At 65.7% G+C, this 55,674-nt stretch carries 60 protein-coding genes, 1 tRNA gene and 3 pseudogenes (1 of these 64 cut by a window edge); 25 read left to right on the top strand and 39 right to left on the bottom strand.

All coding sequences use genetic code 11. The features are described from left to right. Complete coding sequence (locus ACFP3H_RS02585; RefSeq protein WP_378598897.1) at positions 1-702, bottom strand: DUF2334 domain-containing protein; 702 nt, start codon at positions 700-702, stop codon at positions 1-3. Positions 703-888: 186 nt separating this feature from the next. Next, positions 889-3,036 carry a S9 family peptidase gene (locus ACFP3H_RS02590; protein WP_378598900.1) on the bottom strand — a complete coding sequence of 716 codons (2,148 nt, stop codon included), beginning with the start codon at positions 3,034-3,036 and terminating at the stop codon, positions 889-891. 100 nt (positions 3,037-3,136) lie between these two features. Here ACFP3H_RS02590 and ACFP3H_RS02595 point away from each other — a divergent pair, with 100 nt between their 5' ends. Then, a complete protein-coding gene (locus ACFP3H_RS02595; protein ID WP_378598903.1) occupies positions 3,137-4,171 on the top strand; it encodes a DUF2330 domain-containing protein in 1,035 nt (344 codons plus the stop codon). Between the two features lie 52 nt (positions 4,172-4,223). Here ACFP3H_RS02595 and ACFP3H_RS02600 read toward each other — a convergent pair whose 3' ends face one another. The 5 genes from ACFP3H_RS02600 to ACFP3H_RS02620 form a co-directional block, all read right to left on the bottom strand. Continuing rightward, positions 4,224-5,156, bottom strand: coding sequence for an alpha/beta hydrolase (locus tag ACFP3H_RS02600; protein ID WP_378598906.1), 933 nt, complete (start codon positions 5,154-5,156; stop codon positions 4,224-4,226). A gap of 159 nt (positions 5,157-5,315) precedes the next feature. Then, complete coding sequence (locus ACFP3H_RS02605; RefSeq protein WP_378598908.1) at positions 5,316-5,735, bottom strand: HIT family protein; 420 nt, start codon at positions 5,733-5,735, stop codon at positions 5,316-5,318. A gap of 58 nt (positions 5,736-5,793) precedes the next feature. Beyond that, a complete protein-coding gene (gene purB, locus ACFP3H_RS02610) occupies positions 5,794-7,215 on the bottom strand; it encodes an adenylosuccinate lyase (RefSeq protein ID WP_378598911.1) in 1,422 nt (473 codons plus the stop codon). A 6-nt stretch (positions 7,216-7,221) separates the two neighbouring features. Beyond that, complete coding sequence (locus tag ACFP3H_RS02615) at positions 7,222-7,875, bottom strand: TetR/AcrR family transcriptional regulator (protein WP_378598914.1); 654 nt, start codon at positions 7,873-7,875, stop codon at positions 7,222-7,224. Between the two features lie 156 nt (positions 7,876-8,031). After that, positions 8,032-9,195 carry a pyridoxal phosphate-dependent aminotransferase gene (locus ACFP3H_RS02620; RefSeq protein WP_378598917.1) on the bottom strand — a complete coding sequence of 388 codons (1,164 nt, stop codon included), beginning with the start codon at positions 9,193-9,195 and terminating at the stop codon, positions 8,032-8,034. 142 nt (positions 9,196-9,337) lie between these two features. On the opposite strand from ACFP3H_RS02620, the gene ACFP3H_RS02625 reads away from it, so the two are divergent. Further along, positions 9,338-10,579, top strand: a complete 1,242-nt coding sequence (locus ACFP3H_RS02625; RefSeq protein ID WP_378598920.1) for a M23 family metallopeptidase — start codon at positions 9,338-9,340, stop codon at positions 10,577-10,579. 83 nt (positions 10,580-10,662) lie between these two features. Continuing rightward, complete coding sequence (locus ACFP3H_RS02630) at positions 10,663-10,848, top strand: YegP family protein (RefSeq protein ID WP_378598922.1); 186 nt, start codon at positions 10,663-10,665, stop codon at positions 10,846-10,848. 66 nt (positions 10,849-10,914) lie between these two features. Here ACFP3H_RS02630 and purD read toward each other — a convergent pair whose 3' ends face one another. Then, positions 10,915-12,186 (bottom strand): phosphoribosylamine--glycine ligase, encoded by a 1,272-nt coding sequence (gene purD / locus ACFP3H_RS02635; protein WP_378598925.1) that lies wholly within the window; start codon positions 12,184-12,186, stop codon positions 10,915-10,917. A 238-nt stretch (positions 12,187-12,424) separates the two neighbouring features. On the opposite strand from purD, the gene ACFP3H_RS02640 reads away from it, so the two are divergent. Continuing rightward, the gene (locus ACFP3H_RS02640; protein WP_378599630.1) at positions 12,425-12,802 is read left to right on the top strand and encodes a PH domain-containing protein; all 378 of its coding nucleotides are present in this window, start codon (positions 12,425-12,427) and stop codon (positions 12,800-12,802) included. A gap of 96 nt (positions 12,803-12,898) precedes the next feature. Here ACFP3H_RS02640 and ACFP3H_RS02645 read toward each other — a convergent pair whose 3' ends face one another. The 5 genes from ACFP3H_RS02645 to ACFP3H_RS02665 all read right to left on the bottom strand — a co-directional run bounded on the left by ACFP3H_RS02645 (position 12,899) and on the right by ACFP3H_RS02665 (position 16,212). Then, a complete protein-coding gene (locus ACFP3H_RS02645) occupies positions 12,899-13,564 on the bottom strand; it encodes a transposase family protein (RefSeq protein ID WP_378598928.1) in 666 nt (221 codons plus the stop codon). 231 nt (positions 13,565-13,795) lie between these two features. After that, positions 13,796-14,218 carry a hypothetical protein gene (locus tag ACFP3H_RS02650; RefSeq protein WP_378598931.1) on the bottom strand — a complete coding sequence of 141 codons (423 nt, stop codon included), beginning with the start codon at positions 14,216-14,218 and terminating at the stop codon, positions 13,796-13,798. 673 nt (positions 14,219-14,891) lie between these two features. Further along, entirely contained in the window at positions 14,892-15,347 is a 456-nt protein-coding gene (locus ACFP3H_RS02655) for a hypothetical protein (protein WP_378598933.1), read from the bottom strand. 8 nt (positions 15,348-15,355) lie between these two features. Further along, entirely contained in the window at positions 15,356-15,736 is a 381-nt protein-coding gene (locus ACFP3H_RS02660) for a hypothetical protein (RefSeq protein ID WP_378598936.1), read from the bottom strand. A gap of 278 nt (positions 15,737-16,014) precedes the next feature. Beyond that, positions 16,015-16,212, bottom strand: coding sequence for a hypothetical protein (locus tag ACFP3H_RS02665; protein WP_378598939.1), 198 nt, complete (start codon positions 16,210-16,212; stop codon positions 16,015-16,017). A 293-nt stretch (positions 16,213-16,505) separates the two neighbouring features. Between ACFP3H_RS02665 and ACFP3H_RS02670 the strand changes: the two are divergent. The 3 genes and pseudogenes from ACFP3H_RS02670 to ACFP3H_RS02680 all read left to right on the top strand — a co-directional run. Beyond that, positions 16,506-16,991, top strand: a pseudogene (locus ACFP3H_RS02670) (transposase); the annotation flags it as partial. 1 nt (position 16,992) lies between these two features. Beyond that, a pseudogene (locus ACFP3H_RS02675) lies at positions 16,993-17,229 on the top strand (IS30 family transposase); the annotation flags it as partial. A gap of 25 nt (positions 17,230-17,254) precedes the next feature. Continuing rightward, complete coding sequence (locus tag ACFP3H_RS02680; protein ID WP_378598942.1) at positions 17,255-17,479, top strand: transposase family protein; 225 nt, start codon at positions 17,255-17,257, stop codon at positions 17,477-17,479. Positions 17,480-18,107: 628 nt separating this feature from the next. Here the strand turns inward: ACFP3H_RS02680 and ACFP3H_RS02685 are convergent. From ACFP3H_RS02685 to ACFP3H_RS02705, 5 genes and pseudogenes are all read right to left on the bottom strand, one after another. Next, a complete protein-coding gene (locus ACFP3H_RS02685) occupies positions 18,108-19,442 on the bottom strand; it encodes a hypothetical protein (RefSeq protein WP_378598945.1) in 1,335 nt (444 codons plus the stop codon). 5 nt (positions 19,443-19,447) lie between these two features. Then, complete coding sequence (locus ACFP3H_RS02690; protein WP_378598948.1) at positions 19,448-19,750, bottom strand: WXG100 family type VII secretion target; 303 nt, start codon at positions 19,748-19,750, stop codon at positions 19,448-19,450. Further along, complete coding sequence (locus ACFP3H_RS02695; RefSeq protein WP_378598951.1) at positions 19,750-20,088, bottom strand: WXG100 family type VII secretion target; 339 nt, start codon at positions 20,086-20,088, stop codon at positions 19,750-19,752. The genes ACFP3H_RS02690 and ACFP3H_RS02695 overlap by 1 nt, the downstream gene beginning before the upstream one ends. Positions 20,089-20,520: 432 nt before the next feature. Next, positions 20,521-21,800, bottom strand: a protein-coding gene (locus tag ACFP3H_RS02700) for an IS3 family transposase (protein WP_378598954.1) whose coding sequence is annotated in 2 segments (ribosomal slippage) — positions 20,521-21,518 and positions 21,518-21,800 — 1,281 coding nt in all. Because the reading frame shifts where the segments join, the coding sequence is not laid out codon by codon here. A 55-nt stretch (positions 21,801-21,855) separates the two neighbouring features. Continuing rightward, positions 21,856-22,488: pseudogene (locus ACFP3H_RS02705) on the bottom strand (transposase family protein); the annotation flags it as partial. 15 nt (positions 22,489-22,503) lie between these two features. On the opposite strand from ACFP3H_RS02705, the gene ACFP3H_RS02710 reads away from it, so the two are divergent. Further along, positions 22,504-22,758: a transposase gene (locus ACFP3H_RS02710; RefSeq protein WP_378599636.1), complete on the top strand. Its 255-nt coding sequence runs from the start codon at positions 22,504-22,506 to the stop codon at positions 22,756-22,758. Next, complete coding sequence (locus tag ACFP3H_RS02715; RefSeq protein WP_378598957.1) at positions 22,737-22,886, top strand: hypothetical protein; 150 nt, start codon at positions 22,737-22,739, stop codon at positions 22,884-22,886. Before ACFP3H_RS02710 ends, ACFP3H_RS02715 begins: the two co-directional genes overlap by 22 nt. 60 nt (positions 22,887-22,946) lie before the next feature. On the opposite strand, the gene ACFP3H_RS02720 is transcribed toward ACFP3H_RS02715, so the two are convergent. Continuing rightward, positions 22,947-23,276, bottom strand: a complete 330-nt coding sequence (locus tag ACFP3H_RS02720) for a type VII secretion target (protein ID WP_378598960.1) — start codon at positions 23,274-23,276, stop codon at positions 22,947-22,949. A 175-nt stretch (positions 23,277-23,451) separates the two neighbouring features. Between ACFP3H_RS02720 and ACFP3H_RS02725 the strand changes: the two genes are divergently transcribed. The 8 genes from ACFP3H_RS02725 (at position 23,452) to ACFP3H_RS02760 (ending at position 28,632) form a co-directional block, all read left to right on the top strand. Then, entirely contained in the window at positions 23,452-23,877 is a 426-nt protein-coding gene (locus ACFP3H_RS02725; protein WP_378598963.1) for an HIT family protein, read from the top strand. A gap of 78 nt (positions 23,878-23,955) precedes the next feature. Then, complete coding sequence (locus tag ACFP3H_RS02730; RefSeq protein WP_378598966.1) at positions 23,956-24,477, top strand: DUF3558 domain-containing protein; 522 nt, start codon at positions 23,956-23,958, stop codon at positions 24,475-24,477. 26 nt (positions 24,478-24,503) lie between these two features. After that, positions 24,504-24,893 (top strand): hypothetical protein, encoded by a 390-nt coding sequence (locus ACFP3H_RS02735; protein ID WP_378598969.1) that lies wholly within the window; start codon positions 24,504-24,506, stop codon positions 24,891-24,893. 129 nt (positions 24,894-25,022) lie between these two features. Next, positions 25,023-26,273, top strand: a complete 1,251-nt coding sequence (locus tag ACFP3H_RS02740; protein ID WP_378598972.1) for a hypothetical protein — start codon at positions 25,023-25,025, stop codon at positions 26,271-26,273. Beyond that, positions 26,270-27,022 carry an ESX secretion-associated protein EspG gene (locus ACFP3H_RS02745; RefSeq protein ID WP_378598975.1) on the top strand — a complete coding sequence of 251 codons (753 nt, stop codon included), beginning with the start codon at positions 26,270-26,272 and terminating at the stop codon, positions 27,020-27,022. Before ACFP3H_RS02740 ends, ACFP3H_RS02745 begins: the two co-directional genes overlap by 4 nt. A 278-nt stretch (positions 27,023-27,300) precedes the next feature. Continuing rightward, positions 27,301-27,711, top strand: coding sequence for a helix-turn-helix domain-containing protein (locus ACFP3H_RS02750; protein ID WP_378598978.1), 411 nt, complete (start codon positions 27,301-27,303; stop codon positions 27,709-27,711). 79 nt (positions 27,712-27,790) lie between these two features. Then, complete coding sequence (locus tag ACFP3H_RS02755; protein WP_378599639.1) at positions 27,791-28,405, top strand: PIN domain-containing protein; 615 nt, start codon at positions 27,791-27,793, stop codon at positions 28,403-28,405. Continuing rightward, entirely contained in the window at positions 28,402-28,632 is a 231-nt protein-coding gene (locus ACFP3H_RS02760; RefSeq protein WP_378598981.1) for a hypothetical protein, read from the top strand. Before ACFP3H_RS02755 ends, ACFP3H_RS02760 begins: the two co-directional genes overlap by 4 nt. 59 nt (positions 28,633-28,691) lie before the next feature. Here the strand turns inward: ACFP3H_RS02760 and ACFP3H_RS02765 are convergent, their stop codons facing one another. The 4 genes from ACFP3H_RS02765 to ACFP3H_RS02780 form a co-directional block, all read right to left on the bottom strand. Then, positions 28,692-30,110, bottom strand: coding sequence for an ATP-binding protein (locus tag ACFP3H_RS02765; protein WP_378598984.1), 1,419 nt, complete (start codon positions 30,108-30,110; stop codon positions 28,692-28,694). Between the two features lie 125 nt (positions 30,111-30,235). Further along, a tRNA-Thr gene (locus ACFP3H_RS02770) sits at positions 30,236-30,307 on the bottom strand. Positions 30,308-30,388: 81 nt separating this feature from the next. Beyond that, the gene (locus tag ACFP3H_RS02775) at positions 30,389-30,625 is read right to left on the bottom strand and encodes an MbtH family protein (RefSeq protein WP_022565839.1); all 237 of its coding nucleotides are present in this window, start codon (positions 30,623-30,625) and stop codon (positions 30,389-30,391) included. Between the two features lie 129 nt (positions 30,626-30,754). Next, positions 30,755-31,588, bottom strand: coding sequence for an alpha/beta fold hydrolase (locus ACFP3H_RS02780; RefSeq protein WP_378598987.1), 834 nt, complete (start codon positions 31,586-31,588; stop codon positions 30,755-30,757). A gap of 176 nt (positions 31,589-31,764) precedes the next feature. Between ACFP3H_RS02780 and ACFP3H_RS02785 the strand changes: the two genes are divergently transcribed. The 4 genes from ACFP3H_RS02785 (at position 31,765) to ACFP3H_RS02800 (ending at position 35,690) form a co-directional block, all read left to right on the top strand. After that, positions 31,765-31,923: a hypothetical protein gene (locus ACFP3H_RS02785; protein ID WP_378598990.1), complete on the top strand. Its 159-nt coding sequence runs from the start codon at positions 31,765-31,767 to the stop codon at positions 31,921-31,923. A 45-nt stretch (positions 31,924-31,968) separates the two neighbouring features. Then, positions 31,969-33,501, top strand: coding sequence for an alpha,alpha-trehalose-phosphate synthase (UDP-forming) (locus ACFP3H_RS02790; RefSeq protein ID WP_378599642.1), 1,533 nt, complete (start codon positions 31,969-31,971; stop codon positions 33,499-33,501). Positions 33,502-33,564: 63 nt separating this feature from the next. Beyond that, entirely contained in the window at positions 33,565-34,269 is a 705-nt protein-coding gene (locus ACFP3H_RS02795) for a response regulator transcription factor (RefSeq protein ID WP_378598993.1), read from the top strand. 32 nt (positions 34,270-34,301) lie between these two features. Next, complete coding sequence (locus ACFP3H_RS02800; RefSeq protein WP_378599645.1) at positions 34,302-35,690, top strand: sensor histidine kinase; 1,389 nt, start codon at positions 34,302-34,304, stop codon at positions 35,688-35,690. Here the strand turns inward: ACFP3H_RS02800 and ACFP3H_RS02805 are convergent. The 12 genes from ACFP3H_RS02805 to ACFP3H_RS02860 form a co-directional block, all read right to left on the bottom strand. Then, the gene (locus tag ACFP3H_RS02805; RefSeq protein WP_378598996.1) at positions 35,677-36,162 is read right to left on the bottom strand and encodes a h domain protein; all 486 of its coding nucleotides are present in this window, start codon (positions 36,160-36,162) and stop codon (positions 35,677-35,679) included. The two genes, ACFP3H_RS02800 and ACFP3H_RS02805, sit on opposite strands and share 14 nt — an antisense overlap. Further along, on the bottom strand, positions 36,159-36,950 hold the full coding sequence (locus ACFP3H_RS02810; protein ID WP_378598998.1) for a hypothetical protein: 792 nt from the start codon (positions 36,948-36,950) through the stop codon (positions 36,159-36,161). The genes ACFP3H_RS02805 and ACFP3H_RS02810 overlap by 4 nt, the downstream gene beginning before the upstream one ends. Next, on the bottom strand, positions 36,947-38,350 hold the full coding sequence (locus ACFP3H_RS02815) for an MCE family protein (protein ID WP_378599001.1): 1,404 nt from the start codon (positions 38,348-38,350) through the stop codon (positions 36,947-36,949). The genes ACFP3H_RS02810 and ACFP3H_RS02815 overlap by 4 nt, the downstream gene beginning before the upstream one ends. Continuing rightward, positions 38,347-39,567: an MCE family protein gene (locus ACFP3H_RS02820; protein WP_378599004.1), complete on the bottom strand. Its 1,221-nt coding sequence runs from the start codon at positions 39,565-39,567 to the stop codon at positions 38,347-38,349. Before ACFP3H_RS02820 ends, ACFP3H_RS02815 begins: the two co-directional genes overlap by 4 nt. After that, positions 39,564-40,820, bottom strand: a complete 1,257-nt coding sequence (locus tag ACFP3H_RS02825) for an MCE family protein (RefSeq protein WP_378599007.1) — start codon at positions 40,818-40,820, stop codon at positions 39,564-39,566. The genes ACFP3H_RS02820 and ACFP3H_RS02825 overlap by 4 nt, the downstream gene beginning before the upstream one ends. Further along, positions 40,817-41,884: an MCE family protein gene (locus ACFP3H_RS02830; RefSeq protein ID WP_378599009.1), complete on the bottom strand. Its 1,068-nt coding sequence runs from the start codon at positions 41,882-41,884 to the stop codon at positions 40,817-40,819. The genes ACFP3H_RS02825 and ACFP3H_RS02830 overlap by 4 nt, the downstream gene beginning before the upstream one ends. Next, on the bottom strand, positions 41,877-42,905 hold the full coding sequence (locus ACFP3H_RS02835; RefSeq protein ID WP_378599011.1) for an MCE family protein: 1,029 nt from the start codon (positions 42,903-42,905) through the stop codon (positions 41,877-41,879). The genes ACFP3H_RS02830 and ACFP3H_RS02835 overlap by 8 nt, the downstream gene beginning before the upstream one ends. Next, positions 42,902-44,107 carry an MCE family protein gene (locus ACFP3H_RS02840; protein WP_378599014.1) on the bottom strand — a complete coding sequence of 402 codons (1,206 nt, stop codon included), beginning with the start codon at positions 44,105-44,107 and terminating at the stop codon, positions 42,902-42,904. Before ACFP3H_RS02840 ends, ACFP3H_RS02835 begins: the two co-directional genes overlap by 4 nt. 4 nt (positions 44,108-44,111) lie before the next feature. After that, positions 44,112-44,963 carry an MlaE family ABC transporter permease gene (locus tag ACFP3H_RS02845; protein ID WP_378599017.1) on the bottom strand — a complete coding sequence of 284 codons (852 nt, stop codon included), beginning with the start codon at positions 44,961-44,963 and terminating at the stop codon, positions 44,112-44,114. Further along, on the bottom strand, positions 44,963-45,727 hold the full coding sequence (locus ACFP3H_RS02850) for an MlaE family ABC transporter permease (RefSeq protein ID WP_378599021.1): 765 nt from the start codon (positions 45,725-45,727) through the stop codon (positions 44,963-44,965). Before ACFP3H_RS02850 ends, ACFP3H_RS02845 begins: the two co-directional genes overlap by 1 nt. A gap of 313 nt (positions 45,728-46,040) precedes the next feature. Continuing rightward, on the bottom strand, positions 46,041-46,937 hold the full coding sequence (locus tag ACFP3H_RS02855; protein WP_378599024.1) for a 3-oxoacyl-ACP reductase: 897 nt from the start codon (positions 46,935-46,937) through the stop codon (positions 46,041-46,043). Positions 46,938-46,980: 43 nt separating this feature from the next. Continuing rightward, positions 46,981-47,169 carry a ferredoxin gene (locus tag ACFP3H_RS02860; protein ID WP_378599027.1) on the bottom strand — a complete coding sequence of 63 codons (189 nt, stop codon included), beginning with the start codon at positions 47,167-47,169 and terminating at the stop codon, positions 46,981-46,983. Between the two features lie 154 nt (positions 47,170-47,323). On the opposite strand from ACFP3H_RS02860, the gene ACFP3H_RS02865 reads away from it, so the two are divergent. Both ACFP3H_RS02865 and ACFP3H_RS02870 read left to right on the top strand, forming a co-directional pair. Continuing rightward, on the top strand, positions 47,324-48,517 hold the full coding sequence (locus ACFP3H_RS02865; RefSeq protein WP_378599030.1) for an acyl-CoA dehydrogenase family protein: 1,194 nt from the start codon (positions 47,324-47,326) through the stop codon (positions 48,515-48,517). A gap of 15 nt (positions 48,518-48,532) precedes the next feature. Further along, positions 48,533-49,792 carry an acyl-CoA dehydrogenase family protein gene (locus ACFP3H_RS02870; protein ID WP_378599033.1) on the top strand — a complete coding sequence of 420 codons (1,260 nt, stop codon included), beginning with the start codon at positions 48,533-48,535 and terminating at the stop codon, positions 49,790-49,792. A 15-nt stretch (positions 49,793-49,807) separates the two neighbouring features. On the opposite strand, the gene ACFP3H_RS02875 is transcribed toward ACFP3H_RS02870, so the two are convergent. Continuing rightward, positions 49,808-50,179 carry a type II toxin-antitoxin system death-on-curing family toxin gene (locus ACFP3H_RS02875; RefSeq protein ID WP_378599036.1) on the bottom strand — a complete coding sequence of 124 codons (372 nt, stop codon included), beginning with the start codon at positions 50,177-50,179 and terminating at the stop codon, positions 49,808-49,810. Positions 50,180-50,199: 20 nt separating this feature from the next. Beyond that, a complete protein-coding gene (locus ACFP3H_RS02880) occupies positions 50,200-51,840 on the bottom strand; it encodes an acyl-CoA synthetase (protein ID WP_378599039.1) in 1,641 nt (546 codons plus the stop codon). Positions 51,841-51,914: 74 nt separating this feature from the next. Between ACFP3H_RS02880 and ACFP3H_RS02885 the strand changes: the two genes are divergently transcribed. Then, positions 51,915-52,697, top strand: a complete 783-nt coding sequence (locus ACFP3H_RS02885; RefSeq protein WP_378599042.1) for a crotonase/enoyl-CoA hydratase family protein — start codon at positions 51,915-51,917, stop codon at positions 52,695-52,697. A gap of 4 nt (positions 52,698-52,701) precedes the next feature. Here the strand turns inward: ACFP3H_RS02885 and ACFP3H_RS02890 are convergent, their stop codons facing one another. After that, the gene (locus tag ACFP3H_RS02890; RefSeq protein ID WP_378599045.1) at positions 52,702-53,118 is read right to left on the bottom strand and encodes a VOC family protein; all 417 of its coding nucleotides are present in this window, start codon (positions 53,116-53,118) and stop codon (positions 52,702-52,704) included. A gap of 129 nt (positions 53,119-53,247) precedes the next feature. On the opposite strand from ACFP3H_RS02890, the gene ACFP3H_RS02895 reads away from it, so the two are divergent. Then, positions 53,248-54,243 (top strand): sigma-70 family RNA polymerase sigma factor, encoded by a 996-nt coding sequence (locus tag ACFP3H_RS02895; RefSeq protein WP_378599048.1) that lies wholly within the window; start codon positions 53,248-53,250, stop codon positions 54,241-54,243. 3 nt (positions 54,244-54,246) lie between these two features. On the opposite strand, the gene ACFP3H_RS02900 is transcribed toward ACFP3H_RS02895, so the two are convergent. After that, positions 54,247-55,674, bottom strand: partial view of an acyl-CoA synthetase gene (locus ACFP3H_RS02900; RefSeq protein WP_378599051.1) — the 3' portion only. 96 nt of this gene lie beyond the right edge of the window; 1,428 of the gene's 1,524 nt are visible here — the last part of the coding sequence; its start codon lies off the right edge, out of view — the gene reads right to left on this strand; the stop codon is at positions 54,247-54,249.

Consider the following 55,674-nt stretch of genomic DNA (forward strand, 5'->3'; position numbering starts at 1 on the left):
TCAGGCGGCTCGATGGGCGACGGCGGGTTCCCAGCGGTAGACCTCGCTGCGCGCACCGTGATACAGCGCGAGATCGACCGCGTCGAACATCGCCTGGCGCGGGCCGGAGCGCTGCAACTGCGCCGCCGACACCGCCAAGCGCAGCACCCCACCGCGTCGCGCGGTCCTGGCGGCGCCCATCACCAGCGCCCGGCACCACCACGGCTCGGCCCGAAAACCCTCGCCGATCCCGTACACCCGCGCCCGCTGCGCCACATCACGTTCCAGGTCGAGCATGCTGGTGAGCCCGAACGCCATCCGAAATCCCACCTCGGGCAGCGCGGCCAGCGCACCGGCCGAGGCGTCCCAGCGCGGGGCGGCGAACAGCCGAGTCCGCAACTGCACCCGCTCCATCACCCGATCGGCGGCCTTCAACCGCAACGTGGCCTCGTGCCGGGGCAGCGTCGCGAACTCCGCGCGCCGGGTCTTGGTCGCCGCCTGGTCGTACCCGTGCAGCACGATCGCGTCACCGACATGCCGACGCCCCCGCAACCACGACTGCGTCGCCGGATCGTCGACCAGCCGATACTTCCCCTTCAACCGCGGCGCGACCAACAGCGACAACCGCACGCCCCGCGCGTCCATCTCCCCCGCGAACTCGATCGCCGCATCACGGGTCGTGTCCCGAATCCCCGACACCGAAACGATCAACTCACCGTTCATGCACCCACGATGTCAGCCCGAAGTGACACCCGAGTGCAGCCCCGATGACACCGGAACGAACTCCCGCGCACCACTCACCACCGCTGCCAGTGCAGCACCTGCTCGGCAAACTCCTGGCGCCGAAACCGGGCCATGACGACGAGACCGGGCCCCGGCTGGAGTCAGCCGGGGCCCGGTCTCGGACGGTTACGCGTCCGCGAGGCCGACGCGGTCGAGTACCCACGCGTACTCGAAGGCGACTTCCTTCCACTTCTCGTAGCGGCCGCTCACGCCGCCGTGGCCCGCGGTCATCTCCGTTTTCAGCAGGACCTCGTTGTCGCCGATCTTGGTGGCGCGCAGCTTGGCGACCCACTTGGCCGGTTCCACGTAGAGCACGCGGGTGTCGTTGAGGCTGGTGATGGCCAGGATGGCCGGGTAGCTCTTGGATTCGACGTTCTCATAGGGCGAGTACGACTTCATGTACTCGTAGACGTCCCTGTCCGCCAACGGGTTTCCCCACTCGTCCCATTCGATCACCGTCAGCGGCAGGGACGGGTCGAGGATGGAGGTGAGGGGGTCCACGAAGGGGACGTTGGCGAGGATGCCGGTGAACAGTTCCGGTGCCAGGTTGGCCACCGCGCCCATCAGCAACCCGCCCGCGCTGCCGCCGTCGGCGATCAGGCGGTCCGGTGCGGTGGCGCCGGTGTCGACGAGATGCTGTGCGCAGGAGACGAAGTCGGTGAAGGTGTTCTTCTTCAGCAGCGTCTTGCCGTGCTCGTACCAGAGCCGGCCCATCTCGCCGCCGCCGCGCACGTGCGCCACCGCGAACACCATGCCGCGATCGAGCAGCGACAGGCGCGAGACCGAGAACGACGGGTCGATGCTGGCCTCGTAGGAGCCGTAGCCGTACAGCAGCACGGGTTTCGGACCCTCGGGCAGGCCCCGACGCTTGATGATCGAGATGGGCACCCGGGTCCCGTCGGCCGCGATGGCCCAATCCCGGTGCTGCTCATAGTCGTTCGCGTCGTAGCCGCCGAGCACCGGCTGTTCCTTGCGCAGGATCAGCTCGCCGGTGGCGGGCACATAGTCGAACACCTGCATCGGCGTGATGAACGAGGTCACCCCGACCCGCAGCGTCGGCTGCTCCCACTCGGGACTGGAACCCGCACCGGCGGAGAACAATTCGAGCCCGAAGTCGAGTTCGGTGAGCTCTCCGAGACCCTCGGCGGTGAGCGGCCACACGGCCAGCCGGGGCAGCGCGCCACGCCGGTAACCGAGCACCAGGTGGTTGGCGAAGGCGTCGATGTCCTCCAGGCGCACGTCGTCGCGATGTCCGATCAGCGTCGTCATCGCCGACGGGTCATCGGCCGGGGCCACGGCGAGCACGAAGTTCTCCGCCTTCACCCCGTCGACCACGTCGTTGTGCAGGATCAGGAACTTGTCCTCGCCCGCGATCACCGCGTGCTCGGCCGAGTACTCCACGCCCTCGCGCCGCGGCAGCAGCACCCGGAACTCGCCCTCGGGGTTCTCCGATTCCAGCACCCAACCCTCGGTGGTGATCTTGGACCCGAGCCAGATCATCAGGTACTTCTCGGACCGGGTCGCCCCCACGCTCACCCAGTACCGCTCGTCGGGCTCGTGGAAGACCTTCACGTCGGCGTCGGCGTCGGTGCCGACGCGGTGGCGCCACACGGTGTCGGGGCGCCACGACTCGTCGACGGTCTGATAGAAGATGTGCGTGCCGTCCAGCGACCAGGTCGCCCCCGGCGCGACGCCCGCGACCTCGTCGGGCAGCAGCTCACCGGTGCGCAGGTCCTTGATCCGCAGCGCGTAGCGCTCGTCGCCGGTGCTGTCGACCGAGTAGGCCAGCAGGTTGCCGTCGTGGCTCAGCGAGAACGCGCCGAGCGCGAAGAAGTCGAGACCCTCGGCGAGGACGTTGCTGTCGAGCAGCACCTGTTCGCCCTCGATCACGGTCCCCGCCTCGAGCTGCGGCGGCGTCCACGCGTCGATGCCCTCGGCGCTCGCGTCGATCCGACAGCGGCAGTGCACGCCGTACTGTTTGCCCTCGAAACTGCGCGAGTAGTACCAGTAGTCGCCGAGCCTGGTCGGCACCGACAGGTCGGTCTCCTGGGTGCGGGCCTTGATCTCGTCGAAGATCTTGTCCCGCAGCGGCGCCAGCTGATCGGTCTGCGCCGCGGTGAAGGCGTTCTCCGCCTCCAGATAGGCGATGACCTCGGGATCTTCCTTGTCCCGCAGCCACTCGTAGTCGTCGACGAACGTGTCGCCGTGGTGCACCCGTTCGGCGGGCACCCGCTTCGCGATCGGTGCCGCCACCGTCTGATTCTCGCCAGCCATGTGTCCACCGTAGTCGCCACGTTGCTCCCGGGCCCGCCAACCGGTCCGGGTGAGTAGTTTCGCGCATCCCCCGCGCGGGCATCCTGCGTAGCCTGCTCGCATGGGGAAGCGGTATGCGATTCGTTCGTTGTTCGTCACCGCCGGCGTGGTGCTGGCGGCCGGGGTGGGGGCGGTCGTGCCCGCGGGCGCGTGCGCCTGTGGCGGTGTGGTCAGCGGGGACGGTTCGGCGCGGGTGGACAGTGAGACGGCGGTGCTGGGCTGGGACGGCCGGCGCGAGACCATCCTGATGCGCCTCGGTATGCGGTTCGACGGCGCCGACGCGGCCCTCATCGTCCCCACCCCCACGCCCGCCACCGTCACGGCCGCCACCGCGGCCTCCTTCACCGAACTGTCCCGCCTGACCGCCCCCGAGCGCGTCACCGAGTACGACTGGTTCGGCAGCGATTCCCGCTCCGGCGAAACATCGGGCGCCGCACCGGGTTCGGGCCCCGAGGTACTCGGTCAGGTCCAGCTCGGCCCATTGGAAGCCACCACCCTGCGTGGCGGTGATCTCACCGGCGTCCGAGAGTGGCTGTCCGCCAACGACTATCAGCTCCGCCCCGAGGTGAGCGCCACCCTCGACCCGTATCTGCGCGAGGGCTGGTCCTTCGTCGCCATGCGACTCACCAGCGCGAAACCCCTGTCGGGCGCGCTGGATCCGGTCCGCCTCACCTTCGATTCCGACCGCCTGGTCTACCCGATGCGCATGTCCGCCGCCGCGACCACACCCCAGTCGGTGCACCTCTACGTCTTCAGCGACCACCGCATCACCCGCACCGACCCCGACACCGCGACCCAGTACACCGTCACCGACTTCGCCTCCCCCATCACCGAACTCACCGACCCGGACCTGAAATCTCTTGCGGCGGGCAAGAACTACCTCACCGAACTCACGATCGGCATCCCCGACCCCGCCGCGATCACCAGCGACTTCCTCCTCGCCCCCGCCGCCGCCGACACTCCCGTGCGCGAGCGCGTGATCACCAAGGAATACGTCGAAATCCTCGGCTTCCCAGCCGGTTACGTCCTGATCGTCGTCGGCCTGTCACTCCTCGCGGTGATCGCGGGCGCCGTAGTCCGCTCGTCCCGGCGCTGAACGCACAGCGACCCGGCTCGACAGGTGTCGAACCGGGTCGCGTCGCGAAGGCTCAGGCCCCGAGCGCGGAACCGATCACCGGCCAGGAGTGGTGCAGCGCGTCCTGCCAGTAGGACCACGAGTGCGTGCCGACCGGGTGGTAGTCGATCTTCGCCCCGATGCCCGAGGCCCGCAGCCGCTGGTCGAACGCCACCATGCAGGTGTTCACGCCGAGCTCGATCGGCCCGCCGAGGAAGATGTTCTCGGCCAGGGTCGGCTTGAGTTCGGCCTCGTGCGGGCCGGGGATCCCGGTACCGGTGGACAGGTACAGCGCCTTGCCGCGCAGCCCCTCGATCATCAGGGCCGGGTCGTGCGCCGCCCATTCCGGACTGCCGGGCGCGCCCCACATATTGACCGGGTTGCCGCCGCGATTGGCGATGGAGAACATCATCGCGCCCGCCGCCATCGCAATATCGGGACACGCGCTGTACCCCGCGACCGCGCGATACAGGCCGGGATTGCGCGCGGCCAGGATGTAGGCCGCGTTGCCGCCCATCGACAGCCCGCCGATGCCGTTGACGCCGTTGCCGTTGAACCGGCTGTCGATCAGGCCGGGTAGCTCCCTGGTGAGGAAGGTTTCCCACTTGTACCGGCCGAAACGCGGATCGTCGGAGACCCAGTCGGTGTAGTAGCTGGCCTGACCGCCCATCGGCAGCACCACGTTGACGTTCTTGCCGCGGAAGAAGGCTTCGGCGTCGGTGGCGTTGGTCCAGGTGCTCTGGCCGATGCCGGGGTCGAGGCCGTCGAGCAGGTAGTACGTGCCGCGCGAACCCCCACCCGCCGGGTGCAGCACCTGGAGATCGATATTGCGCCCCATCGCGGGCGAGGTCACGGTGATCGCGGTGCGATAGGGGGTCATGACGTTGACCCCGACTATCTGCGCGGCGGACGCGGTCGCGGGTTGGGTGACCACCGGACCTATCAATGCCAGGGCCAGAGCCAGCACTGCTGTAGCTACACCTGTACGACGCACGATCTACCCTCCATAACCGCATGCCAATGACTGCCCAAAGTAAACCACAGGTGAACTGGCTAGCGATATTCGGAGATTCAAGCGTTTCTTCAGCAAACTATCCGGTTCGCTCTGCCCGCTTCGCCGGAAAATTCAGGTCAGCGCGCCGCGAATGGACCCCGCCAGGTAGTCCAGATCGGCCCGCGCGGGCGAGGTCGGCCGCGCCCGCAAACCGAATCCGTCACCGGGCCTGCGCGGAATCACATGCAGGTGCACGTGGAAAACCTCCTGGCCTGCCGTAACCCCGTCGGCGAGAAAGAAATTCACCCCGTCGGCGGCCACCTCGCTGCCGCGCAAGGCCGCGGCGATCCGCTGGCCCACCTGAAAGAGCTTGCCGCCCAACGCGGGATCGAGGTCGGCCAGGCTCGGCGCGGGCACCTTGGGCACCACCAGCACGTGTCCCGGCGTCACAGGACGAATGTCCATGAAGGCGAGGACCTCGTCGTCCTCGTAAACCTTCGAGGAAGGGGCCGCCCCGGCGATGATGTCGGCGAAGATCGTGTACGGATTCACAGTGTCCTCCTGCGGCTGGCGCCGCGGGTTCGCGGCCCTGACGGGCCTCGAAGACCGCTTACAGAATCGGCGACGGCGTGTAGCGCGCGGCCTCGGGGTTGGCCTCGACCAGCTTCTGCACCTGCGCGACGACCTCGGACACCTGGTCCGACGCCGCGCCGATGAACGCGCCCTTGTCGGCCAGCGCGGCATCGAGCCCCGCGCGATCCAGCGGCATCCGCTCGTCGGCGGCCAGGCGATCGAGCAGATCCGGCTCGCGGCCCTGCTCGCGCATGGCCAGCGCCACCGCCACCGCGTGCTCCTTGATGACCTCGTGCGCGGTCTCGCGACCCACGCCGGCGCGCACGGCCGCCATCAGGATGCGGGTGGTGGCCAGGAACGGCAGGTAACGATCGAGCTCGCGCGAGACCACCGCCGGGTAGGCGCCGAACTCGGCCAGCACGGTCAGGAAGGTCTCGAACTGTCCGTCGATGGCGAAGAACGCGTCCGGCAGCGCGACGCGGCGCACCACCGAGCAGAACACGTCGCCCTCGTTCCACTGGGCACCCGCCAGCTCGGCCGCCATCGAGCCGTAGCCGCGCAGGATCACCTGCAGGCCGTTCACCCGCTCGCAGGACCGGGTGTTCATCTTGTGCGGCATCGCCGAGGAGCCGACCTGCCCCGGCTGGAAGCCCTCGGTGACCAGCTCGTGGCCCGCCATCAGGCGAATCGTGTGCGCGAACGACGACGGCCCCGCGCCCATCTGCACCAGCGCGGAGAGCACATCGTGATCGAGCGAACGCGGGTACACCTGGCCCACGCTGGTGAACACGGTCGCGAAGCCGAGGTGGCCCGCCACCTGCTGCTCGAGCGCGGCGAGCTTGTTGGCGTCACCGTCGAGCAGGTCGAGCATGTCCTGGGCGGTGCCCATCGGGCCCTTGATCCCGCGCAGCGGGTAGCGGTCGATCAGGTCACGCACCCGGGCCAGCGCCACCAGCATCTCGTCGGCGGCCGAGGCGAAGCGCTTGCCCAGCGTGGTGGCCTGCGCGGCGACATTGTGCGAGCGTCCGGCCATCACCAGCGTCTGGTACTCGGCGGCCCGCTCGGCCAGCCGCGCCGCGATGGCGACGCCGTGGTTGTAGACGTGCTCGAGCGACAGCCGGATCTGCAACTGCTCGACGTTCTCGGTGAGGTCGCGGCTGGTCATGCCCTTGTGCACGTGCTCGTGCCCGGCCAGCGCGTTGAACTCCTCGATACGCGCCTTCACATCGTGGCGGGTGACCCGCTCACGCTCGGCGATCGAGGCCAGATCCACCTGGTCGATGACGCGTTCGTAGTCCTCGACAACCCCGGCGGGGACGTCGATTCCGAGTTCGGCCTGCGCGCGCAGCACCTCCAGCCACAGCCTGCGCTCGAGCACGATCTTGTTCTCGGGCGACCAGAGCGCGACGAGCTCCGGGCTGGCGTATCGGGTGGCGAGGACATTCGGGACGAGGCTCACGAGCACTCAGTCTAATTGCCGCACCCGCTCGGGCTGGGAGGGCATCATGTTCGGCACCACGGGCGGGGCGACGATGTCGATCATTTCCAGCAGACCGGCTCGGGCGGGTCGTCGGGGTTCGGGGTGACCTTCGATCAGCGCGGCGACCACCGCGCCGTCGACGACGGCCACCAGCCTGCGTAATTGTTCGGGGCGCACCACCCGGTCGGAGCGGCGCAGGACGTCGGCGAGCAGTTCCTCGAGCTGCGTGCGTAGTCGGAGCTGGACCTCACGTAACTCGGGGTGGCGGGCCGAGGCGACGGAGCGTTCGTAGCGGGCGATGAGCTGTCCGCGCGCGTCCAGGTCGCTGTCGTCGGGACCGACCAGCAGGTCGAGCACCAGGTCCACGGTCGCGTCGGTGCCGCGCCTGCGATGGCTGACCTCGCCGACCCGGCGCCGCATGGCGTCGAGTTCGATCGCGCCGCTGAACTCGACGGCGCGCGCGATCAGATCCTCCAGTGATTCGAAGTAGTAGGTGGTCGACGCGAGCGGAAGATCGGCTCGCGAGGCCACCGACCGATGTCGTACCGCGTCGAAGCCGCCCTCGAGCAACAGCTCGGCCGCCGCCGCCACGAGAGCTTGCCGACGGCGTTCGCCTTTGGGGGTCGTCGCGGTGGTCACCGTGCAGCAGTGCCAGTCATCATCAGTTCAACCGTGCGCAATCGTCATCGGGGAAACACTGGAATTCGGGATAACTGAGTTTTACCGCATCCCGGCACGGAAGTGTTCGTACTACGCAAAGTTGTTGTCGCACATCACTGTTGACACGGGTGCGGATCACCCCTTCAGGAACCGCGCCAGACGGTCCAGAGCTGCGGCGATGTCGTCTGTGGCGCCTGCGAAGGAGAAACGGACCGTGCGGTTTCCATTGTCGGTGTCGAAATCCAGGCCGGGCGCCAACGCCACCCCGGTTTCGGCCAGCAGACGCGCGCACCACTCGAGCGAATTGTCGGTCAAATGTCCAATATCGGCGTAGGCGTAGAAGGCGCCGTCGGCCGGGGCGAGGTCGGTGATGCCGAGCGCGGGCAGGCCCTCGAGCAGCAGCGCCCGGTTGCGCGCGTAGCGACGAACGTGGGCGTCCAGCTCATCCTTGGCTTCCGGTCCGAACGCGTGCACCGCCGCGTACTGCGAGATCGCCGGCGGGCACACGGTCATGTTCGAGGCCAACCGTTGCAGCGCCGGGCGCAGATCGGCCGGGGCCAGCATCCAGCCCAGCCGCCAGCCGGTCATCGAGAAGTACTTCGACACCGAGCCGATCACCACCGACTCGCGCGAGAACTCCCACGCCGAGGAGGTCGGCGTGCTCGACCCGGCGTAGGTGATGCCGTGGTAGATCTCGTCGGAGATCAGCAGCGTGCCGTGCGCCTCGCACCAGCGCGCCAGCGCGGCGAGTTCGACCGGATCGATCATGGTGCCGGTCGGGTTGGCCGGGCTGGCCACCACCAGACCGGCGGGCGGTTGCGCCAGCGCCTCGAGCATCGCCACCGTCGGCTGGAAGCGGGTCTGCGCCCCGCAGTCGAGTTCGATCACCTCGCAGCCCAGCGCCGAGAGCGTGTTGCGGTAGGCCGGATAGCCCGGCCGCGCCACCACCACCGTGTCGCCGACATCGAAAGCCGCCAGGAAGATCAGAGTGAACGCGCCGGAGGAGCCCGTCGTCACGACCACCTCGTCCGGGTGCACGTCGTAGCCGTAGGTCTCGCGGTGATGTCCCGCGATCGCCTCCCGCAACGGCAGGATCCCGAATGTCTCTGTGTAGCCCAGCAATTCGTGATCGATCGCGGCCTTCGTCGCGCGCAACACCGGCGCGGGCGCCTGGGTGGAGGGCTGGCCCGCCGCGAGCACCAACACATCGCCGTGCGACCTGGCCCGCTCAGCTGCCGCTTTCCAGACATCCATGACGTAGAAAGGGGCAATGGCCGACCGGCGCGATTCTCTGGACACCCGAGAGACGGTAGAGCACCCGATTGCGGACACACACAGATATGGTCGGCACAATGGCTCCGACAGCGAATACGCAGCCACCGACGCGACCACGGTCCCGTCGGGCGCGGGGCGTGGGGGTGGGATGAAGCGGAGGGCGACGATGCGGAGCGGACGCGAGACGCCATCGGGCGCCGACGTCGAATCCTCCGCCGAAGCGCTCGATGTCGCGGGGGTGACGCCCGGGTCCGAAGCAATCAGCCGGACGCGCCGATCCACCGTCGCCGAGGCAACGCCCGAGTCCGAGTCGGACTGCGGGGCGCGCCGATCCACCGTCGCCGAGGCAACGCCCGAGTCCGAGTCGGACTGCGGGGCGCGCCGGTCCACCACCGACTCGACGGGCCCGCGCCGGGCGCCGCGCCGACCGACCCTCGTCAACGGCCGTGTCCTGCGGTCGAATTGGCGCGAACAGTCGCCCGCCAAGGGTGCGGCGCGCGCGCGGATGGCGCAGTGGGCCGCGCGGTATCCGGCCGTGGGCGAGATCGCGGGCGAGTTGCGCGCCGGTGAGGTGCGCGAGGTCTTCTGGCGCCGACCGAAAGAGCAGGTCGACGGGCTGTGGGCGCGCAGGCCCAGCCGCGATCGCGTGCGCCGGATCCTGCTCGAACGGCGGGTCCTGATCGCCGGGGTGCTCGCCGTCGCGGTCCTCGCGACCGCCGACGCGCACGTCCACCAGAGTCCCGACCACCGCCCGCTCGCCCCGGGCGAGGCCCTGCACGTCGCCATCGCCTATCCCCCGCAGCTCCCGCCCAACCCCCAGTCGGTCACCCGCATGCTCGACGCCATCGCCGCGGGCGAGAAGCGCCGCGAGGCGCACGTGGTCGCCGCCGCGGCCCGCGCCACCCTCGAACGCGCCAAGGCCGAGGCGGCCGCCGCCGCTTCCGGCGAGTGGCAGGACTGGATGGGCCAGCGCGCGCCCGTCGTTCCCGGCGCCCTCGTTCCCGGGTCGACCCCGTCCGTCGGCGGCTTCAGCCTGCCCGCCAAGGGCGCGTTCACCTCCGGTTTCGGCTCGCGCTGGGGCACCATGCACCGCGGCATCGACATCGCGGGCCCCATCGGCAGCCCCATCTACGCCGTCGCCGACGGCACCGTGATCGAGGCCGGTCCGGCCCAGGGTTTCGGCCTGTGGGTGCGCATCCGCCACGACGACGGCACCATCAGCATCTATGGGCACATGTACGACTTCTTCGTCTCCCAGGGCGAGCGCGTGCCCGCCGGAATGCAGATCGCCCGCATCGGCAATCGCGGCGATTCCACCGGCCCGCACCTGCATTTCGAAATCGTGCAAAACGGTCAACATGTGGATCCGCAGGCCTGGTTGGCGATGCATGGATTGCGTCTCGATTGACATCACGCTGAGACCGCAGACATTACGAGACAGTTATGGTGGAACCTGTCGAGTGTTTCCCTCCGAATAAAAGCGAGGCAACCATGGCAGGTAAGTTCGAGGTATTCAAGGACAAGGCCGGGAAGTTCCACTTCCACCTCAAGGCCGGTAACGGTGAAATCGTCCTCGAGAGTCAGGGATACGAGAGCAAAGAGGGTGCCAAGAAAGGCATCGCCTCCATTCAGACGAATGCTCCCGGCGCCGAGATCGTCGACCTTTCGGCCACGTAGTCATCGCCTCGCTCGATGGTGGTCAGCGGTCCTCCCACCGCTGACCACCACGCGCTGTTCAGCCCGCTACTGCCGTTCGGGCACAACCACTTCGGTCGCGCCGATATCGGTGCGGAAATGGCTGCCCGGCAATTTGATTCCGGCCAGCCGTTCATAAGCCCGCTCCCGCGCCTGCGCGAGATCGGCGCCGACACCGACCACATTGAGCACCCGCCCGCCCGCCGACACCAGCGCCTTGTCCTCGCGCTGATCCGTACCGGCGTGCAGCACAAGGGTTTCGCCCGCCAGCGCGCCGTCCTCGGCACCGGTGATCACATCACCCGTGCGCGGTCGCGCCGGGTAGTTCTCCGCCGCCAGCACAACGGTGATCGCCGAACCGTCCTTCCAGCGCGGCGCCTCGACCTCGGCCAGGCGACCGGTCGCGGTGGCGTGCAGCAGTTCGGCGAACGGACTGTCCAGCAGCGCGAGCACCGCCTGGGTCTCGGGATCGCCGAAGCGGCAATTGAATTCGACGACGGCGGGCCCGTTCGCGCCGATCGCCAGCCCCGCGTACAGCAGGCCGGAGAACGAACTGCCGCGCGCCACGAGCTCGGCGGCCACCGGCTTCACCACGTCCTCGACGATCTCGGTCAGCGTTTCCGCGGGCAACCACGGCAGCGGCGTGTAGGCGCCCATGCCGCCGGTGTTGGGCCCGGTATCGCCGTCACCGACCCGCTTGTGATCCTGCGCGGGCAGCAGCGGCACCACGGTCTCCCCGTCGACCAGGCAGAACAGCGACACCTCCGGCCCGTCGAGGAACGACTCCAGTAGCACCGGATGTCCCTGCTCGAGCAGTTCGGCGCCGTGATCGCGGGCCGCGCGCCGGTCGGCGGTCACCACCACACCCTTGCCCGCGGCCAGTCCGTCGTCCTTGACCACCCAGATCGGACCGAACCGGTCCAGCGCCGCGTCCAGCTCGGCCGGCGTGTCCACGATCTCGCTGTGCGCGGTCCGCACCCCCGCCACCGCCATCACGTCCTTCGCGAACGCCTTGGACCCCTCGATCCGCGCCGCGTCCGCCGACGGGCCGAACACCGGGAACCCCGCCGCGCGCACCGCGTCGGCCACCCCGAGCACCAGCGGCACCTCCGGCCCGATGACCACCAGGTCAGCGGCCACTTCCGCGGCCAACGCCGCGACATCCTCGGCCGCGGTCGGATCCACCGGGCGCAGTTCGGCGTGCTGGCCGATCCCCGGATTACCCGGGGCGGCGATCACCGCCGTCACCGAGGGATCCCGGCGCAGCGCCAGGACGAGGGCATGTTCACGGGCTCCGGAACCGATGACAAGTACGCGCACGGGCCTAGGTTAGTCGCGCATTGCGCGCGCATTGCGCACCCCCCACGTTGCGCATTACGCGCGTTAATGCGCACCCACGTTCGGACACCGCACCGCTGCGAGGCAGCCACCCCGCGCTCACTCGGCTGGATCGTCGGGTCACCGAGGTCTGGAGCGGCCCTCGCGAACCCGCTTCGGTTCCGCCACAATGGAACCCGACCCTGGCGGGCCCACCGCCACTGAGACCGGGAGCATCACCATGGGCCTACTCGACGGCATGATGGGCAACGCGGGCCGCATCGACCCGAACACCGCCCAGCAGGAATACGCCAAACTCTTCGGCCAGGGCGAACAGGTCTACGCCGCCTACATCCTCGTCCGCGACGCCATGCTCTTCACCAACCGCCGCCTCATCATGGTCGACAAACAGGGCGTCACCGGCCGCAAAGTCAGCTACCACAGCATCCCCTACCGCTCCATCACCCACTTCGCCGTAGAAACCGCAGGCACCTTCGACCTCGACGCCGAGCTCTACATCTGGATCAGCAGCAGCCCCGACCCCATCAAACAACGCTTCAACCGCCAGGTAGACATCTACGAAGTCCAGGGCATCCTCTCCCACTACGTGTCATCCTGACCCCCCGATAGCTGCTCGCGAGCCGCGACCGAATTCGGGAGATCCTCCCGCATACCGGCCGAGAAGTTCATTGGCCAGACGTATAGTGAGCATTTTTCATCCTGCCGACGCGGCTTGACGTTCGCGATCCTGGAGAACGCTAATCGCCTTCACCAGGCGGGTGGTCTTGTCCGGGCAGCAACGGAGCTTGCGCAGGATCTTCCATACTTTGAGCTGGGCGAACGCCCGCTCCCCGCGGCCGCGTAGCCGGGCATGAGCGCGGTTGGCTTGCTTCTGCGAGGCCGGCTTGTTCCTCCCTTTGTACGGGGTGAGAACTCCCGCGACGCCTTGGTAGCCCTTCTCGCCCTCGGGCGAGGCCAGGACCTGCACGTTCATCCCGTGTAACCGGTGTTTGCCGGAGTAGAACGGACGATCTGCGGCGACTCGGTCGATCGCGATTACGGTGCCGTCCAGAATCAAATAGCTGTGACCTGCGGCTTTGGCCTTCCGCAACGCGGACCTCAATCCCGGCGCCTGTTCTGACAGCAGCGTCGTCGTTTCCTCGACGTAGCGCCAGGCGGTGCTCGTGGAGATCTCGAACCCGGCCGCCAGATCGGTGAACGGTTCGCCTTTGCGCAGGTAGACCAGCACAAGCATCGCTTGCTGTCCTGGATCGAGCGCGCGCCAGCGTGATCCGATCTCGCGGCGGTGACGCCGGATCACGGCGGCGACGAAGTGCAGGGTCGAAGATGACAACGGCAGTGCGGCACGGTAAAACAGCAAGGGAAGCCTCTGGTGGACGAGTCGATGTGGTAATCAGCTCTCTTACCAGGGGCTTCGCCAGTTCGCACGCCGGGGAGGCGCCAATCATGCTGCGGGGCAACGCCGTTCAGCGGCAGGATGAAAAGGGCTCAGTCCATACCGAGCCACCTGTCTATCTTTCCGCCGTGCTCCCATGCCAGAATCGCAAGCAGTTCGCAGAATTCAATAGTCTTGCACACGAAGGCTTACCAGCTAGGCTAAATCACCGCGCCATACGTCTTCGAGGTGCATCAGAAGGAGTTTGAAATCTGAAATCGCCGACTCACAGAAATCTGGATCAACTTTTGATATCTCTATGGGCAGTTCTCCGTAGCCGACGCCGAGGCGAGGAAGAAAATCCATCGCAACCCTAGTGGGTTGAATCAACCAATTTCCTCGCCGATTACTCTTTACGTCCCAATCCACCGTCCCACGGTAAGATGCCACACCTTTCGTAATTGAATTATCGATGCCCTGCACAGGATCTACATACCGCCACACAATGAATGGAGGTGTGCGGCGTTTGGAAAACTTATCGTATCCAACATCGATGTGCGCCCATTCCAATTCACCCAGTATTGACAGCACTCGAATCACCCCCATACCCGGCGACTCCTCCGATGAGGGGTGACTCATCGCCAGCTCATTCCTGGGTTCAGGCTGCGCATGACACTTTGGTAATCTCCGAGCGGAATCGGCGTCTGGGAGAGTCTCGGATCATAGGCGTATCGACCATCTGTGTAGACCTCGTGGAATACGCATTCTTCCATGACCCTCCCTCCTTGTTCTGCCAGGTCTGTCAAGATAACGGTGAACTTGTTGTCAGAATTCTAACCTCGGTTAGCGGACAAGCGTCCGTCGAAGGCGATATCGAACGCGTGCACTATATATCGTGACATTTCGCTCCAGCGGTCCACTAGTCATAGCTTTCCATAATCCTCTACCACCTCGAGAATATCAGGATCATCAGATCCAGAGGCTTTATCAACCACCTCTCGAATCATATCGACGTACCCAAATCTGTCGAGTAGCGCGCATACTCGACGGTACTCCTCCCATGTAAGATCGGCGCGACTCAGCAGCCGATCGACATGCGTCGACATCTCCCTATTGAGGATCTTGCGATCGAGTTGGAACATTCGTTCATACGCTAATTCAATGGAGTCATTCGTTTCAAGCGATAGCTCGAACAGATCCGAGAATAGCTCGATGACTATCGATGGAGGCGCATACTGCAAGGAAATAAGTACTGGCCACCTGTCCTTGGCACCCGAGTTGAACATTTGAACCCTCGGGGGAAATGCATCTACTACTGTATCAATTCGTACACCGTGGTAGGCGCAAAGTTGTGTTCGACATCATGAAGAAGCGACATGGGTTGCGGGTGTTCATTCTCGTTGATCTCCGAGAAGAACGCCGAACTGGCTACTATGTAGCCTTCGTGTGGACCACCCGATATTATATAAGCCTTCTCGTAGCCATGCCTGAATACATCCTCCCCGCATTCTTCTTTGATTCGATCGAGTTCGAATTCGGTGGCACTTCGTATAGACAGCTTCGGCAATATGAATACCATCTTTACCGCCTTCACCACTTTGAATACAATATCCACTCTCGTGGCATATTTGATGCCATTCGGATTGAATACTTCGCTCCTTAGCAGTAGCTGTCTGTGAGTGCGAGCGATGCAGTCTACAACAAAATGGCGGTCGAGCGTCAGGGGGAGGGGGTAATTCAAGTACTGTTCGGGGTTACCTGACTCCACTACGGCTCCTATGAGAATGGATTCGGAACGACACGTCCTCCTAGATAGAATGTAGCACGGCTTGCCGCACCTGATGTTTGCAGTCGATACATCTCCCAATCAAATGGTGATGGTTGGCGGTCGGCGATAACTGCGAAGAAGTCCCTGTTGGCTCGTGCCGCACTGCGCTCTATCGCTCCAGATATCTCGGCACCATCCAGAATAACACTGTATCTAGCATCGGGATTCTCTATCGCCGCCTCGAAATGTCGCATCCAGAACCTTTCGTTCATGAGGTGTCGAGCGCCGACTGCATCGGCAAAATCCTCGACCTGCCCTTGAATGCCGAGCGCTACGTGGGGGACTGCTGCACGAGCAGGTGACATCTGATCTGTGGTGCCGACCGGCACTGCTGGAAGGATGTAACCCGTGCCCAAGCCCTACCCCAAAGAGTTCCGCGACGACGTCGTGCGCGTAGCCCGCAACCGAGGACCCGGCCAGCAGCTCAAACAGATCGCCGCCGACTTCGGCATCAGCGAGTCATGTCTGGCCGGTTGGCTCAAGACCGCCGACGTCGAAGACGGGCTCAAACCCGGAACGACCGCGACGAGAACGCCGAACTCGTCCAAGCGCGCAAAAGGATCAAGCTCCTCGAGCAGGAAAACGAGGTCCTGCGGCGCGCCGCGGCCTACTTGTCGCAGGCGAATCTGCCGGGAAAATGATGTACCCGCTCGTTCGTGAGCTGGCCGCTGACGGGATCCCCGTCGCGGTGACGTGCCGGGTCCTGAAAATCGCGCGCCAACCGTACTATCGGTGGCTCGCTGACCCGGTCACCGCCGCCGAACTCGACCAGGCCTATCGTGGCAACGCGTTGTTCGATGCTCACCGCGACGACCCTGAGTTCGGGTACCGGTTCCTCGCCGACGAGGCCGCCGATGCCGGCGAGCCGATGGCATCGCGGACCGCGTGGCGGATCTGCTCGACCAACAAATGTGTGGAGCAGTTTCGGTAAGAGACGCGGTGCCAAGGCAGGGCGGTCGGGGCCACCCGTTCACGATGATCTCGTCGCGCGGAAGTTCACCGCTGATGCACCAAATATGTTGTGGCTCACCGATATTACTGAGCATCACACCGCTTGGATTCCAGCAGTCGTCGCAACACCTCTCGGAAGGTGTGGCCATGGCGGGCAGAAAGTACACGCTGCAGCAAAAGGATGAGTTCTTCCGGGTGCTCGACCAGGGAGGCACTGTCCGCGCCGCGGCGAAGGCGGTAGGTATTCCAGAGAACGCCGGCTACAACTGGCTGCGTCGTACTGGGCTGACCATGCAGAGGTCAACGCCACGGGTCTACTCCGCGGAGTTGAAGGCGGAGTTTCTGCGCCTGGTACGAGAACGACAGATCATCTCCACCGTTGCTCGCGAGTTGGAAATTCATCGGCCGACCGCGTATGCGTGGGCTCGCAAGGCGGGGATCTCCACCAGCGAGGCACGCAAGGTCAACCCGCGCAGGGAGGAATTCTTGCGGCTGCGCGCTACCGGACTAACCCGCGCGCAGGCCCGCAAGCAGGTTGGTGCCGATGCCCGATCGGCCACCGACTGGGACAAGGGCATCACGATCATCAACCGGGGCAGGGTCTATCCGGACGGTCGGGTGGTGCGTTACCCCCTTCGCTGATTCGCATAGCCCGTGGCAGCGCGGCACCAACGAAAACACGAATGGTCTTCTGCGCCAATACTTCCCGAAGGGCACTGACCTCTCGCGGTGGAGCAAGAGGGACCTGGCGGCAGTCGTCGACGCGCTCAACACGCGACCGAGGAAGGTCCTCGGGTGGCGCACGCCGACCGAGGCGATGGAGCAACATCTACAATCGCTTCAACAACGAAATGTTGCGTCGACCAGTTGAATCCGCCATCGATGTCCACACCCCGATGAAACAGCCATCGGACGGGCGGGCGCTCGACCTCGATAACCGGACTCGCAATGCCCTGCTACGCGGCTTGCGCTGCCTGGGCGAACGCGGATTCGCCATCCTCACCCGGCGTTGGCGTGTGCTCCAACGCATCACAGCCAGCCCCGAGAAGATCGGCGACATCGTGAAAGTCGCTCTCGTGCTGACTCATTTCGAGCACAAGATGATCGGCCAAATTGCTTGATGAGATCACTTCACCGATGTGCGTGCAACCACGTCGAACCGACATACTGTCGATGAGGCTGAGCTAAATTTCCAATCAGAAATGTTTGCTGAGAGGTAGATAGGGTTCACCGGCGTACGTCTCACGCTGCGGTCAGCATGCGGCAGTTGACCGATCCTTGTGTTATCAGCCTTTCAGTGCCGAGTTTATCCCCGCAGTGAAGTCTACTAATGCACTGACTATTTCCGGCTCACGGTAGCCGGTGCGGTAGCGAGCTTCTAGCGGACCCAGAACTGCCCATGTGACATCGAGAAGGCGTGGCCATAGTTCGCACACACTCCTGGGGACGTTTCGAACGGCCTCCTCGCCTGCCTTCAAGGGCAGCTCGGGCCTAGGCGGCAGTTCCGGCAAGACCCCGGTGTCCTCGACGATCGCAATTCTTACCCATGAATCCGGATCGAGATCCCGGGGTAGTGATCGCACGACGCCAAATAGAAATTGGTCGATTTCATATGTCCAGCCCTCGTCGGACATCAGGGGTCCGCGGGTGTTGGGAATTTCCTTTGTAAGCTGTCGGATAATTTTGAAGGCAGGTGCATCGATGGCAAATCCGGAATTTGATTGCATATTACTGATACCCTCGTTTCTTCTACTCGAGTTCCTCGAACGAATCTCTACCATTCGCCGGTGTGAATACTGTTCCGGCTGGCGGGTCCTCGATTATCAACGCCCCCCTTTCGTTATCCCAGTATGCGGTCCGGCCATTTCTGAGATATCTCTGCTCGGTCGTTATTTCGCCGTCAAGGACCTTGCGCACATACTCGGCCAGCCCTGGTGCTGAAACGCCAGCGACGTAATGTGTCCCATCGCCTTGTTGCGCGCGCCCATTCGCGTGTGCGGCAATCTTTGTTGCAGTGTCCTTCGTGACGGGATCGTCCCCTCCGAGGGCGCCATCCTCAGTCGAGGTTAGCAGAATCTCCAATCCCGTGATGGTCAGTAGTTCGCCGTTTGTCAGCTCGGCTGCGGAGAAAGCTATGCTGCTGAGGGTGGTGAGGAATGTGTTGGCAGGTTCGGCGATGGCCCACGCGGCATCGTTGAGGAAGTCGATGTCGATCTCGACTTTGTTCTCGTTGGGCGACGGCTGTTGCTTGCTCGGTGCCTTTTCCTTCGCTGGTTGCTCTTTTACGTTTATCGTCGAACGCCCGATCGATATCGCGGTGACGACGACCACTACTGCGAACTGGGTATTGATGTCCGTGCGCATTTTCGACAAGGCTGTGCTGTGGGCCTCGACCGCGTTGGCGATGTCGACGGCGGCGGTGCGTAATTCGCGGAGTTTGTGAGCAAGATTTCTAAGGTTGGCTACATGGTTCTGGACATCGTCCGGGTCTTTGGATCCGAAGCCTTGTTGCAGTCCCGAGGCGACATTTAGTAGTTGTGCCACGCCGTATTCGAGAGGGTCTGAATTGGCGAAAGTCTTCCACATTCCTGCGGCGCGTGCGAGCTTATCGGTATCTCCGTCGGGGACTTGACCGCCGTTGACAAAGATGGTGACCTTGTTCTGAAGTTCGGTCCAGTCTGTCTGGAGTCCGTTGGTATAGGCTCCTGATGACGCGATGCCGACAACTGTGCCTGCTCCATAGGGTAGCTCCGACGGGATGCCGGCAGGTAATGACGGTGGGTCGCCTTTATTGGGATCGCGGTTGGCTGTGTATTCCCCGAACTTCCAGTTGTAGCTGGATGCGGTCAGTATGTCGCCGTAGTGCTGCAGGGCTCGCGCGAAGTTGGTCGCGACCATTGTTAATGCGGCGGCACGGCCGTCGTAGGCTTTCGACCATGACTTTACTGCTTCATAGCCGCCCGCCATCGCATCTGTTTCTAAAAGTACGGTTTGCGGTGTTTCGTATACGGTTTGGAATCTCTTCGACAAGTCGTAGCATGCTGTGGCCGCGCTGTCGTAGGATTGTGGGGAGATTGCACCCATAGAACTCAGCCGCCGCTCATTCTCAAATTAGCTTCCGCTGCCGCACTGTAGGCATCGCGGGCTGTGACGGCGGCTTCGTACATCTGGGTGATTCCTTCGATTACCGTGGCAGCCCCGGTAGCCCATTCTCGGTAGGCTTCCTCTTGGGCTTCGGCAGCGGCCCCCTGCCAGTTCTGCTGGATGGCGGCGACTCGCTTGTTGACGCCATCGAGGCTGCTGGTGAGGAAGCCGATGAATCCATTGGCGCGGCTGATGAGCTGGTCCAACTCATCGATATCGAAGGTGAAGTCGCGGGAGTCGTCGGCCATCACATGTTCAATTGCGGTAGATCGAGCAAACTCAAAGTATCAGAATTCGAGACATCCTGGCTGGCAACGGCTTTGCTCGCGACGCCCAGCAGCTCACCCATGGTCGCGAGGGCGTTCAGTACGTCTGCGGCACCCTTCTTGGTTTCAGTCCAGCCGTCGCCGAATGCGTCTGCCGCCGCACCGCTCCAATTGTCCAGGGCGGTCGATACCTCGCGGTCAAGCGTGCCGAGTCCGTTGATCAGGGACTCCGCGACCTGCTGGATATAGACCCCAGCATCGGTCACCTCGGCTGGAACCATCACGAAAACTGTTCCAGCTGTCTCGTTTTCGCCTGCCACGCGTCCCCCCATGCTAAATCCGTCGGAGCCAGCCTAGACGCCGGGCGCATGGCGCAGCAACAGGACATAGTCAGCGAAGCTCGGGGGAACTACCGTACACCCTGAGCACCTTGACAGCCCTTGTCACCCAGGGCTCCGGCGTTCTCTCTAGCCTCGACCAGTCACGTAAATAGCGCCTGACCTGCACCAGAAATGGAGAAAGGCGCTCTGACCTGCGATAATTCTACTTGCTGAGGGAAGAGAATATCGAGTCCGGAAGCATACCCAGGGCTCCACGTCCATGCCTGAGGTTGTCTGGATACTCACGTTTGACCGAATTGGTCGGTGCGGCGACAGTGAGCCTTTTTCATCCTGCTGCCGCAGCCTGAAGCTCACGGTTCTGAAGAACTCCGATCGCCTTGATGAGCCGTCCCGGGTTCGATGCACACTCAGCTATTTGTGTGTGACCGATCGATCGCGTGCAGCGTAATACGCCGCTTCGTACTCCGCCGGAGGGATCCTGCCCAGCCGATGCATCAGCCGGGCGGTGTTGTACCAATGCACCCACGCCGAGGTCGCGGCCTCGACATCGGAGAGCCCGGCGAAGACCGGTCCCGACCGAAACGGTGAGTCGGGCTCATCGACACACTCGGCCTTATAGAGCCCGATCGTCGTCTCGGCCAGGGCGTTGTCGTAGGCATCTCCGACCGTGCCTATCGATGGCCGAAACCCGTTGAGCCACAACGTTTCCGCGAAGCGCAGAGCGACATACTGACTGCCCGCGTCAGAATGATGAATTGTGTTGCCCTGCAACGGGTTGCCCTGCCGAGCCCGTAACGCGACAGTCTGATCGACCGCGTGGACCACGAAGTCGGCGTGTTTGGACGTCGAGCATTCCCAGCCGAGGATCCGACCGGCGAACGCGTCGATGACGAACGCGGTATAAACCCACCCTGAACTGGTACGCACGTAGGTGAAATCCGCGACATGCAGAAGATCCGGTGCCTCGACACCGAACCCACGCTCGACCAGATCCGGTGGCCGCAACGCCGTGGGGTCCGCGACGGTGGTGCGGATCTTCTTGCGTCGGGTCGTGCCGGCCCAGCCGTTCGCGCGCATCAACCGCTCGACCGTGCAACGGGCGACCTCGATGCCCTCGCGACGCAGGTGAGCCCACATTTTCAATGACCCGTACAACGCTTCGGGTTTGCGGCGGCCTCGTTCGTCTCGTTCGATGTAGTAGGACGCGAGGACACCGCTGATCGTGGCGTCCCACACTGCCCGCGCCGAGAGCGGTCGTTTGCGCCAGGCGTAGAAGGTTCTCGGGGCGATCTTGACGCCGTGACCGGTCAGGACACGGCAGATCGGTGCGACCCCGAACTCCTCGCGGTGGGTGAGGATGAATCGGCAGATCACTTCTGTGGCGGGTCGCACTCCCGCGCGAAGAAAGACGTCGCGGCTTTGAGGATCTCGACGGTCTTCTCCAGTTCACGGTTCTTACGCCGCAACGCCTTCAACTCCGCAGCCATGTCCTCCGAAACAGGTTGCGCAGCAACGGGAGTCGTTGCTGTCGCTTGTGTTTTGCGGACCCAGTTCCGGACAGTTTCGGGGTTCGCGCCGATCCGTTCGGCGACGGTCTTGATCGCGGCCCATTCCGAGGGGTAGTCGCCGCGGTGATCGAGGACCAGTCGGACGGCCTTCTCGCGGACCTCGTCGGGGTAGAACTTCGGCATGGAACTCACCTTCCCAAGAAAGAAGGTGCGCATCAAACCCGGGACGATTCATGACGAGCCGAGTCGTCTTGTCAGGACAACACGCAGCTTCCTCAGGATCTTCCACACTTTGAGCTGGGCGAATACCCGCTCACCGCATCCACGTAGCCGTGCGTGGGCACGGTTGGCTTCCTTCTGCGACGTCGGCTTGTTCCTGCCCTTGCACTGGGTGAGGACACCTGCGACACCTTGATCTCCCGTATCCGCCAACAGTATCCAGCCGCCGATGACCAGCGCGGTCACGATCTGCCAGATCCAAGCAGCTTTGCTGTCGTGGACACTGCCCGGCAACGCCGGTGACAGCCACACGATCTCACCGCCAGGCGAGGCCAGGACCTCCCGCGTTCATCCCGTGCAACCGGTGCTTGCCCGAGTAGAACGGTCGATCCGCGGCGATCCAATCGATCGCGATCACGGTGCCATCGAGGATCAGATAGCTATGACCTGCGGCTTTCGCGGTCCGCAGCACTGATTTCAATCCTGGCGCTCGTGCCGCGAGCACCGTCGTTGTTTCCTCGACGTAGCGCCACGCCGTCGTCGTCGAGATCCCGAACCCAGCCCCGAACTCGGTGAACGGTTCGCCTTTGCGCAGGTAGACCAGCATAAGCATCGCTTATCGACCCGGATCCAATACCCGCCAGCATGAACCTCGGAATGGGCCGCGATCAAGACCGTCGCCGAGCGGATCGGCGCGAACCCCGAAACCGTCCGGAACTGGGTCCGAAAAACACAAGCCACAACAACGAATCCCGTTGCTGCGCACCCTATCTCGGAAGAGATGGCGGCGGAGCTGAAAGCGCTGCGGCGTAAGAACCGCGAGCTGGAGAAGACCGTCGAGATCCTCAAAGCCGCGACGTCATTCTTCGCGCGGGAGCGCGACCCGCCACAGACGCGGGAGTGCGACTCGCCACAGAAGTGATCTGCCGGTTCGTCCTCGCGCACCGCGAGGAGTTCGGGGCCGCACCGATCTCCCGTGTCCTGACCGGTCACGGCGTCAAGATCGCCCCGAGAACCTTCTACGCCTGGCGCAAACGTGAGCCGTGCTGACCAGGCTGATCCCGGTCGACCAATCCGTCGTGTCCTGCTTGGTCGCGATGAGCGGGTTCGTCACGACGACCCGGACCCAGCCGTGTTGATCGCCGCCGCGTTCGTGTCATCACGAGAAGTGAACGCATCCGCTATCGCGCCCAGATTCGCGCTCGCATCGGCGAAGGCGTCGATCGCGGCCTGGATCGCGTCAATACCATCGGTCTCGACCGAGTCCACGAACAATGGTCCCAGGAATGCGCACAGTTTCCCGAACGCGTCCGAGGGAGCCGAGACCGCTCGGGCGGCTTCGAGAGGCTGGGTCAACCCCGAACCCGCCGAAGCCACGTTCGACGCGTGAGTCTTGATCTCGTCGAGGGAAACGTTCAGCTCCCCGCCAGCACTGGTCACCGTCGTGCCCCACCCTCATCAGTGATCGCCGGTCGACGGGAACTCCCAGCCCAACGACCCACGGTGTTCGAACATGTACTCCCGGCACACCGTACCGAAGGCCGAGCCTAGCTCGGGTGGGTGTGAAACCGACCGATGCTGAATGGGTTTGGTGGGGCTTCACTAGGCTCGGCGTATGGCATCCGTTTTCAGTGCGATCATCGCTGGTCAGATCCCCGGTCGGTTCGTTTGGGAGGATGACGAGTTCGTTGGCTTCCTGACTATCGCTCCGGTCACGCAGGGGCACACGCTGGTTGTGCCGCGCGCGGAGATCGATCAGTGGCAGGACGTTGATCCGGCGGTGTTCGCGCGGCTCGCGGGGGTGGCGCAGAAGATCGGGCAGGCGGTGCGGGTCGCGTTCGAGGCGCCGCGCGCGGGGCTGCTGATCGCGGGGCTCGAGGTTCCGCACCTGCATACGCACGTGTTCCCGGCGTTCTCCATGAGCGACTTCGATATCTCCGGTGCCGACGCCAACCCCTCCCCCGAGTCGCTCGACGAAGCCCAGACCAAGATCAAGGCCGCGCTGCGCGACCTCGGTTATGGGGCGAACGTTCCCGACTGATTTCGGGTTGGATGGAACCGAACCGACTGCGCGCGCGTCTAAGTGATCGAGTGGTTGTTCTGCGAACGAGGAGAGACGATGCGACTGGTCGGCTTTGCCGCTGGGGTGTGCGCTGTGGTGGCGCTTGCCGGGTGCTCGACGGCGGTTGATGGGCAGCCCGAGGCCAGTGGGGCTCCGCTGTCCAAGGAGCAGTTGTTCGATCCGTGCACGGTGTCGGAGAGTGTGTTGCTCGCGGCGGGGCTCGACCCTGCATCGAGGGACGACAATCCGTTCTCAGTCCCACGTGCCGAGTGGAAGAGTTGCGCATGGCGGGGAGACGGCCATTTCATCTCCTTCAGCTCGACGATCTACACGATGCAGCAGATCCGCGAGAACGACTATTCTCACGACTTCAAAGACATCACCGTTGGCGGCCTGCCCGCAGTGCAATATCTTCTCGGAACAAGAACTCCGCCGAATCAGTGCGAAATTGCGTTTGATAGCAGCCAGGGACGAATCACCGTGACGGCAACAAAATTCATCGACAGCAAGTCGAGCACCGATCCTTGCGTCATTGCAAACGATGCCGCGCTAAATTTTTCTGAGGTCATTCCAAGATGAACTGCGCTGATACGAAGAGGCATTAGATGGCACCGAACGAACTGGCGACCGAATTCAAGAAGCTGGCGGGCCAGGCTGAAACCGGGCAACTACTCATCGAAGACACTGCAGCAGAAAGCTGTGCGAGATGGTGCGATGCCTACATTGCCGACCTTCAGACGCTGACCTTTCGGACACAGCGAATGGTCAGGGCGGACTCTTTCGGCGACCTTCAATCCTCCAGCGAACTGGGCAAGAAGTTCGCCGACTTGGCGGAAGGCGGAGCGGGCAGCGGCTCCTACGCCGATGCCGCTACCCAGCACATAGAGATCCTCACCGCCATGGCCGACATGTACCGCAAAGCCGGTGCCGCCTACAGGAACTGCGACGAGGCAACGCAAATCGCTATCAAGCAGCAGACAAATAAACTCGACTGAAACCAGGGGGAATAAGTGTCGTTCGGGGAATTCTTAGCCGGTCTTGCCAATCCAAAAACTACGCTCTCGACTCTCACCGACCGCGTTGGCTCATTGTTCGACTCCGATATCGCGCCGACGCAGTCAGAATTGACCGCCCAGGCGGACGGTAACCGGGAGCGCGATCAGCTCTACGCGAACAATCAGGCCCTGAGTTCGGGATTCTCCGGCGAATACGCCCCGCAAGTGGTGCCGCCTGTCCTGGAGAGTTTCGCCGACATGTCGCATTCGCGAATCATGCAGTTCGTCGGATCGATCGATGAGAGCACGCTGAGCACCAGCATCCAGGGTTGGAACCAGCTCGCGGATGATACGAGCGCGAAGGCGACCGCCTTCTCTGATGGCATCGCAAAAGAGATCGAACGCGGTTGGGCCGGCAGTGCCGCTACACAAGCACTCGCGAACACCAAGGCATACCTCGCCGACGTGCACAAAGTCGATCAGGCCGCCCGTCTGATCGCCAACAAGATGGAAGAGGCCCGCTCCGGCCTTCAACAGGTGAAGTACTCGGTCCCCCACGAGTCGGAGAACCAAAGCGACACCGTCATGGGCAAGGTCGTCTCCTTCCTCTCACCGGGAACGGGCTTCATCATGGACAGCACCAGCGCCGGCCGCGCCGAAGCCGCCCAGGCCGCCGCCCGTCAGGTGATGGAGACCGTCTACAAGCCGGTCGCGCAGCAGTCCGACACCCAGGTTCCCAAGGTCCCCACGCCGACGAAACCCGCGTCCAACCCGAACGGTGACCCCTCGGGCGGCAATCCGGGCACCGGTTCGCCCGGTGGAAACGGCGGCTCGAACGGCGGCAACGGCGGTAACTCGAACCCCGCCGCCACCGATCCCGCCGCGATGACTCCCGAAGAGCCCACGGCCGCCGAGCCGGAGGACACCACCGACGACGACACGACCGACGACTCCGCGGCCGACGACACCACTCCCTCTTCCGCGACTCCCGAGTCCCCGACCGCCACGTCCCCGGCGGGCACCCCGACTTCCCCGGCAGCCACGTCCCCGAGCGGCCTCGGCGCGGGCGGCGGTGGTGGCGGCGCGGGTGCGGGTGGCGGCGCAGGCGCAGGTGCCGGTGCGGGAGCGGGTGTTCCCGGCGCCGCTGTCCCCGGTGGCGCCGCGCAGAAGCAGCCGACCGGCGCCGCAGCGGGCACCGGCGCGGCAGCGGCAGGCCGGGCGGGAATGTCGGGTATGGGCGGCATGGGTGCCCCGGGCGCTCGCGGCGGCAAGGACGACGAGAACGAGCACCAGGCCCCCGACTACCTGCGTGGCGTCCACGAGGAACTCCTCGGCCCCGCCCGCCTGCACGTCCCGCCCGTGATCGGGGCCGACGAATGACCGACACCTGGGAGCTGACCCCGTTCGAATTCTGGGTCGCCTGGGAAACGCTCGGCCGCGACCGCATGCCGTGGCCGCTCACGTTCACCACCGGCGTGGAAACACAGGTCGAGTTCGACGCCGAATGCCGTCGCGCCGCCGATTCACTCATCGCGAAGATCGGCGGCGACGAATCGCTCTACCACGCACTACACGCGTTGGCGCACCCCGAGATTCGCGTCGAACTGTTCGGCCACCGCTTCGACGGTCGCACCCGCATGGTCCGCGCCTACGCGACCACCGAGGCGAGCAACGGTGTCGTGGCCGCCCAACTGCCCGGCCCCGAATACGGCCAGGGCGGCAACATCCTGATCTCGCTGCGCCCGGCGCACGCCATCACCGGCCGTCTGCTCGCGATCCTGCCCCAGGTCCCACCCGGCTCCGGCGGCTTCAACATCCACCGTGACGACTTCGCCGCCACCCCCGACCCCTTCGCCCACCACCGCTCCCCCGCCGAACAGGCCATCGCCTTCCTGAAACGCCCGTTCCGCACCTATGCCGAATTCCGCGTGGCCACCGGCCCGGCCCTCGACGGCTTCCAGGAAGGCGGCACCATCCTCCAACTGATCGACTACACCGACGACGGCCGCTACCTCATCCACGAGGGCGAACGCATCGAGGTAACCCCCGCCACCACCGACCGAATAAACGCCCACCTCCAACGCCTGGTCGAGCAGGCCTCCGCCGCCACACGCCAATCAGCGTGGTAGACCTCAGCCAGCAAGGACGACTCGATCCGCCACCTCGCGGCGCCCGCATGATGGGGGGCCGAGGCTGCGATCAACAGCACGGCCGCGGCAGGCTCGCATAGGTCATCGGGCGAACGGGAAGTCTGACCGCCGATAACACCCCCGTATCCCGGCAAATTTCGCTGGTCAACCGATGACCTGTCCAGCATCCCGTGTGGCCGAATCCACCCCTCAACGTTGTTGCACTTATAAGTGCAACAGAGTTACGGTGGAGGAAGACAAGCAGGAGGTCCGAGACGATGAACGCGGTGGTCGATAGCAGCGTCGGGAAGACGACGCTGACGGTGACATCCGATCAGATGTCGCAGGCCGAGGCATTCGACCCGACAGCACTGCGGTCGGTGGTACCAGCGGAACTGGCCGAGATTCTCGCCAAGGTGGTGCGAACCGTCGCCGCTGGCGGCACGGTGACGATCGGGTCGATGCCCGACGAGCTGACCACGTCCTCAGCGGCGGATCTGCTCGGCATCTCCCGCCCGACGCTGATGAAACTAGTCCGGGAAGGTCAGATCGCCGCGCACAAGGTCGGAACCCACACCCGACTCGCCACGACTGACGTTCTTGCCTACCAGGACCGGCTGCGCCAGCGGCAACGCGCGGCATTGCAGGAACTTCGCGACTTCGAAGAGGCGGAAGGACTGGACTACTGACAGTCCGGTATCGGTGGTGTCGCAAGGCCCGTCGGCGTCGACATCTATTGTCACTCAGGTGAGTTCACGAGTCCCCCACGTGCTGCCGGACGCGAACGTGCTGTATTCACGAACGCTGCGGGACTGGATCTGCCTGATGGCCAACAGGTCAGGCCCACCGCTGTTCCACCTGCGCTGGACCGAGGACGTTCTGGCGGAGCTGGTCTATCACCTGCGCAAGAACCGCCCGCTCTTCTCCGATCATCAGATCGGAGGAGTGCGGGATCGCATCATCTCCGTCGCCGAGCACGGCCGGATTCGTGGGTACGAGATCGACCCCGACCTCGCCTATACCGACGAGTACGACGCGCACCTGCATGCCGCCGCCGAACACGCCAGGGTCGAATACGTCATCACCGATGACCGCAAATATCACGACTTCGCCGTCGCCAACGACGATCACCTCTGCTACGAGGTGTACACCCCGGACGACTTCCTGATGCTTGTCCACCGGGACTCGATCGCCACGGTCCGCGAAGCTCTACTCGCCCAGATCGAGTACCACCACCGACTTGGCAAGCCGTTCAACCTCGCCTCCCGCCTGGACGCCGCAGTAGCCCCCAATTTCGCCGCCGCGATACGCGACATGATGCAGACCCCAGCCGTCACGCAGGCCCTGGGCCGGTCCACCCATGAGCACATGAAGCGACGTTGATCGCCGCTACCTACGCCGAATTCCGGGAAGCCACCGGCCCGGCCCTCGACGGCTTCCAAGAAGGCGGCACCATCCTCCAACTGATCGACTACACCGACGACGGCCGCTACCTCATCCACGAGGGCGAACGCATCGAGGTAACCCCCGCCACCACCGACCGAATAAACGCCCACCTACAACGCCTGATCACCGAGGAAACCGAACGTGCGCGCCAATCCGTTTGGTAGAAAACCTCATCCAGCTTCGCGATGACGCTCGGAGAGAAGATTCGCCGGCCGAGTGGCGTTCAGAAAGTCCACGCGGCGAGAAGATCTGCCGGACCGAACGCGCCATCGAGCCCTGAACAGTCGATCCCGCTGCGTGACACAGCGACCACAGGCACGGGCTCAGACGTAAGGGCGGCGCGATGCCGGAGGAGGGCTGCAAGATCATGCCGATCGAACGGCGAGTTCTCCAGCCACTTGACCGATCCGACGAACAGCAGCTGTTTGGCTATCGGCGCGCGGTCCGCTCCGACGATGTCGATCTCGACATCGTTCGTCCGCGTCCAGTAACTTCCGATAGCGGGAGCAGCCGGGAGTTGCGTATCGGGCAGCAGCCGGGCCAATGCCTCTCGAACCAATGGTTCGATGGCCCTCCCACGCCAGCTCGTCCAACTCTCACGAATGCGGTTCATCGTGAGGTCACCCCGACCTCGCTCGATCTCCGCCATCGCGGGCCCGAGGAACTTCAGCCAGAAACGCAGGTAGGGATCCGCGACCCGATAGCGACGATCCTTCGATGGGTGCAGTGTCACGGGCAGCTCGGCCGCGATAACCCGTTTGTCCGCAAGGATTTCCAGTGATCTCTGCATGGGAGTTGCCGCAATCCCGCCTGCGGCTCGCGCGATGTTGGAAAACGTCCGTTCTCCACTGCCGATCGCGGAAAGGACACTGCGGGCCTGCACCGACTGGGGAAACTCCGCCGCCAGTGAGCGCTCCGCTGACACCAACAAGGCCGAAACCGGGTCTTCGAGTTCCGTCCGCAGGAAATCCCAGATCCCCGCACCGGGTGTCCATTCAGCACAGATCAATGGCAATCCACCGGTGATCAAGGCCGCGTCGAAGGCCGCCGACGGCTCGAGGCCCAGCATTTCACCCACCTCGGCCGGGTTGAGTGGACCGAGCACCATCTCTCGTCCCCGCTGATGAAAAGGACGGCCATAACTGTTGAGCGACTCCATCATCGACAGATCGGAGCCGATGAGGATCAGCAAGACCGGCTTCGTCTCCAACACTCGGTCCCATGCCCGCTGCAGCATGCCCTCGAAGGCTCCGTCCGCATCCATCAGGTACGGAACCTCATCCAGGACAACAATACTCGCGCGATCCGGCGGCAACGCAGCGGCCAGCACATCGAAAGCCGCGTCCCATGTCTTCGGCCGAGCCGAAGACAGCAACGTGGCAAGCGGAAGGCTGGATGCTTGCGCGTCGCGGCTCAGCCGCTCGAGTTCCGCCTCCGGCGAGCCACCGGTGGCAGCATAGAAGAGGAACGGCACTCCTGACTTCTCAGCGAATCGCTCCACCAATCGCGACTTGCCGACCCGGCGGCGCCCTCGCAACATCACGCACCGACCGGGCCGCTCTCCACCGACGTCAGCCGCAACTTTGCCCAGCTCACGCTTCAACGTCTCGAGCTCACGTCGCCTACCCACGAACTCAGCCATGCCGCCTCCATAGAGCGTCGCAAGTTACTAACATAGATGTTACTAACATAAATGTTAGTAACATGCTCGTCAGCCTGGCAAGCGTAAAAAAGGCCCCGACCTGGGTCAGAGCCTTTTACGAGATGAGCCCCCTGTCAGGATTGAACTGACGACCTTCGCTTTACAAGAGCGGTGCTCTACCACTGAGCTAAGGAGGCAGGTGGTGCGGCGACCATCATAGCCGCAGGCGCGTACCGCGTGACACTGGATTCGGTGTCACGCGGTACGTGCGGAGGAGATCAGGACTGGGCGCGGGCTGCGTCGTCGGCAGCCATGGCATCACGCAGGCTCTTGGGCCGCATGTCGGTCCAGTTCTTCTCGACGTACTCGACGCACGCGGCCCGGCTCTCTTCGCCGAACACGACACGCCAGCCCGCCGGGACCTCCGCGAACGCGGGCCACAGGGAGTGCTGCTCTTCATCGTTGACCAGAACGAAGAAGCGGCCGTCCTCGTCGTCGAAGGGGTTGGTGCTCATTTCACCTCACTGGATACTGGCGCTGTGTACAGGATCACTGCGCGGCCGCGAAGCCACGAGCGTTGTGTCGACCCTAGCAAGGCATACGTTACTGGTAGGCAGTTACCCGATGCTGCCAGGTTCGGATGCTCAGGCGGCGAAGAAATCGAGCAGGATCTTGTTGACCGCCTCCGGCCGTTCCAGGTAACCGTAATGTCCGGTATCGGGAATCTCCTGGTAGCGGGCACCGGGGATGGCATCGGCCACCTCGCGCGACAGGTACGGCGGGATCATCCGGTCGTCGGCGAACCCAATTGCCAAGCAGGGCACCGTGATCGAGCGATACGCGGCCACCCGGTCGAAGTCGTGGTCCATGGCGCGTTGGGCGCGAACACCGGGCGAGGTGGTGCCGACGGTGAACTCGAACAGATCGAGCCAATCGCGCGCGGCGTTGGTGTCGGCCATGGTCGCGGGCGACAGGTTCATCACCGCCGCCAGCGCCGCGTCGAACTTCGCGGGCAGCTTCGTGCCGGCCGCGTCGAGTTCCTGCTCGCCCGCGGAGAGGGTCTTCTGGAACTGGTCGAGCCGACCGTGTCCGGCCATGAACACGGCCTTGCGGACCAGGTCGGGGCGGGCCAGCGCGAGTTCCTGGGCGACGCGCGCGCCCATCGAGGTTCCGGCGATCAGCGCGGGGCCCTCGCCGAGGAACTCGATCAGCGCGGCGGTGTCGGCGACCAGTTCCTCGATGCGCATCCCGCCCGCGGCCTCGAACGACGGCGCGATCCCGCGATTGTCGAACACGCAGACCCGATATCCGGCCGCGACCAGTGCCGGAACCTGGTGCAGCTCCCACACTCGGCCCGGCGAACCTGTCCCCATGATCAAAACCACCAGCGGACCGCCACCCTTGACGTCGGTCCCCTTGGTACGGTCGCCCTTGACCTGATAGTTCAGTGCGATGCCGTTCACCGTGGCCAGTGGCATGAAACAAACCTCTCTGCGGGGGTAGTTCTCCTACGACCACCCACGGTAACGGCACCGCCACAGGACGGCACCGGGGCGGGGTGTGCGGGTCGCTAGTTCATCGGCCGTGCGCCGGCGCCCGATAGTATTGATCACTCGCAGGTAGAGCGCAGGGAAACCGGAGGGACGAACCCATCATGGCCGCGAAGAGCACCGCCAACGACATCACCGACGAAGAGCTCGAGCCGCTGGCTGACGAGACCGCCCGCCAGGCCCAGAAGGTCGTCGCGGCGCACGCCGAAGACGCCGACGAGTGCCGAATGCTGCTGTCCATGCTCGGTATCGCCCCAGCCTGAGCACAGCGCACCCCTGCGACGCATAAGGATGCGTGAGTGGACCACATGATCGACCAACCGTCCAACGACCGTCCGTCCGAATCCAGCGAAATCCTCGCGCCGACCGGGGCGGGTTCGGGTTTCGTCGTCGTCGCCAACCGGCTCCCGGTCGACCTCGAGCGCCTGCCCGACGGCACCACCAGGTGGAAGCGCAGCCCGGGTGGGCTGGTCACCGCGCTGGAACCGGTGCTGCGCAGCAACAAGGGCGCCTGGGTCGGCTGGGCCGGGGTGCCCGATGTCGAGATCGAGCCGATCATCGAGGACGGGCTCGAGCTCTATCCGGTGCCGCTCACGGCGCAGGAAGTGGAGGACTATTACGAGGGGTTCTCCAACGGAACGCTGTGGCCGCTGTATCACGACGTGATCGTGCGTCCGGTGTACGACAGGGCATGGTGGGCGGCCTATGTCGAGGTCAACCGCCGTTTCGCCGAGGAGACCGCGAAGGTGGCCGCCGAGGGCGCCACGGTCTGGGTGCAGGATTACCAGTTGCAGCTGGTGCCGAAGATGCTGCGGATGTTGCGCCCGGATCTGACCATCGGTTTCTTCCTGCACATCCCGTTCCCGCCGGTCGAGCTGTTCATGCAGATGCCGTGGCGCACCGAGATCGTCGAGGGCCTGCTCGGCGCCGACCTGATCGGTTTCCACCTGCCCGGCGGCGCGCAGAACTTCCTCTACCTGGCCCGTCGGCTGGCCGGTCAGCCCACCTCGCGCGGCACGATCGGCGTGCGGTCCAAGCTCGGTGTGGTGCAGGTCGGATTCCGCACGGTGCGCGTGGGTGCCTTCCCGATCTCGATCGATTCCGCCGAACTCGACGAGTCCTCCCGGCGGCGTTCGGTGCGGGAACGGGCCGCGAAGATCCGCGCTGAGCTGGGCAATCCCAAGAACCTCATGCTCGGCGTCGACCGCCTCGACTACACCAAGGGCATCGACATCCGACTCAACGCGCTCCAGGAACTGCTCGAGGAGGGGCGCATCGACCCGTCGGAGACGGTGATGGTGCAGCTGGCGACCCCGAGCCGCGAGCGCGTGCAGAGCTACATCAAGATGCGCGGCGACATCGAACGTCAGGTGGGTCGGATCAACGGCGAGTTCGCTCGCGTCGGCTACCCGGTCGTGCACTACCTGCACCGCCCGATCCCCCGCGACGAGCTCATCGCCTTCTTCCTGGCCGCCGATTCCATGCTGGTCACGCCCCTGCGCGATGGCATGAACCTGGTCGCCAAGGAGTACGTGGCCTGCCACAGCGACCTCAACGGCGCGCTGGTGCTGAGCGAGTTCACCGGCGCGGCGGCCGAGCTGCGGCAGGCCTACCTGTGCAATCCGCACGATCTGGACAGCGTGAAGGACGCGATCATCGGCGCGCTCGACGACGATCGCGACACCAAACGTCGCCGGATGCGCTCGATGCGCCGCCAGGTGCTGACCCACGATGTGGAGCGGTGGGCGCGCGCGTTCCTCGACGCGTTGGCGCAGAGCAATGTGGCGGGTTCGGCGCTGATGAGCGAGGAGCAGCAGACCTACCCCGCCGACCAGGGCTGAGCACACAGCAACCTCACAGCGTGGGTCCAGCCACCTCCCAGCGCGGGGGCGCAGGATGGGCGCATGGGTGAAGGACCGGAGGCGCGGGTTCTCGTCGTCGACGACGAGCCGATGATCGTCGAGTTGTTGACGGTGAGCCTGCGCTACCAGGGGTTCGAGGTGGCGTCCGCGGCCGATGGCGCCCAGGCGTTGGATCGGGCGCGGACGTTTCGGCCGCAGGCGTTGATCGTCGACGTGATGATGCCCGGCATGGACGGCTTCGGTCTGCTGCGCCGACTGCGCGCCGACGGCATCGACGCGCCGGTGCTGTTCCTGACCGCACGTGACGATGTCGACGACAAGATCACCGGCCTGACGCTGGGCGCCGACGATTACGTGACGAAGCCGTTCAGTCTGGAGGAGGTGGTGGCCCGGCTGCGGGTGATCCTGCGCCGCGCCGGCCACACCGAACCCGAGCGCCCCGGCACCCGGCTGCGTTTCGCCGATATCGAACTCGACGACGACACCCACGAGGTGTGGAAGGCGGGCGAGCCGATCGCGTTGTCGCCCACCGAGTTCACGCTGCTGCGGTATTTCATGGTGAACGCGGGCAGCGTGCTGAGCAAGCCGCGGATCCTGGATCACGTGTGGCGCTACGACTTCGGCGGCGAGGTCGGGGTGGTGGAGACGTATGTGTCCTACCTGCGCAAGAAGGTCGATACCGGCGAGCAGCGCCTGATCCACACCCTGCGCGGGGTGGGGTATGTGATGCGTGAGCCGACCCGGTGAGCAGGCTGCCGCTGCGGGTCACGCTGGTGCTGATGCTGGTGGCGCTGGCCGGATTCGGGTTGGTCACCTCGGGTGTGGTGGTGACGAAGGCGATGGAGACTTCGCTGGAGAATCGCACCGATCAGCAGCTGGTGGACGCGGCGATGGAGTGGGAGCGGCGGGTCGGGTTGCCCGCGCCGAACCTGCCGCCGCCGTCGTCGGCGTCCGGGCAGCCGCCGGGGCGCTATTTCGTCACGGCGCAGAGTTCGGATGGGACGCGAACTGTACGGCTGGACAATGTCTTCGGCACCGACGCGGAGCCGGATCTACCGAATCCGCCCGCGTCGCAACCGGTTACGGTCGGCTCGGTCGGTGACGCCGACGATCAGTGGCGGGTGTTGACGGTGAACGGGCACCGCTCGACGGCGACGGTCGCCTGGCCGCTGGCCGAGAACGCCGAGACGGTGCGCAATCTCGTTGTGCTGCAATTGATCGTCGGTGCGGCCGTGCTGCTCGCGTTGGCGATCGCCGCGTATTTCGTGGTGCGCGGCAGTCTGCGCCCGCTCGATCGCGTGGAGGCGACGGCCGCGGCGATCGCGGGCGGCGAACTCCATCATCGAATCCCGGTGCGTGGCAGTACGACCGAGGTGGACCGGCTGTCGCAGTCCCTCAACAGCATGCTCACCCAGATCCAGCAGGCGTTCGCCGCGACCGAGGCTTCCGAGACCGCAGCGCGTGATTCCGAGGCGACGATGCGTCGTTTCGTCGCCGACGCCAGCCACGAACTGCGCACGCCGCTCACCACCATTCGCGGCTTCGCCGAGCTCTACCGCCAGGGTGCGACCGCCGACCCGGCCATGTTCATGCACCGCATCGAGCACGAGGCCCAGCGGATGGGTGTGCTGGTGGAGGACCTGCTCATGCTGGCCCGCCTCGATGCCCAGCGCCCGATCGCGCGGGGGACCGTCGACCTGCTCGGATTGGCCGGGGACGCGGTGCACAGCGCCCGCGCGGTCGAGGCCGCCGAGGGGCAGCGGCACCCGATCACCCTCGACATCGCCGAGGGCGAGGGAACTCTCGAAGTTCTCGGCGACGAGCACCGCCTACGTCAGGTCCTTACCAATCTGCTCGACAACGCGCGCACCCACACCCCCGACGGGACCTCGATCACCGTGCGCCTGACTCCCGCCGCCGACGAGGTCCGGCTCGAGGTCGTCGACACCGGTCCCGGCCTGGAACAGGCCGAGGCCGAGCACGTCTTCGAGCGCTTCTACCGCACCGATACGTCCCGGACCCGTGCCAGCGGCGGCACCGGGTTGGGGTTGTCCATCGTCCGAGCGCTGGTCACCGCCCACGACGGCACGGTCGAGGTGACGAGCACGCTCGGCGTGGGCACGGTCTTCACCGTGCGGCTGCCGCGCGGGGACCTCAGATCGGGGTGACCTGGGCGACCAGCCAGCGGTTGTCGGACTTGTCCAGGGTGACGCGCACGCGGCTGCCCGAGGTGGTGCCCTGGGGTGAATCCTTGCTGGTGGTCAGCTGATTCAGGTACAGCAGCACGACGGCGTGTTCGGGGTCGGCCGACACCACACCCTCGGCCTGGGTGGTGGCCTTGACGGTGAGCTGCTTCTCCTTGGCGCCCGGCGCGATGGCCTGCTGGATCAGCTTCAGGTACTCGGCCCGGAAGTCTTCGGTGAGATTCTCGGCTGCTCTTGGCAATTCGGTGTCGACGGTGGCGGGTTCGTAGGTGAACATCGCGCTCACCGTGCGGGCGGCGGTGCTCATCGCGTCGGTGCGCGCCTGCTCGGTCCGGCCCTGGTTCCACAGTTGAAAACCGCTGACGCCCAGAACGATAGCCGCGAGCAAGCCGGTGGCGGCGAGGGCGCCGAAGAGGATCTTGATGTGCTTGCTCATCCCACGAACTCCACTTTCGACACGGTCATCCCGGTATCGCCCTTCGACACAGTGATCCGGAAGCGGTACTGGCGAGCCTGCGGTTCGGCCGACCCGGTATTGCTCACCATCTGCTTCGCGGCGACCAGCACCTTCGCCGAGTTCTCATCGACCGACTCGATCCCCGACTCGACGACCTCGCCGCTGGAGACGACCTTCGCCTGCTTCACCACATCCATGAACGGCTCGACGCGACCGTCGAACTCGGTCTTGAACTCCCCCGAGGCCACCGACAGGATCCGGTCGATGTCCTCCTTGGCGGAGTCGGCGCGAATGGTGGTCAGGTTGATGACCGCCTGCCGCGCGGTCTGGGTGTACTGCGCGCGCAGTTTCTCGTCCTGGCTGCCCGATCGGGCGGCGAGCGCGGTGAACGTGGCGCCCACGACCAGCGCCAACACCAGCACCGCGGCGGCCGCGAGCCCGATGATGTGGCCGAGTCGCGTCAGCTTCGCGTCTTCGTCGTCGAGCTCGGCGGAATCGTCGTCGATGTCCTCGGACACCACGTCCGACTTCGTCAGTTCCACGACCGCCGCATCGGTACCCTTCGCCGCCACAGCACCTCTCGCGACCGCCGTATCGACATCGGCGCTACTCGCCGCGGCATCCGTCGCCGGTTCGGCAGCAGTCGCCTTGTCGAGTTTCGCCGCCACCGCGGACTTCATCGGTTCGACGACCACCCCATCCCCCACCGGCGGACCCGCCGACCGTGCTGCCCGCCGACGCGGCCGGCGACTGCTGTTCTCACTCATCGTTGCTGCTCCTCCAACATCGCCTGCCAGCTGGCCGGGACGGTCCCCGATCCGTCGGCGGCGATATCACCTTGGCGGTACATGCGCCCGTCCGTACCCAGATAACTGCCGGTGGACGGGTCGTAGGGGCGCGCGGCGGCGGGGGTGACCCCACCGGTGGGCGCGCCGATCGGTGCCGAGGCCGGGGCGACCGGCTGCGGCGCGCCGTACGGCGGGTTCGTGCCCTGCGGCACGTATCCGGTCCGGCACAGTTCGGGGGTGGGTGCCCGGACACCGGGATACTCCATGCACGGACTGTTGCGGATACCGCGCACTTCGATCGGGGAGTCCTGAGCCACCTTGCAGTACAACCCTTCCGGCGTATCGATCGGGCTGAAGTCGCTCGGCTCCCGCCACTGGTCGGGGGGCAGGAAGCCGGTGGTGCAGGCGGGTGGGTCGTGGACCACGGTCATGAAGTCGACCATCGCGCCGTACCTGGTTGGTCCGCGCAGGATCGTCCGCAATGCCGCGATCAGCGGCGGGAAGACGACCAGAAGTTGTTCGACACCAGCGTGATACGTCACGCCGACCTGACCGAGGCTCACCAGATTGCCCGCCAGCAGCGGCAACGTCGGACGCAGACTCTGGAACTGCTCGTTCACCTTCTGCATCGCGGAAGGGCTGTTGTGCAACAGGTTTCGTAGCGTCGGGTCGGACTCGCGGAGCTGGTCGGTGAGTACTGCGAGATCCGCTGTCCAGGAACGGATATCGGCCTCGGTCCTGATCTGGGTGTCCAGCAGCGGGCCGATCTGGTCCAGGAGCTTCTTCGTCGGCTCCACATCGGTTTCGGCCTGCTGCACCAGCAGCGCCGCCGAGTCGATGAACCGCTGCAGGTCGGGGCCCGCGCCGTCGAAGGCCCGGAAGGCCTCGTCGATCACCTGGCGCAACCGGGTATCGGCGACGGTCGAGAGCAGCTTGTCGGTCTGGTCGAGCAGCGACCCGACATCCTGGGGCAGCCGGGTGCGCTGGACCGGGATCACCGAACCGTCGCGCAGCTCGCCGGAGCCGGCATCGGCCTCGGGCACCAGGTCGACGTACTGCTCGCCGATCGCCGAAACACTGCGCACCCAGGCGGTCGAGTCCGACGGCACCTTGTAGTCACTGTCGATCGACAGGTCCGCCTCGACCCCGGCCGAGGTGAGCCGCACCGCCTCGACCTTGCCGATATTGGTGCCGCGGTAGGAGACATTGGCGGTCGGATACAGCCCGCCGGTGGCGGCGAGCTGGACCGTCACGCCATAGCGGCCGATCCCGAACATCGCCGGTAGCTGGATGTATGTCCCGCCCATCACGACGAGACCGATCACGGTGAGGACCGCGAAGACCGCGAGCTGAACGTGGACGAACCTGGTGAGCTTCATCGTCCCGCCCCTTCCTGGCCGGGCAGCGGCACGGTGATTCCGGGGATGGCGGGCAGGCCGGGGATCGAGGGGAGTCCGGGCAGGGTCGGCGTCGGTGCCGCGCTCGGCGCCGGCGGCAGCTTGGTCGGATCGCCGGCGTCGGTCGCCGTCGACGGCGCGAAACTGCCGAGCACGCCCTCGACACCACCGAAGCGGCCGCCGAGCGGAGTGCCGGTGAGCCAGTTGGTGTCCAGGCGCTTACCGGTCAGGTCGAAGGTGATGTAGAGGTTGAGGTAGTCGCCCTTGATCGCGTTGCCGATGTTCTTGATCGGGAACGGGAAGGAGGGAATGATGCCCATCGCGTCGATGAGGTTGGTGCCCGTGTCGGCCAGGGTCTGGAGCACCGGGCCGAGGCTGGCGAGGTTGGCCTTCAGGTCGTCACCGCTGGTCCGGATGACCCGCTCGGTGACATCGCTGAGCTCGCCCAGCGCGGTGAGTGCCCTGGTGATGTTGGCCGTGCGGTCGGCGAGCGCGGTCAGCGCGGGGTGGATCTCGTCGATCGCGCGGGCCAGTACGTCCTTCTGGTCGGCGAGGTTGCCCGCGAGCCGGTCCAGGCCGTTCATCGCGGCGATGATGTCGCCGGTCTGCTTGTCCAGGCCGGTGGTGAGCGCGTTGAGCTGGGGCAACAGGTCGGCGATCTCGGCCTCGCGACCGTTGAGGGCCGCGTTCATCTCCCTGGTGATGGTCTCGAGCTGGGCGATGCCGCCGCCGTTGAGCACGACCGACAGCGAGGACAGCACCTGCTCGGTGGTCGGGAACGCGCCGGCCCGCTCGAGCGGGATCACGTCGTTGTTTCGCAGTTGGCCCTGTGCGGGCACGTCGGTAGGCGCGGACAGTTCGACGTGATTGCTGCCGAGCAGGCTGGTCTGCCCGATCTTGGCGATCGCGTTGGCGGGCAACCGCACCTCGGGATTGAGCGACACCGTGACCAGCGCGTGCCAGCCCTCGACGTCGATCCCGGTGACATTGCCGACCTCGACGTCGTCCACCCGCACCGGCGAATTACGGGTCAGCGTCGTGACATTGGGCATTTGGATCCGCACGGTGTACGAACCGGGGGCAGTGCCCTCGGAGCCGGGCATGGGGAGCGAGTTCAGCCCGTCCCACTGACAGCCGGTCGCGCCGAGCGTCACGGCGACACCCACCGCCAACCCCGCGAGCATGCGTTGGGACCTCATCGTTGTCCTCCTGGAACCGCGAGTCCGGCAAGCCCGTTCGGCACCGAGATCGGCGCTGTCGGCTGCTCGGACGGCACCGCACCGGCCAAACTCGGTGGGCTGTAGGTCAACTGGCCGGGCAGGGCCTGCGCGCCGCCGACGGGGTTGAGCATGATCGGCGCGTAGTTCATCGCCAGCGAACTGATCACCGGCGCGATGAATTCCGCGCACAGATCCGCCGACCGGTCCGATTCGTTGTGTTCGAGCGCGCGGATGGAACCACAGAGGAATGTCAGCGGGCTGGCCGTATTGTTCAGTGCCACCGAGCCACTCAACGAACCCTGGGCAGGCTTGTAGATCTGGTAGAAGTTGACCAGCGCGGTCGGCGCGGAATGCAGCAGTCGTTCGATCTCGGGCCGCTTGTCGACCAGTATCTGGGTGACATCGGCGAGCCGCTCGACGCCGTCGGTGAGCTCGGCACCGCTGCCGTCGAGGAAGCGCTTCACATCGGCGAGCGCCACATCCAGGCTCTCCAGCCCCGCGCCCAGCTCCTGCGACGCACCGGCAAGGACCGAGGCCACCGAGGCGAGGCGGCCGCCGAACTGCACGATCTGCTCGTTGCTCGCCGAGAGCACCTCGACGAACTTCTGCAGGTTGCGGATGGTGCCGAACAGGTCGGTTCGCCCGTCGGACAACGTATTCAGCGTCGCGGACAGCTCGCGCAGGGTGTCACGGAACTTCTGCCCGTTGCCGTCGAGGTTGTTCGCGGCGGTGTCGACGAAACGCCCGAAAGAACCCTGCTCGTCATCACCGACCGGACCGAGAGCCGTTGCGAGATTGGAGAGTTCGGCCTTGATGTCGTCCCACTCCACCGGCACCGCGGTGCGCTCGATGGGAATCTGCGCACCGTCGGCCAGCTTGGGGCCACCGTTGTAGGCGGGCGCGAGCTGGATGAACCGGGCCGACACCAGCGAGGGCGCGATGAGCACGGCGCGCGCGTCGGCGGGCAGGTCGATGCCACGGTCGACCGACATCCGCACCTGCACCCGGCCCTCGCCCGGCTCGATCGCGTCGATCTTGCCGATCGTGACGCCGAGCATCCGCACCTCGTCGCCCTCGTACAGGCCGGTGGTCGAGGCGAAGGCGGCGGTGACCCTGGTCTTGCCGATACCGAGGGTGACGTAGACCCCGACCGCGACCAGTGCGACGATCACCACCGCGGCGACGGCCAGAGCCCAACGCGGCACGCCGCGCACTGTGGATGCGATGCTCATCGCGGCGGATCCTCCTCGGTCGGCACGATGCTCGGCGGCGTCGGATGCGTGAAGATGTCGATCAGGTCCTGCGGCAGGTGCTCGGGCCAGACCAGCGCGTCCACCAGCGGCCGCAGCTCGGTACTCGTCGCGTTGACCACGTAGGCGTTGAACCACGGACCGTTGCCGACCTGCTCGCCGAGCGCCGAGGCGTAGGGGCCGATCCCTTCGAGCGCCTCCGTCAGGTTCTCCCTGTTGCGTTGCAGCAGGCCGAGCACCGAATTGAGCCGGTCCAGTGCGGGTTTCAGCTGCGCCTCGTTGTCGGCGACCAGCCCGGACAGCTGCTTGGCGACCGAGTCGACGTAGACGATGAGCTGGTTGATGGCGGCGCGGCGGTTGTCGAGTTCGCCGAGCAGATTGTTGCCGTCGAGCAGCAGCGCGTTGAGCTGCGAACTGCGGTCGGCCAGGACCTTGGTGACGTTCTGTGCCCGACCGAGCAGATCGGTGAGCGCCTGGTCGCGCGTATTGATGCTGCGCGAGAGCGCGGTGACGCCGTCGAGGGCGTGGCGCAGCGGGCCGGGCGTATCCGCGAAGGCCGCCGAGAGGGTGTCGAGGGTCTGGTCGACCTGATCGAGGTCGAGATCGCGGACGGTCGCGCCGAGGTCGCTGAGCGCCTCGTTGAGCGAGTACGGCGAGGTGGTCCGGTCGAGCGGGATGGTGTCGGCGGTACGCAGCGCGCCCTCGCCGGTCGGCACCACATCCAGGGACTTGCGACCGAGCACCGTGTTGGTCTTGATCGCGGCGGAAGTCTTGCGGCCCAACACGATCGACTCGTCGAGGGTGAACTTCACCAGTACCTTCGGACCGTCGAGCGACACCTGGTCGACTTCGCCGGAACGCACCCCGGCCACATGCACCGGGTCGCCCGGCACCAGCCCGCCCGCGTCGACGAAGAACGCGGTGAAGGTCGCGCCGGTGCGAAGGAAGGGCAGCTTGGTGTACTGCAGGGTGGCCAGCGAGATCGTCACCACCAGCACGATGCCGACGATGCCGATGGTGGCGGTCGACGACTTCTTCTCACTCATTGGGCGTACACCTTCCGGTGGCCTGCAGACCCGGCATCTTCACTTCCATCGGCTGGCCGTTCGGGCCGTCGACGACGAGGTTGGTGCCGCAGATGTAGAGCTGGAGAAACGAGCCGTAGGCGCCGACGCGGACGAGTTGCTTGTAGGTCTGCGGCAGCTTCTCGAGCACCCACTGGAGGTGCTCCGAGCCGTTGTCGAGGTTGGTGGCCAGCCTGCCGGTCTGCTCGATCGTGTCGCGCAGGTCGGGCCGGGCGGTGGTCAGTAGGTCGTTGAGTTCCTGTGTCGCACCGGCGATTCGGGGTAGCGCGTCGCCGATCGGGTCGCGTTCGGCGGCCAATCCGCTGACCAGGCGCTGTAGTTCGTCGATCGTGGTGGCGAACTGTTCGTCGCGATCGTCGATGGTGGCCAGCACGGTGTTCAGGTTGTCGATCACGCTGCCGATCAGGGCATCACGGTCGGCGAGGGTGGTGGAGAAGCTGCCGCCGCTGTTGAGCAGCGAGACCAGCGTGCCGCCCTGACCCTGGAAGATCTGTAGCAGCGCCGAGGTCAGGTCGTTCACCTGGCCGGGATCGAGCCCACGCAGCAGCGGTTTGAACCCGCCGAGCAGCAGGTCGAGGTCCAGCGCGGGCGAGGTCTGCTCCGTACCGATGGTGGAACCCGCGGGCAGCTGTCGTGGGGACCCGGGTCCTTCCTTCAGCTCCAGATACCGGTCACCGACCAGGTTTTCGTACTTGATCGCCAGGCGGGTGCTCGACAGCACGGAGTACTTGGTGTCCACGTCGAACTCCACGTGCGCGAGATCGTCGTCGCCGACCCGCACCGAGGTCACCGAGCCGACCGGCACACCCGCGATGCGCACCTTCGAGCCCGGCAGCATGCCCGAGGAGTTGGTGAACACCGCCCTGTACCCGTTCTCGCTGGAGAATCGCGCCTGACTCAGCACGATCGCCAAGCCGGCGAACACCAGCGTCATCACCACGGTGAAGATCGCGAGCTTGACCGTCGTCGCCGTGTTCCTCACCGTGTCACTCCCGGCAGTCCTTCCAGCAAGAGCTGGAACACCTTGGGCGCCTTGTCGTTCAAGCCGAGCGGCTCGGTGCTCGGAACGTACGGGCCGCCCTCGCTGGTATCGGTCACCACATAGTTCGAGTGGCTGTCCGGCGCCCGAGTGACCACGCCGTCGCAGTGCGGTCCGCCGGTGGCGTTCACCTTGGGTAGGTCCTTCGGGTAGGAGTAGGGTTTGGAGCCGGGCATGAGCGAGGCGTTCATGCCGACGCCGGGCAGGATGCCGCCGAATACTTCCTCGGCCAACGGCATGATCGGGCCGAGGCCGTTGATGATGCAGGCCAGCGCGGGCGCGTATTCGAACAGCAGGCCGGTCGTCGGGCGCAGCAGATCCAGCGCGGTGACGAGCTGAGTTTCGTTCTCCCGCAACACCGCTCCTGTTGTGTCGGACAGCCCGATCACGTTCACCAGCACCTCGTCGAGCTGAGCTCGCAACTCCGACAGTGTCTTCGAGGTCACCGTCGCGTTGTCCACCGTGCGCAGCAACGCGCCGGAGGAATCGGCGTAGATGTCGGTCACCTGACCCGTCTTGTCCAGATCCTGTTGCAGCGTGGGCAGATACGGGTTGATCTCCCGCAGATAGCCGTCCGAGCGGACCAGCAGGTCGCCGAACTTCTCGCCGCGCCCCTGCAAGGCGGTGCCGAGGGCGGTCAACGTGGCGTTGAGCTTCTCCGGTTCCACCTGGGCGAGCACATCGGACAGATGCTGGAACAGGGTGTTGAACTCCACCGTCACCGCACTCGCCGCGACCGTGCTGCCGGGCTTCAGCGAACTCGACGAAGGCTTGTCGGGGACAACGAAATTCACATACTTGGCACCGAACACCGTGGTCGAACGAATATCGACACCCGCGTTCGACGGCACCAGTTTCAACTGGTCCGGGTCGACCTCGAGCAGCAGCTGGGCGCTGTCGTCGCGCCAGTTGATCTCGGCGACCCGGCCGATCTCGACGCCGCGCACCTTCACCTTGGCGTCACGATCGAGTACCAGGCCCGAGCGGGGGGCGTCGACCAGCACCTGCGCGGTCGCGGTGAACGCACCCTGGAACATCGCGAACGCGAAGGCCACGAGCCCCACGAGCAGACCGACCAGCGTGAGCGCGGCGAGCTTGCGCCCGAGCCCGCCCCGCAGGGCGGCAACGATCCGTGCAGTGTTCATCGCGCTATCCCGAGAGGTGGAAGTTGCCGGAGGTGCCGTAGATGGCCAGCGAGATCAGCAGCGTCACCGTGACCACCGCGATCAGCGACGAGCGCACCGCATTACCCACCGCGACACCGACGCCCACCGGACCGCCCGCGGCGTGGAAGCCGTGGTAGGTGTGGATCAGCATCACCGCCAGCGCCATCACCATCGCCTGCCCGAACGACCAGAGAATGTCGCTCGGGATGAGGAACGTCGAGAAGTAGTGGTCGTAGACCCCGCCCGACTGCCCGTAGATCACCACGGTCGCGAAGCGGCTGGCGATGAACGAGGCGATCACCGCGAGCGCGTAGAGCGGCACGATCGCGATCATGCCCGCCAGCACCCTGGTGCCGACCAGGAACGGAATCGGCCGGATGGCCATCGATTCCAGCGCGTCGATCTCCTCGGCCACCCGCATCGCGCCGAGCTGGGCGGTCGCGCCCGCGCCGATCGTGGCCGCCAGGCCGATGCCGGAGATCACCGGCGCCGCGATACGCACATTGATCAGCGCGGCGAAGAACCCGGTGAGCGCCTCGACGCCGATGTTGCCGAGCGAGCTGTAACCCTGCACCGCGATGGTGCCGCCCGCCATCAGCGTCAAGAAGCCGACGATCACCACGGTGCCGCCGATCACCGCCAGCGCGCCGCTGCCCATGCTGATCTCGGCGATGAGCCGGATGGTTTCGGTGCGGTAGTGCACCAGTGCGCGCGGTACCGAGCCGAGCGCCTTGACGTAGAAGATGGCCTGATTACCGAGGGAGTCAGCCGAATTCGAGATCCGGTCGAATCGACGGACCGTGCGCGGGAACTTGCTGCGAACGATGAAGGCCATCACCGCACCGTGAATTTCAGGCCGATGGCGGTGACGACCACATTCACCACGAACAGCGCCATGAAGGCGAAGACCACCGTTTGGTTCACCGCGTCACCGACACTCTTGGGTCCGCCTTTGACGCCGAGCCCGAGATAACAGGCCACCATTCCGGCGATCAGACCGAACAGGCCCGCCTTGATTTCGGAGATGATCAGTTCGGGCAGGCTCGTCAGCAGCGGAATGCCGTTGACGAACGCGCCGGGATTCACGCCCTGGAGGAACACCGAGAACACGAAGCCGCCGGCGATGCCGATGGTGCACACCAGGCTGTTGAGCATCAGCGCCACGAACATCGACGCGAGCACCCGGGGCACGACCAACCGGCTGACCGGGTCGATGCCGAGGACTTTCATCGCGTCGATCTCTTCGCGAATCGTGCGTGCGCCCAGGTCGGCGCAGATCGCGGTGGCGCCCGCGCCTGCCACGATCAGCACGGTGACGATCGGGCCGACCTGGGTGACGGCGCCGAACGCGGCCGCCGCGCCGCTGAGGTCGGCGGCGCCGATCTCGCGCAGCAGGATATTGAGGGTGAAGACCACCAGCACCGTGAACGGGATGGCCACGAGCAGGGTCGGCACGATCGAGACGCGGGCGACGAACCAGGACTGGTCGACGAATTCGCGCCACTGGAACGGTCTGCGGAAAGAAGCGCGAGCAACTTCCGCGCCGAGTTCGAAGAATCCGCCGACCGCCCGCAACGGGACAGCAAGGAGGTTGTTCATACCGAATCCTCCTCGTTCGACGGGCGAACCGATTGGTCCGCGTATCCGTACTCCACCGCCACCCCGATCTGAAGACTGCCCAAAGACTAGAACACGTTCCCGCTAGTGTCCGCCGATTGCGGAGACTCGGACCAGGACTTTTTCCCGTGATTCGACGCGGTAACTGAAACGACTACTGCCCGCGTTCACCCACCCTCCTGTGAGGCACCACACACCCCGACGATCATGTCTACCAACACCTGGACTGCTGATCAACAGATCTGGAATGCGGGGTGCGCCCCGAGGACGGGCGGGCCAACTTCGGGCAAACAGGTCAACCGAGATCGCGGAGTTCTCGGGCCGAGAAAGTGTGATCCGCGGGTCGCTCGGCGAAATAGTCATTCAGGGTTTCCGCCAGCGATTCCTCGGACCACTCCGCGCCCGCCGCGTCGAAGCGCCGCTCGACGGTCGGGGCGGCCATCAGCGCCACCATCGGGCCGTAGACGACGAAGACCTGGCCGGTGACGGCGTCGGCGGCGGGCGAGGCGAGGTAGGCGACGAGCTTGGCGACATGCTCGGGTGCCAGCGGATCGACGACGCCGTCGGGCGCTTGCGCGAAGACCGACTCGGTCATCGCGGTGCGGGCCCGGGGGCAGATCGCGTTGGCGCGCACGCCATATCGCTGTAGTGCGCGGGCCGCGGTCAGGGTGAGCGCGGTGATGCCGGCCTTCGCGGCGCCGTAGTTGGCCTGTCCTTCCGGTCCGAGCAAACCCGCCTCCGAGGAGGTGTTGATCAACCGACCGTAGACCGGTTCGCCTGCCGCCTTTGACCTGCCCCGCCAGTAGGCGGCGGCGTTGCGCGAGAGCAGGAAGTAGCCGCGCAGGTGCACCGCGATCACCGCGTCCCAGTCCTCGTCGGACATGTTGAACAGCATGCGATCTCTGGTGATGCCGGCGTTGTTGACCACGATGTCGAGGCCGCCGAGCGCATCGTCGGCCGTGGCGATCAGCGCGTCGGCGGTGGCCCGGTCGGCGATGGAGCCGCCGACGAACTCGGCCTTGCCGCCGAGCTCGCGGATCGCGGTGACGGTCTGCGCGGCCGCCTCCTCGGTGAGGTCGTTGACCACCACCGCCGCACCCGCCGCGGCCAGCGCGACGGCTTCGGCCCGGCCGAGTCCGGCGCCCGCGCCGGTCACGATGGCGACCCGGCCGTCCAGTGAATTCTGCGTCATCGGCCCGACTCTAGAACGTGTTCCACCATTCGACAAGGGTCGATCACGACAACCTCAGCGCGGCCTTCGGACACTGCGCCACCGCCTCCTCGGCCTCACCGAGTCGATCGGGCGCGAGGTCGCCCTCGACGACGGTCAGCTGGTCGTCGTCATCGAGTTCGAACATGTCAGGGGCGATTCCGACACAGATTCCGTTCGCCTCGCAGCGGTCGAAATCGACGATGATCTTCATGAGAACTTCCTTCCACACGACTTGCGCGACACTAACCCGGCGGGGGTGCTCCGCGCGGCGGAACCGGCACCGAATGCACATCAATACTGGAACATGTTTCAGTTCGTATGCAATGATCGAGGTCGACCTTTCAGCGCGAGAACGAGGTAGCAGCATGCGCGTGGCGTATACGCCCAAGCAGGAAGAATTGCGCGCCGAGCTGCGCGAATATTTCGCCGGGCTGATGACGCCGCAGCGGCGCGCGGCCCTGAGCATGCAGACCGGCGAATACGGCGCGGGCACGGTGTATCGCGACGTGGTGCGCGAGATGGGGCGCGACGGTTGGCTCACCCTGAGCTGGCCGAAAGAGTATGGGGGCCAAGACCGTACGACGATGGATCAGCTGATCTTCGTCGAGGAGGCGGCCATCGCCGGTGCGCCGGTGCCGTTCCTCACGCTCAACTCCGTGGCACCGACGATCATGCAGTACGGGTCCGAGGAGCAGAAGAAGTTCTTCCTACCCCGCATCGCGGCGGGCGAATTGCATTTCGCCATCGGCTATTCCGAGCCCGGTGCCGGAACCGACCTCGCCTCGCTGCGCACCTCGGCGGTGCGCGACGGCGACGACTACGTGATCAACGGGCAGAAGATGTGGACCAGCCTCATCGCCTACGCCGACTACCTCTGGCTGGCGGTGCGCACGGACCCGAATGCCAAGAAGCACAAGGGCATCAGCATGCTCATCGTGCCGACCGATGCCGAGGGCTTCTCCTGGACGCCGGTGCACACGATGGCCGGGCCCGACACCAGCGCCACCTACTACCAGGACGTGCGGGTGCCCGCGTCCTCGCTGGTCGGCCCGGAGAACGGCGGGTGGTCGTTGATCACCAATCAGCTCAATCACGAACGGGTGGCGCTGACCTCGGCCGGTCCGCTCGCGCTGGCAGTCGGGCAGACGGTCGAGTGGGCGCGGTCGACGACGGGTTCGGACGGTAGGCGGGTGATCGACCAGGAGTGGGTGCGGCTGAATCTGGCCCGCGTGCACGCCAAGGTCGAGTACCTGAAGCTGCTGAACTGGGAGATCGCCAGTCGCGCCGATCAGGGCGGCGACGCGGCACCCAAGCCGTGGGACGCCTCCGCCTGCAAGGTCTACGGCACCGAACTCGCCACCGAGGCGTACCGGCTGCTGATGGAAGTCGTCGGCCCGGTCGCCTATCTGCGCCAGGACTCCCCCGGCGCGGTACTGCACGGGCGTCTCGAGCGCATGCACCGCGCCGCCCTCATCCTCACCTTCGGCGGCGGCACCAACGAGGTCCAGCGCGACATCATCGCCATGACCGCCCTTCGCCAGCCCGCCTCCGCCCGCTGAAAGACGGTATCCCCCATGGATTTCACCCCCACCGAGGCCCAACTCGACCTCGCCCAGCTGACCGCCGAGGTCTGCGCCAAACTCGTCACCGCCGACCGCCTGCGCGAACTCGACGTGGTCGGGCGGTTCGACGAGCCGTTGTGGAAGGCCCTCGGTGAGACCGGGGTGCTGGCCGCCGCTCTGCCGGACTCGCTGGGCGGCAGCGGATTCGGCGCGATGGAGCAGACCGCGATCCTGCGTGAACTGGGTCGGTCCGTGGCGGCGGTTCCGTATCTCTGGTCGATCGTCCTCGGCGCCGGAGCGCTCGCCCGCTTCGGCAACGAAGCCCAACAGCAGTTGGCGGCACTCGCCGGGTCTGGCGAGGCAATCCTGTCCGCAGCCTTGGCCGAACCGCTGTCCGCCTGCTCGAGCGAGGGAGACCTGGCCACGACCGAACCGCTGGCCGCCCACTCAGACGAGGTAGTCCAGACCACCGCCCCGGCCGAACCGCTGTCCGCCGACCCGGGCACGGGAGTCCCGCCCGCCGGCGTGACGGCCGATCCCGGCACGGTCCCCTCCGCCGCCATCATCGCCGAGCGACCCGCTCCTTCCCCCGGCTCCGAGTCCCCGAGCAACTGGACCCTGACCGGCATCGCGACCACCGTCCCCTATGCCGACCGGGCCGTGCGAATCCTGGTCCCGGCGTTGGTATCCGGGCGGCCGGCCGTCTTCCTGGTCGACCCGTCGGCCGCCGTGCTCACCGCCCAGCAGGTGGTCGACCACTCCCCCGAGTTCCTGGTCGAATTCCAGTCCACCCCAGCCGAACTCCTCGGCACCCTCGACACCGGCGCCGCCATCCTCACCTGGCTCCGCGAACAAGCCTGGCTCGGCCTGGCCGCCACCCAACTCGGCACCCTCGAACGCGCCCTCGAACTCACCGCCGAACACACCCGCACCCGCGAACAGTTCGGCAAACCCCTCGGTGCCTTCCAAGCGGTAGCCCAACGCCTCGCCGACGCCTACATCGACATCGGCGGCCTCCGCCTCACCGTCACCCAGGCGGCCTGGCGCGTCGCCGAGAACCTCCCCGCCACCGAGTCCATCCACATCGCCAAATTCTGGGCCGCCGAAGCGGGCCACCGCGTCGCCCACACCGCCGTCCACCTGCACGGCGGCCTCGGCATCGACCGAGACCACACCCTCCACAACTACTTCACCGCCGCCAAACACCAAGAATTCGCCCTCGGCCCCGCCACCGCCCACCTCCTCGCCCTCGGTACGGAACTGGCGAGGTGAGCGGCACCACCGCGTTCACCGCGAGAAGCGAACCAGGTCCTTCGCGATGACAGGGACGTCGATGTTGCCCTGACAGACATCGAGGACGAACGCCTCGGCCTGATCCACATCGAATTCGTTGTCGAGCGGATGTCCGTTGAGGTGCGAGAACACCCAGGTGGCGTACCAGGCGAGCCGTTTGTTCCCATCGATCAAGCCGTGGTTTCGGGCGAGAGATTCCATCAGCGCGGCAGCCTTTTCCCAGATGTCGGGATACGCGTCCTGCCCGAAGACACTCGATTGCGGTCGAGCCAACGCGGAATCGAGCAGACCGTAGTCACGCACATCGGGTGGCATAAACGTGCGGAACGGCTCGTTCCAGGCCAGTTTTCGGCCTGGAACGAGCACAGCTGCACGATTGTGCCACCCTACGACGACCCCGCCTCCGCGTGCTCGTCCGCAGGTCGCTCGGTCTGGGACTTGGCCCACCGGTAGTCCGGCTTGCCTGCGGGCGAGCGCTTGATCTCGTCGACGAACCACAGGCTGCGCGGCTGCTTGTAGGAGGCGATCTCCTGTGCCAGCACCGGTTTCAGGTCGGCCAGGGTGGGGCGGTTCTCGCCGCGGCACTGCACCACCGCGCAGACTCGTTGGCCCCACCGGTCGTCGTCGACGCCGACCACCAGGGCGTCGACGATGTCGGGGTGGGACTTGAGGGCGCCTTCCACTTCTTCGGGGAAGATCTTCTCGCCGCCGCTGTTGATGCTCACCGAGCCGCGGCCAAGCATGGTGACCGTGCCGTCCTCCTCGACGCGGGCGTAGTCGCCGGGGACGGCGTAGCGAATGCCGTTGTACTCCTTGAAGGTTGCCGCGGACTTGGCCTCGTCCTTGTAGTAGCCGAGGGGGATGTGGCCGCTGCGGGCGAGCACGCCGATCACGCCGGAGCCGGGTTCCACGGGGTTGCCGTCCTCGTCGAGGACCTGGGTGGCCGCGTCGATCTTCACGCGCGGGCCGCCGGTGTGGTTGGCGCCCTTGGCGACCAGGGACAGGCCGCCGAAACCGGTTTCCGAGGAGCCGATGGAGTCGGAGATCATGCGGTTGGGCAGCATGTCCAGGAAGCGGTCCTTGAGGGTGGGCGAGAACAGCGCCGCACTGCTGGCCAACACATACAGGGTCGAAAGGTCGTAGGGCGCACCGGTTTCCGGGTTGCCTTCGGCGAGCGCGTCGAGCATCGGGCTGGCCATGGCGTCGCCGGTGATGAAGATCAGGTTGATGCCGTGCTTGTCCACGGCCTGCCAGACCCCGTGCCCGCTGAACTCCGGGATCATCACCGCCTTGCCGCCGCCGAACAGGCTGTGGAAGGTGGCCCACTGCGAGCCACCGTGGATCATCGGCGGGATCGGGAAGCGCACCATCTGCGGGTTGGCCGCGCCGATCTTGGCCAGCTCCCATTCGTCCTTGGTGTACTCGCCGGTGACGAAGTTGATGCCGGCGCCGAGGACGCGCCAGACGTCCTCGTGCCGCCACATCACGCCCTTGGGCAGGCCGGTGGTGCCGCCGGTGTAGAGCATGTAGATGTCGTCGGGCGAACGTTCGCCGAAGTCGCGCTCACCGGACGAATCCGCCAGCGCGGCTTCGTATTCGATCGAGTCGGCGGCGGTGGGCGCGTCGGTGCCGTCGTCGACGACGATCACCGTCCGCAACCCCGGCACCTTCGCGCGCACCGCCGCCACCCTGTCGGTGTAGCGGCGCTCGTGGATCAGCGCCACCATGTCGGAGTTGTCGAAGATGTGCAGTAACTCGTTCTCGACATAGCGGTAATTGACATTGATCATCACCGCCCGCGCCTTGAATACGGCCACCATCGCTTCGACGGCCTCGACGGTGTTGCGGGAGTAGATTCCGACTTTGTCGCCGGGACGCACACCCTGTTCGAGCAGGTAGTGGGCCAGTTTATTGGCCCGCTCCTCCAGTTCGGCGTAGGTCGACTCACGATGTTCGCCGACCAGCACGATCCGGTCGGGCATCAGGTCGACAGCGTGTTCGACGAGATCGGCTATGTTGTAGCTCACACTGTCAAAAATAGAACGTGTTACTGTTTCTGACAAGGTTTTCGGCGAATGCGCCCGAACGTCAGGAGATTTCAATGCCGCACTGCCTGGTCGAGAAACGCGACCACGTCCTGCTCGTCACCATGAACCGCCCCGAGGCCAGAAACGCCCTGACCGGCGAGATGATGGCGATCATGCGGGACGCGTGGGACCAGGTGGACAGCGATCCCGAGATCCGCGTGGCCATCCTGACCGGCGCGGGCGGGGCGTTCTGCGCGGGCGCCGACCTCAAGGCGATGACCACCCAGCACCCCGGCGATTCCTTCGAGGGCGGCGGCTGGGACCTGTCGCGCATCGACGCCCTACTCAAGGGCCGCCGCCTGACCAAGCCGCTGATCGCCGCCGTCGAAGGCCCGGCCATCGCGGGCGGCACCGAGATCCTCCAAGCCACCGATATCCGAGTGGCGGGCGAGAGCGCGAAATTCGGTGTCTCCGAACCACGTTGGGGCCTGTTCCCCCTCGGTGGCTCGGCCGTGCGCCTCCCCCGCCAGATCCCCTACACCGTCGCCGCGGATCTGCTGCTGACCGGCCGCCACATCAAGGCCCCCGAGGCCAAGGAGATCGGCCTGATCGGCCACGTGGTCCCCGACGGCACCGCCCTGGACAAGGCCCTCGAGCTCGCCGCCATGATCGCCGCCAACGGCCCCGTGGCCATCCGCGCGATCCTGGCGACCATCCGCGCCACCGAGGGCCTACCCGAGAACGACGCCTTCAAGATCGACGCCGAACTGGGTGCCGCGGTCTTCAAGTCGGCCGACGCCAAGGAAGGGCCGAGGGCGTTCGCCGAGAAGCGCGCGCCGGTTTTCACCGGCGCGTGAGCGCTCAGGCCCCCGGGTAGTCCATGTAGAAGGGCTCCCACTGGTGGCCGTCGGGGTCGACGAAGGTGCGCCCGTGCATGCCCACCTGGGCCTCCTGGGCCTTCTTGTCGTCGTTGACCTCTTCGGTCGCCCCCGCCGCGAGCGCCGCGTCGGTGAGTACGTCCACCTCCGTCGCGCTGCCCAGCGACAGCGCGTACGCCGCGCCGATCCTCGCGTTCGTGTCGGCGATCGGCCGCTTGCTGAACGTGCTGAAGAAGTCCCTGGTCAGCAACATCAGGCAGATGTTGTCGTCGACGACGATGCAGGCGGCGTTCTGGTCGGTGAAGTCCTCGTTCACCTTCCAGCCGAGGGCCTCGTAGAACCCCTTGGCGCGGTCGAGGTCGGCGACGGGGAGGTTGATGAAGATCATCTTGGTGCTCATCGGAATCTGCCTTTCGGGGCGTCGTGTGCGGTCTCGTTCATGTAGACGCGGCGGCCCGTCAGAACTCATCGCACCCGCGCGGATCCGCACCCCTGTCACTTGTCGGACCCCTGTGGCATCGTGAAAAACATGAGCGACGCCACAACCGCTACCGGCCCCGATCCCGCCGTGCTCGCCGAATTCGAGTCCCATCGGCGCGAGTTGTGCGCGTACGCCTACCGCATGCTCGGTTCCTCGTTCGAGGCCGAGGACGCGGTGCAGGAGACCTTCACCCGCGCCTGGCGCGCCTACGACTCGTTCGAGGGTCGCGCGAGCGTGCGGTCGTGGCTGTACAAGATCGCCACCAATATCTGTCTGGACATGCTCGACCGCCCGCAGAGCCGGGCCAGACCGATGGATCTCAACGGGCCCGGCCGCCCGGATTCGCCCCTGCCCATGCCGCAGCCCGACTACGTGTGGATCGAACCCATCCCGAACGCGCTGGCCTTCGGCGCCGACCCGGCCGAGCACGCCTCGACCAGAGACACCCTGCGCCTGGCCTTCGTCGCGGCCTGCCAGCACCTGCCCGCCACCCAGCGCGCCATCCTGATCATGCGCGAGGTGCTGCGCTTCTCCGCGAGCGAGACCGCCGAGGCGCTCACCATGTCGCCCGCCTCGGTGAACAGCGCGCTGCAACGGGCCAGAGCCACCATGTCGAAGGTGCAGCCCAGCGTCGCCGACAGTTTCGACGCCGCCGACGCGGGCCAGCGCAAGCTGATCGACGACTTCGTCACCGCGTTCGAGGCCTACGACATGGACGCACTCACCTCGCTGCTGAAAGCCGATGTGGCGCTGTCGATGCCGCCGTTCGAGCTGTGGATCTCGGGGCCGGAGAACGTGGCCGCGTTCATGCTGAGCACCGGCAGCGCGTGTCGCGATTCGCGGCTGGTCCCGCTCGGCGGGGCCAACGGCTCGCCGGCGTTCGGCCACTACAAGCCCAGCGGAGAGCCGGGGGTGTGGGTGCCGTGGTCGATCACGGTGCTCGAGCTCGAGGGCGACACCATCGCGGGGCTGAACTTCTTCCTCGACACCGCGCGCCTGTTCCCGCTGTTCGGGCTCGAGCCGCAGTGGCGCGAGCCCGTCTGAGCGCTACAGCAGGCGGCGCTTGTAGAGCTTGCCGTTGGGGTCGCGGGGTAGTTCGGCGCGGTATTCGACCGTGCGGGGCAGCTTGTACTTGGCCAGCTGCCCGGCGGCGAACTCGAGCAGCTCCGCGGTGAAGTCGCCCGCGTCGGCCACCGGCTGCACGAACGCCTTCACCTGCTGACCCCAATCCGGGTCGGGCACACCGAGAACCGCCACATCGGCGACCTTCGGATGGCTCATCAGCACGCCCTCGATCTCGGCCGGGTAGATGTTCACCCCGCCCGAGAGGATCAGATCCGAGCGCCGGTCGCACAGGAACAGGTAGCCGTCCTCGTCGAGGTAACCGATGTCGCCGACGGTGAACAACTCCCCCACCCGCGCCTCCTCGGTCTTCTCCTTGGCGTGGTGGTACTCGAAGCTCGAGGCGCCCATCTTCATGTAGACCAGGCCCTCCTTGCCCGCGGGCAGTTCGGTGCCGTCGGTCTCGTCGAGCACCTTGATCACCGACCACGGCCACGCCCGGCCCACCGATCCCGGCTTGGCCAACCACGCGGTCCCGTCGATCACCGTGCCGCCGCCCTCGGTGGCCGCGTAGTACTCGGTGACGACCGGCCCCCACCAGTCGAGCATCTGCCGCTTGGTCTGCGGCGGACACGGCGCGGCGCCGTGCACCATGCTGCGCAGCGAGGACACGTCGTAGCGGGCGCGCACCTCCTCGGGCAGAGCCAGCAGGCGGTGGAATTGGGTGGGCACCATGTGGCTGTGCGTCACGCGGTGGCGTTCGATCAGCGCGAGCATGTCCTCGGGATCCCACCGATCCATCAGAACGAGCTTGTGCCCCAACTGGATCGAGATGGTGGAGAAGTTCAGCACGGCCGTGTGATAGAGCGGCGAGCCGCAGATGTGCACGTGATCGTCGTAGGGCGCCAGGTCGAACAGGGCGAAGAACGACTTGTTCGGGGCGGGAACGACATCCGGGTCGGCCCCGGTGAGGGGGCGACGAACTCCCTTGGGCCGCCCCGTGGTTCCCGAGGTGTAGAGCATCGGCGCGCCCACCGAGCGGTCCGACGGGCGGCCGGTGTCGGCGGCGCCGAGCCACGACGCCGGCCGGAAGCCGGGCACCGCGCCGACCGCGAACCGGGTGTCGGCGGGCAGCTCGGCCAGGTCGGCGGCCTCGGACGCGGTCGCCGCGAACCGCTCGCTCGCCAGGAACGCCGACGCCTCGCTGTCGCCCAGGATGTAGGCGATCTCGGGTGCGGTGAGGTGCCAGTTCACCGCGACGATGTAGAGCCCGGCCTGGTAGGCGGCGAAATACGCGGCGATCGCCTCGACGCCGTTGTGCAGCATGCTGACCACGACGTCACCGGACGTCAATCCGATGCCGCGCAGTCCGTTCGCGTACCGGTTGGCGAGGCCCGCCAATTCTCGATAGGT

It is taken from the genome of Nocardia lasii, from assembly GCF_042658545.1.
Lineage (GTDB): Bacteria > Actinomycetota > Actinomycetes > Mycobacteriales > Mycobacteriaceae > Nocardia > Nocardia lasii.

Coding starts and splice junctions, on each gene's coding strand:
- ACFP3H_RS02895 (WP_378599048.1), top strand. CDS start 53,248: ATGAGCGACGCCACAACCGCTACCGGCCCCGATCCCGCCGTGCTCGCC.
- ACFP3H_RS02585 (WP_378598897.1), bottom strand. CDS start 702: ATGAACGGTGAGTTGATCGTTTCGGTGTCGGGGATTCGGGACACGACC.
- ACFP3H_RS02775 (WP_022565839.1), bottom strand. CDS start 30,625: ATGAGCACCAACCCCTTCGACGACGAGGACGGCCGCTTCTTCGTTCTG.
- ACFP3H_RS02750 (WP_378598978.1), top strand. CDS start 27,301: ATGAACGCGGTGGTCGATAGCAGCGTCGGGAAGACGACGCTGACGGTG.
- ACFP3H_RS02865 (WP_378599030.1), top strand. CDS start 47,324: ATGCGCGTGGCGTATACGCCCAAGCAGGAAGAATTGCGCGCCGAGCTG.
- ACFP3H_RS02680 (WP_378598942.1), top strand. CDS start 17,255: ATGAAACAGCCATCGGACGGGCGGGCGCTCGACCTCGATAACCGGACT.
- ACFP3H_RS02685 (WP_378598945.1), bottom strand. CDS start 19,442: ATGGGTGCAATCTCCCCACAATCCTACGACAGCGCGGCCACAGCATGC.
- ACFP3H_RS02890 (WP_378599045.1), bottom strand. CDS start 53,118: ATGAGCACCAAGATGATCTTCATCAACCTCCCCGTCGCCGACCTCGAC.
- ACFP3H_RS02855 (WP_378599024.1), bottom strand. CDS start 46,937: ATGACGCAGAATTCACTGGACGGCCGGGTCGCCATCGTGACCGGCGCG.
- ACFP3H_RS02860 (WP_378599027.1), bottom strand. CDS start 47,169: ATGAAGATCATCGTCGATTTCGACCGCTGCGAGGCGAACGGAATCTGT.
- ACFP3H_RS02785 (WP_378598990.1), top strand. CDS start 31,765: ATGGCCGCGAAGAGCACCGCCAACGACATCACCGACGAAGAGCTCGAG.
- ACFP3H_RS02820 (WP_378599004.1), bottom strand. CDS start 39,567: ATGAGGTCCCAACGCATGCTCGCGGGGTTGGCGGTGGGTGTCGCCGTG.
- ACFP3H_RS02825 (WP_378599007.1), bottom strand. CDS start 40,820: ATGAGCATCGCATCCACAGTGCGCGGCGTGCCGCGTTGGGCTCTGGCC.
- ACFP3H_RS02730 (WP_378598966.1), top strand. CDS start 23,956: ATGCGACTGGTCGGCTTTGCCGCTGGGGTGTGCGCTGTGGTGGCGCTT.
- ACFP3H_RS02840 (WP_378599014.1), bottom strand. CDS start 44,107: ATGAACACTGCACGGATCGTTGCCGCCCTGCGGGGCGGGCTCGGGCGC.
- ACFP3H_RS02595 (WP_378598903.1), top strand. CDS start 3,137: ATGGGGAAGCGGTATGCGATTCGTTCGTTGTTCGTCACCGCCGGCGTG.
- ACFP3H_RS02650 (WP_378598931.1), bottom strand. CDS start 14,218: ATGAGTCACCCCTCATCGGAGGAGTCGCCGGGTATGGGGGTGATTCGA.
- ACFP3H_RS02800 (WP_378599645.1), top strand. CDS start 34,302: ATGCTGGTGGCGCTGGCCGGATTCGGGTTGGTCACCTCGGGTGTGGTG.
- ACFP3H_RS02790 (WP_378599642.1), top strand. CDS start 31,969: ATGATCGACCAACCGTCCAACGACCGTCCGTCCGAATCCAGCGAAATC.
- ACFP3H_RS02640 (WP_378599630.1), top strand. CDS start 12,425: ATGGGCCTACTCGACGGCATGATGGGCAACGCGGGCCGCATCGACCCG.
- ACFP3H_RS02725 (WP_378598963.1), top strand. CDS start 23,452: ATGGCATCCGTTTTCAGTGCGATCATCGCTGGTCAGATCCCCGGTCGG.
- ACFP3H_RS02805 (WP_378598996.1), bottom strand. CDS start 36,162: ATGAGCAAGCACATCAAGATCCTCTTCGGCGCCCTCGCCGCCACCGGC.
- ACFP3H_RS02630 (WP_378598922.1), top strand. CDS start 10,663: ATGGCAGGTAAGTTCGAGGTATTCAAGGACAAGGCCGGGAAGTTCCAC.
- ACFP3H_RS02745 (WP_378598975.1), top strand. CDS start 26,270: ATGACCGACACCTGGGAGCTGACCCCGTTCGAATTCTGGGTCGCCTGG.
- ACFP3H_RS02795 (WP_378598993.1), top strand. CDS start 33,565: ATGGGTGAAGGACCGGAGGCGCGGGTTCTCGTCGTCGACGACGAGCCG.
- ACFP3H_RS02810 (WP_378598998.1), bottom strand. CDS start 36,950: ATGAGTGAGAACAGCAGTCGCCGGCCGCGTCGGCGGGCAGCACGGTCG.
- ACFP3H_RS02735 (WP_378598969.1), top strand. CDS start 24,504: ATGGCACCGAACGAACTGGCGACCGAATTCAAGAAGCTGGCGGGCCAG.
- ACFP3H_RS02815 (WP_378599001.1), bottom strand. CDS start 38,350: ATGAAGCTCACCAGGTTCGTCCACGTTCAGCTCGCGGTCTTCGCGGTC.
- ACFP3H_RS02765 (WP_378598984.1), bottom strand. CDS start 30,110: ATGGCTGAGTTCGTGGGTAGGCGACGTGAGCTCGAGACGTTGAAGCGT.
- ACFP3H_RS02690 (WP_378598948.1), bottom strand. CDS start 19,750: ATGGCCGACGACTCCCGCGACTTCACCTTCGATATCGATGAGTTGGAC.
- ACFP3H_RS02885 (WP_378599042.1), top strand. CDS start 51,915: ATGCCGCACTGCCTGGTCGAGAAACGCGACCACGTCCTGCTCGTCACC.
- ACFP3H_RS02590 (WP_378598900.1), bottom strand. CDS start 3,036: ATGGCTGGCGAGAATCAGACGGTGGCGGCACCGATCGCGAAGCGGGTG.
- ACFP3H_RS02780 (WP_378598987.1), bottom strand. CDS start 31,588: ATGCCACTGGCCACGGTGAACGGCATCGCACTGAACTATCAGGTCAAG.
- ACFP3H_RS02625 (WP_378598920.1), top strand. CDS start 9,338: ATGCGGAGCGGACGCGAGACGCCATCGGGCGCCGACGTCGAATCCTCC.
- ACFP3H_RS02845 (WP_378599017.1), bottom strand. CDS start 44,963: ATGGCCTTCATCGTTCGCAGCAAGTTCCCGCGCACGGTCCGTCGATTC.
- ACFP3H_RS02870 (WP_378599033.1), top strand. CDS start 48,533: ATGGATTTCACCCCCACCGAGGCCCAACTCGACCTCGCCCAGCTGACC.
- ACFP3H_RS02850 (WP_378599021.1), bottom strand. CDS start 45,727: ATGAACAACCTCCTTGCTGTCCCGTTGCGGGCGGTCGGCGGATTCTTC.
- ACFP3H_RS02830 (WP_378599009.1), bottom strand. CDS start 41,884: ATGAGTGAGAAGAAGTCGTCGACCGCCACCATCGGCATCGTCGGCATC.